A 43917-nucleotide genomic window follows, 5' to 3' on the forward strand; every position below is an offset into this window, starting at 1 on the left:
CCTGGAAACGCATATGCCGCTCGACCTCGTCATCCTGATGCTCGGCACCAACGATCTCAAGCATAGGTTCTCGGTACCGCCGAATGACGTCGCTGATTCCATTGAGATCTTGGCCAGAATTGTCCTGCGCAGCGAAGCTGGCCCCGCGGGCGTGGCGCCCGCGGTCCTGATAGTAGCGCCGCCGCCGATGCTGGAGGTCGACTGGTTCGGCCAGATGTTCCTGGGCGGCGCCGCAAAGTCGATGCACTTTGCCGGCCTGTTCCGCGATGCGGCCCGGCGCGCCGGCGCCGCGTTCTTCAACGCCGGCGATGTCGTCGAATCGAGCGCGGTAGACGGCATTCACCTCGACAGCGACGCGCATCGCGTGCTCGGCACGGAATTGGCCAAAGTCGTCCAGTCGCTGATCGGCAAGGCGTGATCGCGTGGGCGAGTCACCCGACTATCTCTGATTAATTAATTCCACTGGAAAAAGTTTTGACTTGCGAGCGGGAAGGTGGGTATCTGGGGAGACTGGGAAGAGTAGCGACCGCGAGCTTGCGATGCGCGGCAACAATCAACGACAGGGAGGAAGTAAAATGCGATCTGACAGGAACATGATGCTGGCGACGCTGCTCGGCGTTGCCGCTGTGCTCGCGGGCGGTACCATTCTGGCAAGCGCGCAGGACGGCCCGGCCGGGCTCACCAAGCCGGCGGTATTTGCGCCGTTCGATCCGAAGGCGCCGGCCTGCAGCCCACCGCCCGGCCTGAACAAGGTGCTGGCCTTCGCGCAGGACAACGAGCGTGAATTCATGCAGGGCGTCGACCGCGGCCTGGCCGCCGCCGCCAAGGATCGCGGGCTGGAATATCGCCGCGCGCTTGCCAACAATGACGCCGCCAAGGGGGTCGAGCAGGTGCAATTGTTTCTCGCCTCCAAGATCGGCGGTCTGGTGGCGGCGCCTGTGGACCCGGCCTCGATGAGCCGCAGCCTGCAGGAGCTTATCTGGTCGGGCGCCTATGTCGGCACCATCGTGCCGCCGCCGGCCACGTCGCTGCTCAATGCGCCGCAATATGAGACTGGCAAGGTGCTGGCCGAAGCGGCCGCGGCCTACATAAAGGACAAGCTCGGCGGCAAGGCCAATGTCGTCATCCTGTCGCATGACAGCATGGAATTCCTGGCGCCGCGCTTTGCCGCCATGCGCGACATCTTCAAGGCCATGCCAGGCGTCACCATCGTCGCCGACATCTCGCCCAATCCCGTCAACAAGGAAGGCGGCTTTGCCACGATGAGCACCATTCTCCAGGCCCATCCCGACGTCGATGTCGTGCTCGGCGCCGACACCGTCGTGCTCGGCGCGCTGGCTGCGCTGGAAGCGGCGGGCAAGGCGCGGCCGGACCAGTTCCTTGGCGGCATCGACGGCGAGCCGGAGGCGGTCGCCGCGATCAAGAAAGGCGGCGGTCCCTACAAGGCAAGCATCAGCCTGGCGTCGCCGGTCTTCGCTTATGCCATGGGCCAGCACGCCGCCGACTGGCTGGAGGGCAAGAGCATCCCGCAGGCGATGGATATCCTGCCGGTGGCGCTGACCAGCGACTACATGGCCCAGTACGAGGCCGACGTCGCCGACCCGGCCGCGGTCTACAAGGACCCGAAGCGCCGCGATATCTATCTCAGGATGTACGGCAACATCTGCTACGATACGCGCGACCAGTATGTGAATTTCCCCTGGTCATCCGAGGCAAAGTAGCGCCTGTTTTTCCCGCGCGATACGGGCGGTTCAGCCTGACCTGAAACCGCCCGCTTCAGTGAGAGGCAAGCATGAGCACAGACAGCCTTCGAACGGGGACGACACCGCTGCAAACGGGCCGGTTTTCATCCTTGCTGCCGGGCGTCAAGGCGCCGGGCGAAGCGTCTGGCCGCATCGGGCTGGCGCTGGTCGCGCTCGGCTTGATCGTCGCCTTCTCGCTGTTGAACAAATCGTTCTTCAGCCTCGACAATTTCGTCGTCATTGGCGTCAACTCGACCTCGATCCTGATCGCCGTGCTCGGCACCTCCGCGCTGCTGATCGCCGGCTATGTCGACCTCTCCATCGGCAGCATGGTCGCCCTGATCGGCATCATCACTGCCAAGGTCGCGGTGGCGACGCAGAGCGCGCTGCTGGCAATCTGCGTCGGCCTGGGTCTGGGCCTTTTGCTCGGTCTGCTCAACGGTCTGCTGGTGCGCAGGCTGAGCATCTCGCCCTTGATCGTCACGCTGGCGATGCTGGCGCTCTATGGCGGCCTTGCCTTCGTCGTCTCCAGCACCGCGGTCTATGGTTTTCCCGAGGCTCTGCTCGAATTGGGGCGGGGCAAGATCTTCGGCATCCAGTACACCGTGATCATCGCCGCGCTGGTCTTTGTCGCCGGAGCCTTTGTCCTGACCAGCACGGTCACCGGCTTGAGGCTCTACGCCATAGGCGGCGATCCGCGCGCAGCCGAACTCTGCGGCATTCCGGTGGGGCGCACGGTGGTCGGCCTCTACGCCTCCAATGGCTTGCTGATCGGTCTGGTATCGGTGCTGATCGCCGGCCGCCTCGGCAGCATCACGCCGACCATCGGCGTTCGCTTCGAGCTCGACGTGCTCACCGCCGCCATCCTAGGCGGCGTCGCTTTTTCCGGCGGCTCCGGCCGGCCGCTCGGCATCGCCATCGGCGTTGCCACCATCGGCATCCTCAATGCAGGACTGATCTTCGTCGGCCTGCAATCATGGTGGCAATCCATTTCGGTGGGAAGCATGCTGTTGCTGGCGTTGGTGGCCGACCAGGCTGCGATCGGTTTTCGCGGCCGGCGCGCTCGGGCCGCCGCGACCAACTTCGCGGTGGCGGACGATGGTGCCGTCGCCTCGGCCGGCCCTGCCGTGACGGAGGGCAATGGAGAAGCCCCGCAAGGTCCGGCATTCTCGATTGCCGACGCCCGCAAATCCTACGGCGCGCTGACGGCATTGGAAGAGGCGAGTTTCACGGTCGGCAAAGGCGAGATCGTCTGTCTGCTCGGCGACAATGGCGCCGGCAAGTCGACGCTGGTGAAGATTATTTCGGGCGCCATCCGGCCCGATGCCGGCGCGATGACCCTCGAGGGCCAGCCGATTTCCTTCAGGAGCCCGCAGGATGCACGCGGCGCCGGCCTGGAGACCGTCTATCAGGATTTGGCGCTCTGCCCGAACCTCAGCGTCGCCCACAATATGATCCTCGGGCGTGAGGAAACGCGGCGTTGGCTCGGTGTCTTCCCGGTTCGCGACGACCGAAAGGCCGCCGAGCAGTGTCGTGCCCGGCTTGCCGCGCTGGGCGTCACGCTTCGCGACGAAAACGTTCTGGTGCGCTCGCTGTCGGGCGGCCAGCGGCAGTCCATCGCCATTGCCCGCGCGCTTGCTGATCACGTCAAGCTTATCTGCCTCGACGAGCCCACCGCCGCGCTCGGCGTCAAGCAGACCGCGCAGGTCGTCAAGCTGATCCGTTCGATCGCCGCCAGCGGCACCGGCGTCATCCTGGTCACGCACGACCTGTCGACGGTCAGGGCGCTGGCCGACAGGATCGTCGTGCTCAGCCTCGGCAGGGTGGCTTACGACGGCTCGGCCAAACAGCTGACCGCCGATCAGCTCTGGGGCCTGATGGCAAGCGGGACGCTGGCGCCGGCCGCTGGGTAGGAATGCCGATCGCAGGATCTAAAGCTCGAGGCAGACCTTGCCGAAATGCCTTTGCGCTTCGTAGTGCCTGAAGGCGGCGGCGATATCCTGCAGTGGAAAGCTGCTGTCGATGACAGGCTTCAGGCGGTTGACCTCTATCGCACGGATCATGTCCTGCTGGTCGGCTTTGCTGCCGATGGAAATTCCGCTGATGCGGATCTGGTTTGAAAACAGCGCCGGGATTGAAACTTCTGCTGCAAAGCCGGTCAGGACGCCGATGAGTGCGATATGCCCGCCTGTCCGGCAGGCCGCTATCGACTGCGCCAGCGTCGCCGGTCCGCCGACCTCGATCACATGATCGACGCCGCGTCCGTCCGTCAGTTCCCTGGCCCTGCCGCCCCACTCCGGCACCGCCTTGTAGTTGATGACGCTGTCGGCCCCGAGTCGTCTGAGCTTCTCCAGCTTCTCTTCATCGGACGACGTGGCGATGACCCTTGCGCCGGCGGCCTTGGCAAATTGCAGCGCAAACAATGACACGCTGCCGGTGCCAAGGATCAGCACCGTGTCGCCGGGCTTTACCTTGCCGCATGTCACCAGGCCGCGCCAGGCGGTGACGCCCGTGCAGGTCAGCGTTGCCGCCTCGAGATGCGTATAGCCCGCCGGCGCCGTGGTGAAGGCCTGCGCCGGCATGCACACATACTCGCTTGCGAAGCCGTCGAAACTGTCTCCGGGAATGTCGCGGCTTGTATCGGATCTCATGTCGCTGGCCAGCCACCAGGGGTAGAAAACACTGACGACGCTGTCGCCCGGCTTGAACGTGTCGACGCCGTCACCGATCGCGATCACCTCGCCGGCGCCATCCGACAGCGGCACGCGGCCGTCGGCGAGCGGCACCTTGCCCTGTACGGCGAAATCGTCGCGCATGTTCAGCGCGCAGGCGCGAATCCTGACCAGCATTTCTCCCGGCCCAGGCCGGGGCTGATCCTCCTCGACTAGGTCTAGCTTGTCCAACCCGCCCGGCGCTCTCAGCCTGACCAGCTTCATAGTCTCTCTCCGACGTAAAGAGCGTTAGCATGGCGGCGGCGGTCCAGCCTATCGCCGGACCGGCCGGCCGGAAATCACGCGCAGCCAAGGCGCCAGATGGACGGCGCTCATCAAGAGATACATCAGCGGCATGCCGGTGAGCGGGGAGGCATCGGCCCCCAGGCACGACATGACGCCGTCGCCAGCGTGAATGCAGGTAAGCAGCGCCATCACGGCGAAAACAGGGGCCGCGGCGAGGCACAGCCAGTCGGCGGTGCGGAGAGAAACTGCATCGGAGCGTTGAGGGACCTCACTGCCGGTGCCTGTGCCGATATCGCTCATGGTCGTAATCCCTTGATGATCAATGCCCGGGTTTCCTGTCCCGTGAGGCACAGGAAACCAAGCTGGATGGGCGCCGCTCCAGGTCCTTACTTGCCGTCCTTGTTGCGGAACGCGGCTTCGCCGGCCGCCGACACTTCCTCCCACGTCTTGTCGGGTGCGGCGTCGTAATTGTCGTGCCAGTTCCACCAGCTGTAGAGCTCGGTCTGCGGATAGCCTTCGGGCGAATCCTCCCAGATTTCCTGGCGGCCGAGCGGCGTTGCGTCGAGGTAGCTCCAGACCGTGCCCATCTGCTCGTCGCCGCGGTTGTTGATGAAGTAGGTGCGATAGACTTTCTTGCCGTCCTGGATGAACACGTTGTGGCCGTGCCATTCGTCGACGCCGAAATCCTTGTCGAAACTGTCGGTGATTGTGTACCAGGGCATCTCCCAACCCATCCGCTGCTTCAAGCTGGCAATGTCGGCCTGCGGCGCGCGGGAGGCATAGGCAAGCGTGGTGTTGCGGGCGTTGAGATGGGCGAGATGGCCGACCTGGTCGGCGCCGAGCGAACAGCCGCGGCAGGCATGTTCGGGCCAGCCGTGGACGCCGGGTTCGTAGAAGGCGCGGTAGACGATCAACTGGCGCCGGCCCTCGAACAAATCGAGCAGGCTCGCTTTGCCGTTGGGACCTTCAAACACATAGGGCTTGTCTACTTCCATCCATGGCATGCGCCGGCGCTCGGCCGACAGCGCGTCCCTGGCGCGCATCGTTGACTTTTCCTTCACCAGCATCTTTTCGCGCTCGGCTTCCCATTCCTGCCTTGAAACGACCGGTGGGGTCTTCATTGCCACGTGCTTGGTCATTGCTTGTTTCCTTTGCCTGTTGTTGAGCCGTTGTGGCTTGTCGTTGCCTGTTGATCGTGAGGCAGGCTAGGGCCGCGAGGCGGCGAGGGCGGAGTTACAAATGTGACGGCATTTGCAGGCGGGCCACCGCAGCAGGGGTGGCGAGGCCGCACAGTGGGCTCGAAGTCCTCGGAAGCAGGCATGGTCGGTTTTTCCTTATTGAGAAGCTTAACACGACTGTCTGAGATGCTCAGGCTAGCGAATGCGAATATTGCCGTCAACGCAGGCCTGGGCGTCTTCAACCAGTCCAGATGGCTAGGTCGCCGTCCGCGGCTTGCTGCTTGGCGGTGGTGACTTAAGTTAGGGCCGATAAGGGGGGCGGTGGGAGTTACAAATGTGACGGGATTTGCATGGACTCGCTGATCACCGCGGCAGGGCTGGCGCTGGCGGCGGGCAATCCGCTGGCGGCACTCGACCGCGTCGCCTTGCGCGAGGATGCCCCGGCGCTGGCGTTGCGCGGCATTGCCATGGCGCAGCTCGGCGATTTCGATCGCGCCAAAGTACTGTTGCGTAGGGCCGGCCGTGCCTTCGGTCCAAAGGAGGCGGTGGCGCGCGCCAGGTGCGTTGTCGCCGAAGCCGAGATCGCACTTGTTTCGCGTGATCTCGGCTGGCCGTCCAAGGCGCTCGACGCGGCGCGGTCGACATTGGAAAAGCATGGCGACCGGCTGAACGCGGCGCATGCCGGGCATCTCAAAGTGCGCCGCCTGCTGCTGATCGGCCGCCTCGACGAGGCTGAAGACGTGCTGGCTGGGCTCGATCCGTCGCCGCTTCCGCCGGCCTCACGCGCCGCGCATGAACTCGCGGTTGCCGGCATCGCCATGCGGCGCCTGAAGACGAAGGCCGCGCGCGCAGCCCTTGAGTGGGCGCGCCATGCCGCCCGCCGGGCCGGCATTCCGGGTCTTATGGCGGAGGTCGACAGCGCCTTCCTGGCGCTGGAGACGCCGGCGGCGCGGCTGATCGCAGGCGGCGAGGAGCATCCGCTGTTGCTCGAAGAGGTCGAAGCGCTGCAGGCGTCGCGCGCGCTGGTCGTCGATACGTTCCGCTATATCGTGCACAAGCAGGAAACAACGATCTCGCTGGCAACGAGGCCGGTGCTGTTTGCGCTGGCGCGCGCGCTTGCCGAAGCCTGGCCGGCGGATGTGCCGAGGGCGACGCTGATTGCCCGCGCCTTTGGCGGCCGGCATGCCGATGAATCGCATCGCGCCAGGCTGCGGGTCGAGATCGGCCGGCTGCGCGCCGAATTGCGGCCGCTGGCGGGCATAGGCGCGACCAGCCAGGGCTTTGCGCTAAAGCCGCGCGAAGCAGGCTCCGTGGCGGTGCTGGCGCGGCCGATCGAGGAGCGGCACGCCGCGGTGCTGGCCTTCCTGGCTGATGGTGAATCCTGGGCCAGCTCGGCGTTGGCGCTGGCGCTGGGCGCCGGACAGCGCAGCGTACAGCGGGCGCTCGAGCAGTTGGCCGAGACCGGCAAAGTGCAGTCCTTCGGCCACGGCCGGGCGCGGCGCTGGATGACGCCACCGGTCGCTGGTTTCACGACCACCTTGTTACTCCCGTCGCCGCTGCCGAACGGCTAGGAAAGGTGACCATGATCGAGGACCAGGACATGAAACATTCAGCAGCGGAAATCCTGCGCGAATACGGGCCCTTTCCTGATGTCGACACCGTGCACGGCGTGAGCTTCGACGGACAGAATGTCTGGTTTGCGACGGGCGAGCGGCTGACCGCCTTCGATCCGGCAAGCGGTGAGACGCTGCGCTCGATCGATGTCGCCGCCCATGCCGGCACCGCCTATGACGGCCGACATCTGTTTCAGCTCGCCGGGGACCGCATCCAGAAGATCGACCCGGATACCGGCAAGGTGCTCTCCATCATCCCGGCGCCCGGCGGCGGCCGCGATTCCGGCATGACCTGGGCCGAGGGCACGCTCTGGGTGGGGCAGAACCGGGAGCGCAAGATCCACCAGATCGATCCCGAGACCGGGAAAATCCTGCGCACCATCGACTCCAACCGCTTCGTCACCGGAGTGACCTGGGTCGACGGCGAGCTCTGGCACGGCACCTGGGAAGGCGACCAGAGCGATGTCCGGCGCGTCGATGCGCAAACTGGCAAGGTGCTGGAACGGCTCGACATGCCGGCGGGGGTGGGCGTTTCCGGGCTCGAATCCGACGGCGGCGACCGCTTCTTTTGCGGCAGCGGCCCCGGCGGCATGGTGCGATCGGTGCGTCGGCCGAAGTAAGGCCGTCAAGTATTAGGCCGGCAGCGTATTTCCTACGGTCATCCCGCCGAGATCATATCCCGGAGCCGTCGAGCAGCGGGACGTCTTCGCCTTGCCACGGACTTGGCATTGAAGCCCGGCTCAGATTGGCCGTCGGCAGCGGCATCCAGCATTTCAACTCCGGTTCGGGGTATTCGATCACCCGTCCTGGCGACGAATCGGAAGAGCGCCAGCCCTCCGTGCCGAACTGGTCGGCGCGCGACCAGTAAGCGAGGTCGACCTCGGCCGGCCCCTGTTCCGATGGCCTGACCGTGACCAGGATGCGGCTGCCGTCCTTGGGCGCGCTCGCCATGTGCCGCCAGCGATCGGGTTCGTCCATTCTCATGTCCTCCTGCACGTTGCAGGGATAGTCGCCGCGCTCTTGGCAGCGGTCAACCCGAACTTTGCCCAAGCACGAGATCTGTTTAGTACTCCCGCGCCGTCGGCCGAAACAGGATCTGGTTCATGTCGACCTCGTCGGGCTGGCTCACGGCGAACGGCCCACATGGCGAAAGAATCCGGGCGCCGGGCCGCAACAGGAAAATCGAAGCCGGCATGTGAACGGGCTCACATGCCGCCACTGCAAGGAACGCTATGGGACGTCCGGCCATGACAGGGGTTTCGGATGACACTTGCTGATCTGTCTTTTTATCTCTTCACTATTTTCAATGGCTTGCGCGTGGTGTCCTACCTGCCGCAGATCGTGCGGGTGGCCCGGGACAGGCACGGGGCGTCGGCGATTTCCTACGCGACCTGGCTGTTGTGGACAGGCGCCAACGCCACGACGGGACTCTACGCCCACATCAATCTGAACGATCCCGCTCTGGCGGCGATCAACTGGCTGAACGCCGTATGCTGCGTGCTGGTTATCGCGCTCACCGCCTACAAGCGCCATCGCGCACGGCTTCCGGTTGAGGAATCCGCAAGCCGGTCGGACTCGACCGCTCTGATGGTCGACAATGTCTGTTGAAGATCACCGGGGCAGATTGCGCTTTTCGAGGCCGCTCTCAGACATGCACGGTGCCATGCGAAAGCTCGCCCTCGTCGCTTGAGATGAGGAAAGCGGCTGCGAGTAGGCCGACATAGAACAGCCCGACCATGCACGCGACATAGATGCCTGGAACCGGGCCGAGCTGCGCCACGCGCGCGGCGTCGAGAAATGACGCGCCGAAGCCTATCGGCGACCCTTCGCGCTGCAGACTGGGCGTCGTGATCTTCAGCACCCACGCCAGCATCAGGATCGTGTACATGAAAATGTAGTTGCGGCGCAGCCGGCGCACCAACGCCGCGCGTTGCGAGATCAGGAAGCGCGGCGAACGCAGGCCTTCGCCGACGATGGCCAGCCAGTTGGAGGCGTAGTCGGGCTGCGGCGAGAAGATCTGCGCGAAATAATAGCGCTCGAACTGGCGCACCCTGGCCCGGTAGACGTCGAAGAAACGATAGCGCCGCGCCTCGATCCATAGCAGCAGCGTGGTCAGCAGCATGGCAAAGAGCAGCACCCCGTGATGGGCGCTGGGCGTCGACAGTGAGACTGAGAGCATGGCGGCGACGACAGTAATCGCCCAGTTGCTGGTACGGTCCAGCCGGTCGCGCCAGCCGGCCATGCGGGCGATTTCGGCGCGGTGGAAATGCGACATGGTGGCCACGAATTCCGATGAGGTGAGCTTCAGCGCGAACGCATCAGAGGCCCGCGGCGCTGCAGCCGCTTCGTCGGTTTTCACGGTCTTGACCTGGGACATCCCTTGCCACGCGCCTCCCAACGCCATGGCCGGCCGAAACGACGCCGGTCATCCCCATCTGCGCAACGCGCAATCGGTTGAAAATGTTCCGTCGCCGGCCCGGGTCTCGGCCGCTTATCCGCAGTCAGATAGGCCCGTTATGCGATTCAGGTAATGAGGAACCTGCGGCGCGCCATGGGAGCGTGGCGTGCAACTGATCTCGCCCGCAAACGTTATACCGGGCACAATGAGGGGGTGCATGTCTTTCGTGGTCAACCGGCGCCGGTCGGTCGCGCTTGCCGCGGCAGCTTTCGCATTCATGCCGGCCGCATCGTTGGCAGCCGAAAAGACCGGCATGTCCAGCGAGGGCATTTTCGTTCTCGAAATCCTCCTTCTGCTTCTCGTCGGCCGCGGCATCGGCGAGTTGCTGGAGCGTCTCGGCCAGCCGGCGGTGATGGGTCAGCTCATCGGCGGCATCCTGCTCGGGCCATCGCTGCTCGGCTGGCTATGGCCGGAAGCAGAACGCGTGATCTTTTCAAGCGACGCCACCCAAAAGAGCATGATCAGCGCCATCGCCCAGCTCGGCGTGTTGATGCTTCTGTTGCTCACCGGGATGGAGACGGATCTGCGGCTGGTGCGCAGGGTCGGCCGTGCGTGCTTTTCCATCTCCGCCGCGGGCGTCGCCGTGCCTTTCGCGCTCGGCTTCACCGCCGCGCAGTTCATGCCGGCCTCGCTGCTGGCCGACGGAACCGAGCGCATTGTCGCCGGTCTCTTCCTCGGCACGGCGCTGTCGATCTCCTCGGTCAAGATCGTCGCCATGGTGGTGCGCGAGATGAACTTCATGCGCCGCGATCTCGGTCAGACCATCGTCTCGTCGGCCATCATCGAGGACACGATCGGCTGGGTGATCATCGCCATCACCATCGGCATCGCCACCAAGGGGCGCATCGAGCTCGGCAGCCTTGCCTTCACCATTGTCGGCGTCGCCGCCTTCATGGGGTTTTCCTTCACGATTGGCCGCCGCATCGTCTTCGACGCCATCCGCTGGACCAACGATACGTTCCGCAGCGAATACGCCGTCGTCACCGTCATTCTCGCCATCATGGGCGCAATGGCGCTGATCACCGATCTGATCGGCGTCCACACCGTGCTCGGCGCCTTCGTCGCCGGCATACTGGTTGGGGAATCGCCGATCCTGTCGCGTCATATCGAAGGGCAATTGCGCGGCGTCATCATGGCGCTGTTCATGCCGGTTTTCTTCGGCGTCGCCGGCCTTTCGGCGGATCTCACCGTGCTTGTCGACCACGAGCTTGCGCTACTCACGGCCGCTTTGGTGCTGATCGCCAGCTTCGGCAAATTCGCCGGCGCCTTCATCGGCGCCGAGCTTGCCGGCATGAGCCGCAAGGAAGGCATCGCCGTCGGTTGCGGCATGAACGCGCGCGGCTCGACCGAAGTCATCGTCGCCTCTATTGGCCTGTCGATCGGCGTTCTGTCGCACAATCTTTTCACCATGATCGTGACCATGGCCGTCATCACCACGCTCGCCATGCCGCCGACCTTGCGTTGGGCACTCGGCCGCTTGCCGATGGGCGAGAACGAGAAGAAGCGTCTGGAGCGCGAGGAGATCGACCAACGCGGCTTCATCGCCAATCTGGAACGACTGCTGGTGGTGACCGATGAGGGCGTTGTCGGCCGCTTTGCCGCTTACCTCGCAGGAGTCGTGGGCGCCGGCAGGCCGACGACGGTGCTGCATGCCCGAGGCGAGGGGGAGGAGGCCGAGCCCGGCACGGATGCGAAGCTCGAGCCGATCGAAAAGGGTGCCGAGGACAGCCGCGAGGCCGCCAGGAGTTCGGACGAGGAGCTGACCCGCGCGGCGCCTGTCACGCGGCGCCACGAGGCCGAGCTTTCGGCCGAAACGGTTGCCAAGGAGGCGCGCAAAGGCTATGGGCTGCTGCTGATCGGGCTCGGCCGCGCGGTCACGTCGAAAGGTGGGTTTGCCCGCCGCATCAACGAGATCGCCGGCGCCTTCGAGGGCCCGCTATGCCTGGTGCTGAAGGCGCCCGGCGCCGGCCGCCAGATGCCAAGGCTAGGACCTGAAGGCGGGAAGATTCTGGTTCCGGTCAACGGCACCGCGATCGCCCGCCGGGGTGCCGAAATGGCGCTGGCGATTGCAGCGGTCACGGGTGCGCGGGTCAAGATACTTTATGTCGCGCGCGTCGGCCGCGACGAACCGCGCGACACTGTCTCGCATCGCCGCAGGGAGGCGGTGCTGAAGGATACCGTCGCACTAGCCGACCGCTATGGCGTCGAGATCGAGACTGCCATCCGCAGCCGGGCCGCCGCCGCCGATGCCATTGCCCGCCAGGCCGGCAGGGGGGCGGCGCTGATCGTCATGGGCGTGGCGCGGCGCCCTGGCGAGGAACTCTTCTTCGGCGAGACGACCACCGGCGTGCTGCAGCGCTGCCAATGCCCGGTGGTGCTGATCTCGGACGCCAGGCTCAGCCGCGACGACGAGGGCAGAGAAGAGCTGCGCTCAGGAACGGGGACAGGGTGATGAGTATTTCCCCTCGAGGGGAAATTTCGCTCATGCCGCCTGCAGCCTCTCTCGGCCGGGCTGCGGCGGGAAGGCGATGGCGATGCCGGCAGCACCGAGGCCGATCAGCGCCGAGCCGATGAACAGCCAGGAATAGCTGGCATAGGCGTCGAAGATCATGCCGCCGGCGAGCGGGCCGAACGACATGCCGAGGCTGGACAACAGGGTCGCGGCGCCAAGTATCGTGCCGATGATGCGTGGCCCAAAATAGTCGCGCGCCAGAACCGCATAGAGCGGCATGACGCCGCCATATGTGGCGCCGAAGATGATCGCCAGGAGATAGAACTGCTCGAGATTGCCGACGGCGAGATAGGCGGCGATCACCACCGCCTGGATGGCGAGGCCCACGATCAGCACCGGCTTGGCGCCCAACCTGTCGCCGAGCACGCCGTAGAGCACGCGCCCGCCAAGGCCGGCAAGGCCCTCGACGCTGTAGATCGACACGGCTGCCATCGGCGCCACGCCGCACGACATGGCATAGCTCACCATGTGGAAGATCGGCCCCGAATGCGCCGCGCAACAGGCGAAGAAGGTCATGCCCAGCACCAGGAATTGCGGCGAGCGCAGCGCCTGGCCGACTGACATGCCGGGGGCCGCGGCAGGCGCGGGCGCGCTGCCATCCGCTGCCGCGACCGCCGCCGACGGCTGGCGCACCAGGAAGACGGCCGGCAGCAACAGCACCCAGGCCATGATCCCGATGTCGAACATGGCGGTACGCCAGTCATAGGCCGTGATCAGCCAGCGCGCGAAGGGCGAAATGGTCATCGGCGCCACGCCCATGCCGGCCGAGACCAGCGACACGGCCAGGCTGCGATGGGTCTCGAACCAGGCGGTGGTCAGCGCGATCATCGGCGCGAAGAAGGCGCTGGCCGCCAGCCCGACGATGACGCCATAGCTCAGCTGGAAGACCAGCAGCGATTGGGCTCGGCTCGCCACCACCAGCGACAGGCCGAGCAGCACCGCGCCGGCAAAAACCACCGGGCGGGCGCCGACACGGTCATAGATGGCGCCCCAGGCGAAACCGCCTGCACCCATCACTAAGAAATTCAGCGTCATGGCGCTTGAAATGCCGGTTCGCGACCAGTTGGTGTCGAGCGCCATCGGCTCGAGAAAGATCGCCAGCGAAAACATCGCGCCGAGCGCCACACAGGTCATCAGCGCGCCGCACGCGACGATCACCCAACGGTAGGAATTGTTCATGCTCTTCTCCCGAGATCGGTTTCGATGCGGCGCCACTCGCTCCAGCTCCGTTGCGCCGCTTGCGTCCGAAGGACGTTGGCGGGATTTCGAATCCGACAATCCGGTTGCATTTTTTATCCGGTCTGCGTGGAAGTCCATCCGGATATGACAAAAGCAGGGGTGTAAGGCTGCCAAGCGCGCCGACAAGATAGACTGCCGAATTGACGAGCCGCTCCGCGGCACTAGCTTTGTGGTCTCGCGACGGGAGATATCGCTCATGGAACTGCATCGCGGCCGCCTCATCGACCACGTCCAGCTGGTGGTCAGGGACCTCAAGGCGAGCCGGCGCTTCTATGAAGCCGTCTTCAAGGTGCTCGGCATTCCGATCGGCGGCGAGGCCGAGGACTATTTCTGGGCCGACGAGCTGTTCATCTCAAGCCTCGACAGCCGGGCGGCGAGGGGACAGCTGACCGGGCGCCATCATCTGGCCCTCCAGGCCAGGGACAAGGCCATGGTCGATGCGTTCTACAAGGCCGGCCTCGATGCCGGCGGCGCCGACAATGGCGCGCCGGGTGAGCGGCCCTACCACCCCGGCTACTACGCCGCCTTCCTGCTCGACCCCGACGGCAACAACATCGAGGCGGTGTTTCACGGGCCGGCAAAGCGAAGTGCCGCTTCGGTCGAGATCAATTTCTAGCGCAGGTTCACGAGGAGCGGGTTGCGGTGATCCGTCCGGAGTTCTCGTAAAAACAAAGAGTTGAAGCGGTCCACGGATTCAATCGCTGAACTACTTCACATTGCCGGCGCGTAGCGGTTCACCACCATTCCGCAGGCATAGGCTTTAGAGCCGAGCAGGCGCAATTTCAGGAAGCCGCCACAGTCGAAAATCCGCTCGCCGTCGCCCAGCGCGGCCGGATTGATGAACAGCTGGAACTCATCGACCAGTCCCGCTGCAATCAGCGCCGAGGCAAAGCCGGCGCCGCCGAATACCGCCATGTCGCCTTCACCTTCAGCTTTCAGCGCCTTGACCTCGCGCGGCAGGTCGCCGCTGGCAAGCGTCGTGCGCTCCCACCGCGATGCCGCGAGCTTGTCGCTCAGCACCACCTTGCGCGCCTCGACGATGCGCTGCGCAAAGGCGTAGAAGGGATCGCGCGGATAGTTTTTTGCCGCATTGCCCCAATGGGTTAGATAGCCTTCTTCGGCCATCTTGCGGCTGAGCAGAATGGTATCGATGCCGGCGAACACCGCGTTGAAATCCTGCTTCAAGTCGTCGTCCCACGGGCAGTTGGCGCCCCATTCCCAGAGCTGCCAGTGCTCATCGCCGGCCGCGCCGACAAAACCGTCGACCGACATCTGCATCTGCAGGATCAGTTTTCTCATCGTCGTTCTCCTGATTGAGCTCTGGTGTCACCAGCGCCAGGTCAGGCGGCGTTGGTGATTGCTTTACTTTCGGAACCATTGACACGAGAGAAAAATGATGTCAATAGTAAAGTGATTTAGAAATGGAAGCATTGAGAATGTCGACCAGGGAAAGATCCGGCTGCCCCATCAGCCTGTCGCTCGAATTGCTCGGTGACCGCTGGACGCTGCTGATCATCCGCGACATGATTTTCGCGGGAAAAAGGCACTTCCGGGAGTTTCTGCTATCAGGCGAAGGCATCTCGTCGCGCACGCTGGCCGAGCGGCTGCAGACCTTGCAGGATGAGGGCATTGTCACCAGAAGCGACGACCCCACGCACAAGCTCAAGGCGATCTATAAGCTGACCGAGGCGGGCATCGACCTGTTGCCGGTGCTGGCGACGCTCGGCGCCTGGGGGAGCAAATACCGCAACGCCGATGACAAGCTGGCAAGGATCGCCGATGAACTGGCGACGGGCGGCGAGGCAGGCCTGGAGCAGATAAAGAAGAAGCTGCGCGCCGAGCATATCGGCTAGGGAGCAACGCCAGCCCTCCCTTCGGGCCGATGGCGGGCTACATCGACACGACGTCGCGCAGCCTCACCCTTCCCATCCCGCAAATCGCTGTGGCCGGAGCCATGTCTGCTTCGGATTGCCATCGCCCGAACCACGGCCTCTTCCAGCCAGCGCGCGATGGCGGGGGCGGCATGCATGCCGATTGGCCCATGCCGCCATGCACGTAGAGCTCTTCGACCGCGGTGCGGCCGGCGACAGGCAGCCCGTCCGACAGCATGGGCGATTGCCGGGATAGACATTCGTCACCCTGGGTGAGCCGAGACCGGACAGGATGCGTAGCGTGCGCGCCGCGATGCGAAGGCGTCTCGGCGCTAGCGCGCCGATCCACCTTCTCCAACAAGGGGAGAAGGTGAGGCGCGCCTTGTCCCGCCTGCGCTTCTACGCGTAGCCTAAGGAGCTAGCGGGAGGAGAATCGCTTGGACACCACTGTCGTTATTGTCGGCGCCGGGCCTGCCGGCCTTGCGGTCGGTGCCTGCCTGAAGCGGGCAGGAGTGGATTTCATCCTGCTCGAAAAATCGCAGGAGATCGCGCCCGCCTGGCGGCGGCACTATCGGCGGCTGCATCTGCATACGGTGAAGTCGTTCTCGTCGCTGCCGTTCCTGCCATTTCCCAGGGACTATCCGCGCTACGTGCCGCGCGAACTGGTGGTCCGTTACCTCGACGACTATGCGGAAAAATTCGACCTGCGCCCGCGCTTCGGCGTGACGGTGAAAGCCATTCGCCTCGGGGACGGCGGTTTTCTGGTCGAGACAGGATCGGACAACCTCAAGGCGCGCCATGTCGTCATCGCCAGCGGTAACAATGCCGAGCCGATCATCCCCCGGCTCCCTGCTATCGAGGCTTTCAAGGGCGAGGTGCTGCACAGCGCCGACTATACGCAAGCGGCGCCCTTTGCCGGCCGCTCGGTGCTGATCGTCGGCATGGGCAACACCGGCGCCGAGATCGCGCTCGACTTGGCGGAAAGTGGCGCGCGTCCGACCATTTCGGTGCGCAAGGGCGTCCACATCGTGCCGCGCCAGCTGTTCGGCGTGCCGATCCAGATGGTCGGCATCGCCAGCCGGCCAATGCCGCAGGCGCTGAACGACTGGATGTTTCCGATCATCCTCGATTTCGCGATGGGCAAGCTCGAGAAATACGGCATCGTCAGGCCGAAGCAGGGCATCCTGCAACAGATCGACGAAGTCGGCCGCATCCCCGTCATCGACGTCGGCACGGTCGACGCCATCACCAAAGGCGCCATCAAGATCGCGCCCGACATAGCGGGCTTCACCGAGCGCGGCGCTGCGTTCACCGACGGCAGTCAGGAAAATTTCGACGCCGTCATCCTCGCCACCGGCTATCGCCCGGGCTACGAAAAGTTTCTGCCCGTGGAATTGCAGCCGGAGCGCAGTGGTGTCAACGCCCGCGCCTCGCAACTCGGCCTCTACCTCGTCGGCTTCTACAATCCGGTCACCGGTCTGCTCAGGGAAATTGGACGCGAGGCGAAGGCAGTGGCGGCCGACATTGCTCGGCGAGGCTGAAAGGGGCGGCGTCGGCCAAGCTGCGGATCTCCCGCCTTGCGGGGAGATCGGCTATCCATCACAGCCGCGCCGCATCGCCCTCATCCAGCAGCCATTGCCGCACGGCTTGCGTCGGTTCTGGGTGCCGTTGCTTGCGCGGCATCACGACATAGAAATCGTGCGTCCCCCGCATCTCCGCGTTGATCGGCTGCACCAGCCGGCCGGCGGCAATGTCGGCGGATACGAGAAACCGGCTGGCCAGCGCGATGCCCTGGCCGGCAATGGCGGCGTCGATCGCGAGGCCTGTCTGGTTGAAGCGCATGCGTTTGGCCTCGGTGGCCATCCTCAGGCCGAGTACTCTCTCCATGAATTCCGGCCACAGATTGTGCGCGTCGTGCAGCAGGACGTGATGCTGGATATCGGCCGCCGCGATCTCGTTCGCGCCGGTCGGCAGCAGGGCAGGGCTGCAGATGGCGATGATCTGCTGTGGAAACAAAAGATCCACCATCAGGCCGGCGCCGGAGGGCAGGCGGCCTTGCCTGACCGCAATGTCGACGCCATCGGCCTGAAAACTCGACAGGCTTTCGCTGGCCAGGATTCGCAAATCGACCAGCGGGTTGTGCGCGACGAACTCCGGCAGTTTGGGGATCAGCCATTTGGTGGCAAAGCTCGGCGTGACGCTGATCGTCAGCCGCGCCGGTTCGGGCCGCAGCAGCAAGGTGGCCTCCGAGATCAGCTCGAAGGCGCGGCGGATGTTGGGCATATAGGCGCGGCCCTCATCGGTCAGCGCCAGGCCGCGCGGCAGCCGGTCGAAGAGTTTTGTGCCGAGATCGGCCTCCAGCCCGCGTATATGCTGCGCCACCGCCCCTTGCGTCACGTTCAGCTCTTCGGCGGCGATGCGGAAGTTGAGATGACGCGCGGCGGCTTCGAAGGCACGCAGCGCATTCAATGGTGGCAGGCTCAGGAAGGCTTCAGGCATGCAGGAGTTTTTCTACAGCTTGATTTCAGGCTTTCTGGTTCGAACCAGATGGCAACACCGTTTATAGCATTGCTCGAAGGTCGGAAACATGGGCTTCAGAGTCCCGCCAACCCGTGCGAAGGAAAATCGAGATGAGTGTAGAAAAAGTAGCAGTCGTCGTCGCCGGTGGCAGCGGTATGGGCGCGGCGGCGGCCAAGCGGCTGGCAGCGGACGGGTTCAAGGTCGCGATCCTGTCGTCCTCCGGTAAGGGCGAGGCTCTGGCCAAGGAGCTTGGCGGCCTCGGCGTCACCGGCTCCAACCAGTCGAATGACGATCTGCAGCGGCTCGCCGATCTGACGCTCGAGCGCTTCGGCCGCATCGACGTGCTGGTCAACAGCGGCGGCCACGGGCCACGCGCGCCGATCCTCGAAATCACCGACGAGCAGTGGCACACCGGTCTCGACGTCTATCTGATGAACGTCATCCGGCCGGTGCGCATCGTGGCGCCGCAGATGGTCAAGCAGAGGGCTGGCGCCATCATCAACATCTCGACCGCCTGGGTGGTCGAGCCGAGCCCGATGTTCCCGACATCCGCCGTGTTCCGCGCCGGGCTTGCCGCCTACACCAAGATCTTCGCCAACACCTACGCCGCCGACAATGTGCGCATGAACAATGTGCTTCCCGGCTGGATCGACAGCCTGCCGGCCACCGAGGAGCGCCGCGACAGCGTGCCGATGCAGCGCTACGGCACGTCGGAGGAGATCGCCGCGACCATCGCCTTCCTCGCTTCCGAAGGTGCGGGCTACATCACCGGCCAGAACATCCGCGTCGACGGCGGCATCATCGGCGCGATCTGACCGCGCCGGTCGCCTTGCGTGAGCCGGCGCGTCACTCCTTCACCGCGCCGGTCATCGACGAGACATAGTGCTCGACGAAGAACGAATAGAGCACCACCACCGGCAGCGAGCCGATCAGCGCTCCCGCCATCAGCGCCCCCCATTCGTAGACGTCGGAGCGCACCAACTCGGTCAGCACACCCACCGGCACGGTCTTGTTTTCCGAGGACTGGATGAATGTCAGCGCGTAGATGAACTCGTTCCATGACAGGGTGAAGGCGAATATGCCGGCGGAGATCAGGCCCGGCACCGAGAGCGGCAGCACGATTTTGGTGAGGATCTGCCACCGGCTCGCTCCGTCTATCAGCGCGCATTCTTCCAGTTCGAACGGGATGGAGCGGAAGTAACCCATCAACAGCCACGTGCAGAACGGCACCAGGAAGGTTGGATAGGTAAGGATGAGCGCGAAGGGCGTGTCGTAGAGCCCGAGGTTGAACACCATTACCGACAGCGGAATGAACAGGATCGAGGGCGGCACCAGATAGGCGAGGAAGATGCCGAGGCCGACCTGCCGCGCCCCGGAAAACCGCAGCCGCTCGATCGCATAGGCGGCGAACACCGACGCCAGCAGCGACAGGAAAGTAGCGGCGGTCGAGATGATGATCGTGTTGAGCAGCCAGCCCGGATAGGAGGTCTCGAACAGGAGATAGCGGATGTGCTCCAATGTCGGATGCACCACCCAGAACGGATTGAACTGCGCATAGTCGGTCATCTCGAGATTGGGCTTAACCGCCGTGATCGTCATCCAGTAAAACGGAAACAACAGCACGAAGACGAACACCAGCAGCGGCAGATAGACCGTCACCACGCGGTGCGGCAGGCTCTGCAGGTAGCCCATGCCGCCTTCGTCGATATCCCCACGTTTCGCCTTCCTTGTCGCGGCCGTCTTGACCATGTCAGTCTCCGCCGCCTTGTTGCCATTTGCGGCGTTGCAGGCCGAAATAGCTGAACAGGATCGCCGCCAGCAGGAACGGGATCATGGCCACCGCGATGGCCGCGCCCTCGCCAAGCTGGCCGCCGGAAATGCCGCGCTGGAAAGACAATGTCGCCATCAGATGCGTGGCATTCACCGGTCCGCCCCGGGTCAGCACGTAGATCAGCTGGAAATCGGTGAAAGTGAACAGCACCGAGAAGGTCATGGTGATGGCGATGATCGGCGTCAGCAGCGGCAGAGTCACATAACGAAACAACTGCCAGCGACTGGCGCCGTCGAGCGTGGCCGCCTCGTAGAGCGACTGCGGAATGGTCTGCAGGCCGGCGAGCAGCGTGATGGCGACGAAAGGAATGCCGCGCCAGACGTTGGCGGCGATAACCGAAGCGCGCGCATTCTCCGGATCGCCGAGGAAATTGATGCGGTGGTCGATCAGGCCCATTTGCTGCAGCGCCCAGGACAGGATGGAGAACTGCGAATCGTAGATCCACCAGAAGGCGATGGCTGACAGTACAGTGGGCACCACCCAAGGCAGCAGGACTATCGCGCGGAAGAACGATTTGAACGGCAGGTTTTCATTGAGAATGAGCGCCAGCCACAGGCCGAGCACGAACTTCAGGATCGAGGCGCTGACCGTGTAGAGCAAGGTGTTGAAGACGGACAGCCAGAAGACGGCGTCACTCCACAGATACTGATAGTTCTCGGTGCCAATGAAGATGCCGGGGCGGCCGATACGGGCATCGGTGAAGCCGAGCCAGACGCCCAGCCCGAGCGGATAGGTCAGGAAGACCAGCAGCAGCGCCGCCGCCGGCAGCATGAAGCCGAAGCCCAGCGCGTTGCGGCTTTCGGAGATCCGCGAAAGCATCGACGGACGCGGCTGGGCGGCAACGGACGGCACGGCCATGAAGGGCTCCTCATCGGGGAATCAGGTCACGGCGTCAACGGCCGCCATGGGATTGTGCGACGGGCCGGGCAGCGCACTAGACGCTGCCCGGCGGTGCCGTGATCAAACGCGGTAGTAGCGGTTGGCGCGCTTCTCCGCCTCCTCCATCGCCTCCTGCGGCGTCGCCTGGCCGGTCACCGCCTTGGCGAACATGTCGACCAGGACATAGTCGGCCATGGTCGCCGCCGAGGCATAGCCGAGCGGCCCGGCATAGCCGTTGGGGCGCAGCGTCGCCGAGGCCTTGGCATAGGCGGCATTGTTCGGGTCGGCCGTCCACACTGGATTGTTGTCGAAGGCCTTCAGCGTCTGGCAGCAATAGCCCGCCGAGGAGGTGATCCAGTCGGTCATCTGCGGATCCTCGAACATGAACTGCAGATAGGCCTTGGCCGCATTGGGGTAGGGCGTGTAGTTGAAGATGACGGCGGTGGTCACCTGGAACAGTTCGACCGATTTCCCGACGGGACCGATCGGCAGGTTGGTGGTGCGGATGTCCTTGGCGATCTCAGCCAGCTTCGGATCGTTGTCCTTGTTGATCTTGGCCGTATTGTAGGCGGAAATGCCGTTGGCGATGACGCCGAGTTCGCCGGCCAGGAAGGCGCGGTTGTTATTGACGTCGAGCCAGCTTTCGGTCCCGGGAATGAAGGTCTTGTAGAGTTCCTGCGCGTATCCGATCGCCTTTAGCGTCTCGGGGCTGTTGATCGCCACCTTGCCGCTCTCGTCGACCATCTGGCCGCCATGGCTCCACAGCAGCCAGTGCGCGTAATTGTTGCCGTCGCCGACGCCGTGGCCGTGCGTGAAGCCGGCCGGATGTCCCTTCGCCTGCAACGCCTTGCAAAGCTCGAGGAAGCCTGCCGTGTCCTTCGGAAATTCGGAGAAGCCGGCCTCCTTCACCCAGCTTTCGCGATAGACGATGGCATTGCCGATCGTGGCCAGCGGCAGGCCGACGAACTTGCCGTCCCGCGTCGCATATTGCTTTGGTCCGTCGTGCCAGCCGCCATATTTCGAGCCCAGATACTCGCCGAGCTCGGTCACGTCGTGCAGCTTGTCGGGATATTGATGCGGGTCGTCGAACCAGACGAACATGAGGTCCGGGCCGGAACCGACATTGGCCGCGACCGCTGCCTTGGGGCGAATGTCCTCCCAGCTTTCCTTGTCGACACGAACCTCGACACCTGTCGCCTCGGTGAAGCGCTTGGTGTTGGCCAGCCATTGATCCTCATCGCCCTTGACGAAGGGCGACCAGCGCAGCAGCCGCAGCTTTGCGCCTTCCTCGGGCTTGTATTTCAAGCCCTCCTGGGCAAAAGCCGGCGAGCCGACGAACCGGCTTCCCAGAGCTCCCGCCGCGGCACCTGCGGTCGTGCGGATTACATCGCGTCTCGTGAATTTCATGGTCGTCTCCTCCGGTTTATCTTCCTTGCTATGCGGTCCTTACCATCCGTTACGCGTTTCAAATCGTGTTCCGGTCGTGCCGTCAAAGAGATGAATCAGGCCAGGCGCGGCAGAGAGCCGTATGGATTCGCCCGGTGTTAAGGCATGGCGTTCGCGGAAATTGGCGACGATCTCGTCGCCGCCGGCGGTGCGGCCGATGATCTGCACTTCCGACCCGGTCGGCTCGACCACCGCGACGGTGCCTGGAATGCCTTGGTCTGACGATAGCCGCAAATGCTCGGGCCGTATTCCCAGCACCACCGGATGACCGTTGCCAACGGCCGGCGCGCCGGCCAGCGGCACGGAAATTCCCCCGGCGCCGCGAAAGGACGGAGACCCGTCGGTGACGATCTCGCCCTTGATCAGGTTCATGGCGGGCGAGCCGATGAAACTGGCGACGAAGAGATTGTTTGGCCTGTCGTAGAGCTCCAGCGGCGGTCCGATCTGTTCGACGATGCCGTCATGCATGACGACGATCTTGTCGGCCATGGTCATGGCCTCGATCTGGTCGTGGGTGACATAGACTGTGGTCGTCTTGAGCCGCTGGTGCAGTTCCTTGATCTCGGCGCGCATCTGCACCCTGAGCTTGGCGTCGAGATTGGAGAGCGGTTCGTCGAACAGGAAAACCTGTGGATCGCGCACGATCGCCCGGCCCATGGCGACGCGCTGGCGCTGGCCGCCGGAAAGCTGGCGCGGATATCGCGTCAGCAATGGCACCAGCCCGAGGATTTCGGCGGCGCGCTGAATGCTGGTAGCGCAATCGGCCTTCGAAACACCTTTGAGCATGAGCGAGAACGCCATGTTCTCGGCGACCGTCATGTGCGGGTAGAGCGCGTAGTTCTGGAACACCATGGCAACGTCGCGCTCTTTCGGCGCAACGTTGTTGACGACCCGATCCCCGATCGCGATCTCGCCCCGAGAAATCTTTTCCAGGCCGGCGATCATCCTGAGAAGGGTCGATTTTCCGCAACCCGACGGGCCGACCAGCGTGACGAATTCGCCGTCGTCGATATCCACACTGACGCCATGCAGGACCTCGACGGTACCGAACGATTTGTAAACATCGCCGATCGCGACAGACGCCATCGATCTCCTCCCGAATGCTTCTTGCGACGCCCCGAAGGAAACCGCTCCTCTCCCGCCTCGCGACCGTCTCCCATTCCCCCAACAGGTCGCGTGACGATCAGACGGTAGCGCTACCAAGCCTGCCTGTAAAGCGGCCATGCGGCCGGTGCTCTTGTCGTTCGGAACACCGGCGCAATGACCGGTTCGCCGGCAAACTACCCCCCATTCACAAAAGCCAGCACCAGCTTCTGCAGGTTTCCGCCGGGGCCGAATTCGACCCGGTCGAAGTCGCGGCTCGCCTGCCGCTGAGCCAGCGAGATCTGGGCGAGTTGCCTCGTCAGCTCGGTTCTGATCTTGCTGCAGGCGGGGTCATCAGTAACGGTCAGGCCGACGCTCACCGCCTCGATCTTGCGCACCATCTCGGCGATGGCTGCGCCATGCACTCTCTCGTGGGCGGCGAGCCCGGCGATGAACACCGTCCAGTTCTTCTGGACGGAAGCCGGCAACGGTTCGGCCGGCTTCGGCAAGGTGTAGGTGATGATCAGTTTCGGGCGCGCCGATTTGAGCACGCAGGCGTCGCCTTGCGGCCTGTAGTCCCTGGTCCAGGTCAGCTTGAAATTGGTGTGCGCAATGACCCGACCCTTGCCGAGCAAGGGGCCGGCTTCGCCGATCGCGGCATAGAGTTCCGGGCCGGTCCGCCCTGCGATGGCGTAGGTCTCGACCTTTTCGACCGGCTTCCAGTCGGCGCGTGCCGGCGACGCCAGCAGGGAGGCCGCGAACAGGAGAAAGAACATGGCTGGTTTCATGGAAACGTCAGAGACACTGGGCTGAGGCAAAGATCAACCCGGCGCAATGCACTCAGGTCCCACGGCAGGCCGCGTCATAGTCGGCCAGCACCTGATCGACAGCTTCGAGAAGGATAGCCTCGGGATTGCCCGCCGGCCCGAGTTCGGCCGGCAGCGCCGGCAGGAATTGCCGCATCAGCGTTTCGGGAATGGCAACGTCGTCCAGCGCCTTGCGCAGGCGCTCGACGGCCGCGACAGCGGTGGGGTTGCTCCAATAATAGCGGATGCGGTCGCTGTAGCTGTAATGCCGCTGCACATAGAGCTCTGCTTCATTGCCATGATAGTGGCTGTGCCAATGGCCGGGGGCTGCCAGCATCGCGCTTTCCATGGTCCGGGCGAGCGACCGGTCGCCATAGTCCCTGGCCATTTCGGAGGCGATCAGGTCGAGCCCGTAAAGCGCCTCGCGCAAGGCGAAGGTCAGGCCGGGGCCGACCTTGAGGATAGGAAAGCCGTTTGCGACCAGCGCGGTCAAAGCCGCACGGGTCTGGTAGTCGGTCGAATGCGCCTCGTAGACGAGCGACGGCTGCTCATCGAGCAAGCCGGTCAGGCCCTTGGATTTTTCGGGCGCGTAGGCGACGACATTCTGGCTGCCGAATTCCACGCCCGGCTGCACCACCACGGCCATGACGCGGCTGAACGCCTCGGTCAGGCCTTCGCGGGCAAAGATCTCCCGGTGAACCTCGATCGTGCGCCGCGCCGCCGCCGCCTCGGTCGGCTTCAACTCGCTGATCGCATGGTCGACGCCGCCGGGGGCGGGAACTTCGGTGCCGATGATGTAGACCGGCAAGGTGCTGCCTGCGGCGTGCGCGCCCGTTTCGGCCGCCTTTGCCAGCCGCGCCGCCCGGGTGGCGATGGTCTCGTCGTCAAGCGCCGCCGGCTCGCCGGCGCAGCCCATCGATGCGTCGAGATGGATCTTGGTGAAGCCGGCCGCGATATAGGCGCCGACCATGGCCTCGGCCTTGTCCATCGCCTGCGCCGCCGGCTCTGCGCGCCACGGGTTCGGTCCCAGATGGTCGCCGCCGAAGATGATGCGCGAGGCTTCCAGCCCCTCGCGGCAGGCAATCTCCAGCACGAAGGCGACGAACAGCGCCGGGGTCATTCCGGTATAGCCGCCGAACTGGTTGACCTGATTGCAGGTTGCCTCAATCAGCAGGTTTTTCTCCCTGTCGGCAACGGCGCGCCTGATCGCCGTCTGGATCACCAGCGGATGCGCGGAGCAGATCGAGGTGATGCCGTAGGGCGAGCCGTTTTTGCGCGCGCTGGCGAGGCCTGCAAGCGGGTTGGCGCTCATGTCCGTCTCGCTGTTCCCTTGATGAATTGGTCAAGCGCATCGAAGCCGGCGGTGCCTTCCATCGGGCCGCGCCGGGTGATGTTGCGGGCGCCGGCGGCATTGGCATAAAGCAGCGCCTTGCCGGGCTCCATCCCCTGGCGGCGGCAAGTCAGGTAGGTGGCGCCAAAGCAGTCGCCGGCGCCCGTCGGGTCGACTTCCTCGACTTGAAAACCGGCGCAGTCGATCCTGGCGCCGTCGGCGCCGAACCAGGAAGAGCCGTCAGCACCGCGCTTCAGCACGATCTCGCCGACGCCCCTGGCAAACAGCGCCGCCACCGCCTGATGCTCGTCATCGACGCCCGCCGTAGCGAGCAATTCGTCGCCGGACGGCAGCAGCAGGTCGGCATCGTCGATGAGGGCGGAAAACAGTGCGCCGTCGGAGCCGTCGATCAGCTCCTTGCGCACATTCGGGTCGAATGAGGTCGAGCCGCCGCGGGCACGAACCGCCTGCACTGCGTAGCTGACGATCTCCTTCAGCCCTGCCACCGACAGCGTCGATCCCATGATATGCAGATGGCCGGCCCTGTCCGCCAGCAGGCGCGCAGCAGTGGTCAGGTGGATCTGCCCGGCGGCGGATTCGGCGATGTTGTAGACGAAGTCCCTGATACCATCGGGCCGGTAGCGCACGAAGGCGCATCCCGTCGGGAAGCGGTCGCTGATATCGACGGCGGAGACGTCGACGCCGTCGCGCTCCAGCCGGTTCAGGTTGAGCGTGCCGAAATCGTCGCGACCGACGCAGCCGATGATGCCGGCGCCGCCTCCCAGCCGGGCGACCTGGTCGATGAAGATCGCCGGCGCACCGCTGGGGAATGGCCCGACAAGCGATTGCGGCTCGAGGAAGCCGAAACCCCGTTCCGTCGCCATGATCTCGACCAGGATTTCGCCGGCGACAATCGTTGGCCCCACGGCCTCGGCGGCGATCTCGCTTCGGCGCGAAAGGCTCATGCTTGCGATTCCTCTCACACGCAAACTGATTGCTTGCCCGCGCAGTTATCCGACGCAAGTGTTTATCGGGTAAATCGCACATACAGCGAAGTCAATAAAGCTCTCATGCGTATAGTTTATCTGTTTCCGCGCGTACACATTGCAGGATTCGGGTGGCTGGTATCGTGGCACCGTGCAAATCAGGCGTCGACCGCAGCGAAAGGACAGCCATGCTCACGCTTCATGATTATTTGCCGTCGCAAAACGGTTGGAAGGCGAGGGTCGTGCTCGGCCTGCTCAACATTCCCTATGAAAGCCGCCTGGTGTCGATTTTCGAGGGCGCGAGCCACACCGACGCTTTCCTGAAGCTCAACCCGGCCGGCGCCGTTCCTGTGCTCGAACTCGAGGATGGCCGTGCGATCGCCGAATCGAATGCGATCCTCATTTATCTCGCCGAAGGCACGCCCTTGCTGCCGGCGGATCGCTATGTCAGCGCCAAAATTATGCAATGGCTGTTCTTCGAACAGTACCATGTCGAGCCGGTCATCGGCTCCCTGCGCTTCTGGACGCTGGCCGGAAGGCTGGAGCGCCACCAGGCGATTGTTCCGGCCAAGCGCGAAGCCGGCGCCCGCACGCTGGCAGCGCTGGAGCGCAGCCTGAACGACACGCCCTTCCTTGTCGGCGACACGCTCACCATCGCCGACATTGCTGTCTATGCCTACGGCCACCGTGCCGAAGACTGTGGCTTTGCGCTGTCGGGTTATCCGGCGCTCCTCGCCTGGACGGACCGGGTGCGCGACGCCATCGGTCCCGGCTATCCCGTGCACCTCTACAGCATCGATCCGCACTCGGCTGCTTGACGGCAAAAGGCCCGCGCGTTCACCTTGCTTAGTCGAAAAGAAGACCCAGATTCTGCTTTGTCGGCGGTTTTTTCTCGCAATCCGTTGGCTGGATGGCCGGGTCTCGGCGTCATCTCGACGACCGGCCGGCACTTAGCATGGAGGTGACCATGACACGCAACGACATCATTTCGGTGTTGGGGCCGGTAGACGAGGCGGTCATAGCCGACATCGCGCTGACCGGCGCCACCCTTGAAGAACTGCGCGAGGCGTTCGCTTGGCTCGGTGCCGACGAGGCGCTGGTCAACGAGGGTCGCCCCTTGCCGGGAACGAAGGTGGCGCGGCTGATCGAAATTCTCGATATGCCGGACGACGAGGACGGCCGGCAAGCGGCGTCGCAGTAGGCCGTAGGCGTAGGGTATCGGTCTGCGCCACCTTATTCCCTATTCCCTACGGCCTATTCCCTTCCCTTACGCCCTCGACAGCAGCCGGCGCATGATCAGCGAGGCGTGGCCGCCAACGCCGTGCGCGGCCGTGTGGCGCTCGACCACTTCGAAACCGTGCTTGCGATAGAAGGCGATCGCCCGGTCGTTGCCCTCGATCACTTCCAGCGCAATGCTGGGGATGCCGGCATGCGCGACAAGCACCGCGTGCAGCAGGTCGGTGGCGAGCCCGCTGCCGAACTCTGTCTTGTCGATGTGCAGCCGGTCGAGCAGGACATCGCCACGGTCGTCCATCGCCGCCATCGCGTAGCCGGCGATCGAACCGTCCGGCCGTTCGGCCACGAACGACATCTTGTTGTCGTCCCCAAGTTCCTCGGCCAGCCGCTCGGGCGCATGCTTGTCGTCCGAGAGGCGTGCAGTGGTCTCGGGTCCGAGGATCGCCGAATAGGTGCGCCGCCAAGACTCTCCCAGCAGCCGCGATACCGACGCTACATCGTTCTCTGTCATCGCCCTGATCTGAACCATGGCCGATCCCTTACCGCCTTACCCGCGACTTCAGCCAACGATCGAAGGCCACGGCCAGGATCAGGATCAGGCCGATGACGATGCTTTGTGTGTAGGACGAGACATTGTTGAACTGCAGCCCGTTTTGCAGCACGCCGATCAGCGCTGCGCCCACCACCGTGCCGCCGACCGAGCCGATGCCGCCGAATAGCGAGGTACCGCCGATGACCACGGCGGAAATCACCGTAAGTTCGTAGCCGATGCCGGCTACGGCTTCGGAGGAGTTGAGCCGTGCTGACAAAACGAAGGCCGCCAGCCCGGCGAAGAAGCCGACGATGACATAGACCGAGATCAGAATGCGGTCGACGCGCAGGCCCGACAGGCGTGCGGCCTCGGCATTGCCGCCGACGGCATAGACGGCACGGCCATAGCGCGTATAGCGCAGCACGATGTGGCACAGGATGGCGGCCGCCGCGAAGATGATCGCGGGCACCGGCACCGGTCCGATGAGCCCGGTGCCGAACCAGCGCATCGAGGCGTCGAAACCGGAGATCGGTCCGCCATTGGAGATGGTCAGCGTCAGGCCGCGAAACACTGTGAGACCACCCAGCGTGACGACGAAGGGCGGCACTTTCAGCCTGGTGATGGCAAAGCCCTGGACGCCGCCGGCCAGCGCCCCGACGATGACGGCGGCAAGCAAGGCGGCGAACCAGCCATATCCTTGCGTGCCCGTGGTCGACAGCGACAGCGTGTTGGCGGTGCCGCCCTTGGCCACCACCGCCGCCACCATGCCGCAGAAGGCGAGCAGCGAGCCGACCGACAGGTCGATGCCGGCAGTGAGGATGACGAAGGTCATGCCAAGCGCGATCAGCCCGGTGATCGAGATCTGCCTCAAAATGTTGAACAGGTTGATTGGATCGATGAAGCTCGGCTTCAGCACGGTGAAGATGACGATCAACACCGCCAGGAACATCAGCGGCCCAAAACTCATCAGAAGCCGCGCGATGTTGATGCCGCTGCGCCGGGTCTGTTCGGTGGTGCTGGTCATTGCGTTGCGTCCTGCTTGCGGTCGAGCGCCATCAGTTCCATCAGTTTTTCCTCGGTCGCTTCGATGCCCGGCATTTCGCCGGTGATACGGCCGCGCCGCATCGTAACGATGCGATCCGACACTGCCAGCACCTCCGGCAGCTCCGACGAGATCATCATGATGGCGATGCCGCGTGCGGCAAGCTGCACCAGGATCTGGTGCACTTCGGCCTTGGCGCCGACATCGACGCCGCGCGTCGGCTCGTCGACGATAAGTACTTTCGGGTCGCGCGCCAGCCAGCGGGCCAGGATCACCTTTTGCTGGTTGCCGCCGGACAGCCCCTCGATCGCCTGCTCGGGCGAAGCCATGCGGATCGACAGTGCCTTGCGATAGCCGGCCAGCGCCTCGCGCTCGCGCCGTTCGGCCATGAAGCCGGCGCCATTGCTGTAGCGGCCGAGCGAGGCGATGGAGAAATTGTTGAGAATGCCAAGTGCTGCAAAAATCGCCTGGTGCTTGCGGTCTTCCGGCACCAGCCCGATGCCGAGTTTGATGGCGTCGGCGGGGGAGGCCGGGGCGATCGGCTTGCCGTCCAGCGTGATATTACCCGCCGCGATGCGGTCGGCGCCGAAAATGGCGCGGGCAAGCTCGGTGCGGCCGGAACCGACGAGACCGGCAACGCCGAGGATTTCGCCGGCCTTCACATCGAGGTCGACGCCTTCGAGCACGATGGCGTGCGGCGCCAGCGGATCGCGCACCGTTCGCAAGCCTCGCACCGAGAGCCGGACCTCGCCGGCGACGTCGCGCTGCGTCGGCCGCGCGTAGAGTTCGGAGGCGGCGCGGCCGACCATCTTCTCGATGATCTTCGGAATCTGGATGGGCCGGCCGTCGCGGTCGAGATGACCGGCCAGCCTGCCGTCCCGCAGCACGGTCATGCGGTCGCAAATGGCGGACGCTTCTTCCAGCCGGTGGGTGACGAACATGATGGCGACACCGTCCTTGCGCAGCCTGTCCATGATCGACATCAGTTTCTGCACCTCGGTCTCGGTCAGCGCCGAGGTCGGCTCGTCCATGATGATCAGGCGGCTTTCCAGCGACAGAGCGCGGGCGATTTCGACCAGCTGCTGTTCGGCTACCGACAGCGAGGACACCGGCGTCGCCGGATCGATGTCGAGACCGACGCGGGCGATGATCGCGCGCGAGGCGTCCTCCATCCTGCGCCAGCTGACCAGCCCGAGCGGCCCGAGCGGCGCGCGGCCGATGAAAATGTTTTCCGCAACCGTCAGCGTCGGGATCAGGCTCAGTTCCTGATAGATGGTGACGATGCCATGCCGCTTCGCATCCTGCGGACTGGACGGCGCGTAGTCGGCGCCGTCGAAGACGATGCGGCCGCTTGACGGCGGCATCACGCCGGACAGGATTTTCAACAGCGTCGACTTGCCGGCGCCGTTCTCGCCGAGCAGGCCAAGGATCTCACTGGGCCGCACCTCGAGCGAAACGTCGATGAGCGCGGTGACGCCGGAAAAATGCTTGGTCACGCCTTCGACGGAAAGGAGCGGGGGCGATGATGCGGTGGGTTCAACGGCGGACAAGCATTGCTCCCGGATTGCGATAGGCAGCGGGACAGCGCCCCCCTCTGTCCTGCCGGACATCTCCCCCACACGGGGGGAGATCAGCAGTTTTGCCGGCAGCACTATTTCTATAACGTTGGCGATTGGCGAAAGCAGACGTGACGGCCAATCTCCCCCCAAGTGAGGGCGATGTCCGGCAGGACAGAGGGGGGCGCGACAGAGCGCGACCTCCACCCGTCATGGGCCCTACTTTCACTTCGTCTCGTTCAACCTCTCCGCCTTGTCGAGATTGTCCTTGCCGATGACGATCGGCGTCAACAGCACCAGCTTCTCCTTCGGCTCGGTCTTGTCCCTGGCGAAGGCGACCGCGATCTGCACCGCCTTGCGCGACTGTTCGCCGGGGAACTGCTCGACCGTGCCGGCGAGCTTGCCGTCGCGCACGGCGACCAGCGCTTCCGGCAGCGCGTCGAAGCCGTAGATCTTGACGTCGGTGAAGTTGCGCGCGGCACAGGCTTCGAGCGCGCCGAGCGCCATGTCGTCATTGGCGCAGATGATGGCGTCCGGCTTGCCGTTGGCGGCAAGCCCGGCCTCGGTCACCGACAGCGCTTCGGCGCGGGCGAAATTAGCGGTCTGCTCGAAGATGATCTGGTACTTGTCCTTGAGCGGATCGAGCACATTGTGGACGCCTTTGTTGCGGTCGATCGCGGGCCCGGCACCCGGCTGGCCCTGCAAATGGAACAGCTTGGCGCCGTTCGGGAACGCCGCCACCATGGCCTGCGCCTCGGCTTCGCCACCCTTGACGTTGTCGGCGCCGACATGGGCGAGAATGCCCTCGACGCCGTCGACGCGGCGGTCGATCGTCACCACCGGAACGCCGGCCTTGACCGCTTCCTCGATCGCCGGCGCCAGCGCGTTGACGTCAAGCGGCGAAATCACGATGGCGTTGACCTTCTGCACAAGTGCGGCCTCGATGTCGGCGGTCTGCTTCGGCGCCGAGTTCTGGCCGTCGCTCTCGGTCAGATTGACGCCTTGCGCCTGCGCCTCCGCCTTGATCTCGTTCAGCATGTGCACAAAGAACGGAAAGCCGAGATTGGGCACCGAGCCCAATATGGTCAATTTGTCGGCGGCAAAGGCCATGGGCGCGGCCAGCGCCATGGCGCCGGTCGCCACGGTCGACAACAGGAATTCGCGTCTGTTCATCAGATATCCTCCACATGAACGCAGGAGCCCGAAACCGGGAGCGGCTCGGGACGGTCCTTGCGTCAATTCAAAAATGGAGTGTCCTGTGACCGCCCCGAGGGGACGCGAGGCGCTCCAGCCGGTCCGCCGCAACGTTCTCCTCCGCACGGCGCCGACCCGAGGATGCTAGCCAAGGAAAATCGATTACGCAAGGTGAGGCGAGGGGCTGAAACTGCTAATCTCCCCCCTTGTGGGGGAGATGTCCGGCAGGACAGAGGGGGGCGCTGTCCCGCCGACATTGGCCAATTTCACTTACATCTTTGAGCTAACCTCTACGCAGAATACTTGATGCGGGCGATCCTTCGCGCCCCCCTCTGCCTTGCCAGGCATCTCCCCCACGAGGGGGGAGATTGGCAGCTTAGACGCCTCTACCTGTCGATCGTTGTCATCACCCGCTCATTGTAGCGCGGCCCTGAGACCTTGCCCGGCGCAAGGGCTGCGTCGAGCGCAGCTATCTCGGCCGCGTCGAGCGTGATCGCGGCCGCAGCAACATTTTCTTCGAGATACTTGCGCCGCTTTGTCCCCGGGATCGGCACGATGTCAATGCCGAAACCGTCGCCCTTGCCGAGCACCCAGGCCAGCGCGATCTGTGCGGGCTTTTCCCCTTTGGCCGCGGCCACCTCCTGCACCGCAGCCGCAGCCGCGACATTGGCGTCGTAGTTGGCGCCCTGATAGCGGGGGTCGCCGCGGCGGAAATCGCCTTCCGGATAATCCTCGGCGCGTTTGACGTCGCCGGCGAGGAAACCGCGGCCGAGCGGCGCGAACGGCACCAGGCCGATGCCGAGCTTTTTGAGCAGCGGGATGATCTCCGGCTCCAGATTGCGCTCCCAAAGCGAATACTCGCTCTGCAGCGCCGAGACAGGGTGCACGGCATGCGCACGGCCGATATTCGCCGCGCCCGCTTCCGACAGGCCGAAGAAGCGCACCTTGCCATCGGCAACCAGCCGGCCGACCGTGCCGGCGACGTCTTCCATCGGCACCGCCGGATCGACGCGATGCTGGTAGTAAAGGTCGATATGGTCGGTGCCGAGCCGCTTCAGCGAGCCCTCCAGCGCCTCGCGGATATGGTCGGGCCGGCTGTCACGCTCCGTGCCGACCTGTCTGCCGTTTTCGATGCGGAAGCCGAATTTGGTGGCAAGGGTCACCTCATCGCGCCGGCCCTTCAGCGCCCGCCCGAGCAGTTCTTCATTGGCATAGGCGCCGTAGACTTCCGCCGTGTCGAGGAAGGTACAGCCGAGTTCGATGGCTCGGTGCAGGGTAGCGATCGATTCCGCCTCGTCGGCAGGGCCATAGGACTGGCTCATGCCCATGCAGCCGAGGCCGATCACCGAGACCTGCAGCCCCTGGCTGCCGAGTTTGCGGGTGCTGAGGGTCATTGCCGTTCTCCTTGGGGCTGAGGAAAACTATAGCGGCCGCTCCTCCAGTTTCCATAGCTGTTCGGCGGAAGAACAGCGCTTCCCTTGACAAAACCCAGCCGCAAGCGCCTTTGCCGGCGGCCATTGGGGGCCATGGGATACCAATGAAGAAGATCTACGAGAAGCCGACGCTGAACCGGCGTCAGCAGCTCTCGCGCGTCACCGCGCTCATAATTCCTTCGGACCACTAACCGAATATTGTCGTCGCCATTGCAAAGTCCGCTGCCGAGGCGCAGCGGTTTTTTGCTGCCGCCGGATCGTAGCGCTGCCAGAAGCAGGCGGTCAAAATTGACAGAGCGGCCGATCTCCAGCATCCTTATGCCGCCGCCATGTCTTGCGGTCTTGTGTATGAGTGAGCCATGGCCAGTTCCGTCACCAGCCAGAATTCCAAGCGCGCCGCGGTGCGCAAGGCGCTCGACCGCCACAAGGTCTACGTCACCGCGCAAAGCTTTTCCGGCGGCGTCTACTCGGCCCGCGTGCTGGTCGACGGCGAGGCCTACTGGGTCGACGAGTTCCGGCTGAGCCAGCTCCAACAAGGGCTGTCCCCGGCCGAGCTAGACCTGACGCCCGCCTCAGACGATTGAGCGTGATCTCCACATTCTTCGCACCACGCTGGGAAATCTGAAATGTTGGCGGGACAGCACTGTGCAGGAACGCGGCGCAGGGAAGGTTCGTCCGCCGCCGCCGCTCCCGCCTGACCCATGCCAACCCCGCCAAAACTCAAGGCCTATCGCGCCAAGCGCGAATTTACGAAGACGCCGGAACCGGCTGGCGGGCTCATTTCAGGCGACGGCAACCGCTTCGTCGTCCACAAGCATCACGCCACCGCCGACCATTACGATTTGCGCCTGCAGGTCGGCGGCGTGCTGAAAAGCTGGGCGGTGCCGCGCGGGCCTTCGCTCAACCCGGCCGACAAGCGGCTTGCAGTCGAGACCGAGGACCATCCGCTCGAATATATCGACTTCGAGGGCGTCATTCCCGAAGGCGAATATGGCGGTGGGCCGATGATCGTCTGGGACACCGGCACCTGGGCACCGATGGACGATGTCGACAAGAGCCTGCGCACCGGCGCCTTCAAGTTCCGGCTGGCCGGCGACAAGTTGAATGGCGGCTGGATGCTGACCCGTCTGAAGCCCAAGCCCAGCGAAGACAGCGAGAAGAAAAACTGGCTGCTGTTCAAGGAGCGCGATCTCGCCGCCGATACCGGCCTCGACATCCTGGAAGCGCGGCCGGAAAGCGTGAAGTCCGGCAAGCGGATCGAGGAGCTGGTGGCGCCGCCGAAGAAGCCGGCCCGCCTGCCGCCCAAGCCCGGCGCGCTGAAACCCGGCGCGCTGCCCGGTGCGGCCAGGGGCGATCCGCCGTCGCGCATCGAGCCGCAGCTCGCCACGCAGGTGCCGAAGCCACCGGGTGGGCCAGTGGAAGACACAGGTGAACTCTGGCTGCACGAAATAAAATTCGACGGCTACCGCACCATGGCGCATATCGCCGATGGCGAGGTCAGGCTGATCACCCGCGGCGGCATCGACTGGACGAAGCGTTACGGCGACCTGCCGCAGGCATTCGCCCGGCTGCCCCTCAGCCAGGCGATCATCGACGGCGAGATCATGGTGCTGGACGAGAAGGGCATCTCGCGTTTCGCGCAGCTCCAGGATGCGCTGTCGGCGGGTGCGGGCAGCAAGCTCCATTTCTATGCCTTCGACCTGCTGCATCTCGACGGCTGGGACCTCCGCAAGGCGCCGCTCGCAAAGCGCAAGGCCCTGCTCGCCGAACTGCTAGCCGGACAGGGCGCCAACTCCGCCATCCAGCTGAGCGACCATGTCGAAGGCGACGGACAGGGGCTGTACGATCAGGCCTCGATCCTTGGGCTGGAAGGCGTCGTCTCCAAGCGCGCCAACGCCATCTACCAGAGCGGCCGCACGAAGAGCTGGACCAAGGTCAAGGCGCTGGAGACCGGCGATTTCATCATCGCCGGCTACACCGTTTCCGACGCGGCCGAAGGACTGGCGGCACTCGGCATGGCTGAATTCGCGGATGGCGAACTGCACTATCGCGGCAAGGTTGGCACCGGCTTCGATGCCGCTACGGCGGGCGACTTGCTGGCCCGGCTGCAGCCGCTGCGCGACGGCGCGACAGCACCCGAGGGTGTGCCGCGCGAGATCATGCGCGAGATGAAATGGGTGCGGCCGATGCTGTCGGCCCGCATCCACTACGCCAACCGAACGGCGGACAATTCGCTGCGCCACGGTGTGTTTCGGGGCTTGCGCGATGTCGGCCTGTCGACGCCGGTGTCGCCGAAGCGCAAGCGGCTGATCGCCGAAGCTGATCTCGCAACCATCTGGGTGACCAATCCGGAGCGGCGGCTGTTCGGCAAGACCGGACCGACCAAACTCGACATCGCCGTCTATTACGCGCTGGTCGGCGATTTCATGCTGCCGCACATTATGGGCCGCCCGGTGTCGCTGGTGCGCTGCCCGACGGGCCTGCCGAAGGACTGTTTCTTCCAGCGCCACGCCTTCACCGGCATGCCGCCGTCGGTGGTCACTTTTGACGCCACCAACTCCGAAGGTGAAACCAAATCCTATCTGTCGGTCGAGGGAGCAAAAGGCTATCTGGCACTCGCGCAGTTCGGCGTCGTTGAGTTCCACACCTGGGGCACGCATCGCTTGAGCCTCGACAAGCCCGACCAGATCGTTTTCGATCTGGATCCGGGTGAGGGCATCGCCTGGCGCGAGGTGGTCGAGGCCGCCGTCCACATCAAGGGCGAATTGGAGCGGTTCGGCCTGGTGCCGTTCGCCAAGACATCCGGCGGCAGCGGCATCCACATAACCGTGCCGGTGACGCAAAAGCAGAACTGGAAGAAGCTGCACCAGGCGACCAGCGCCATCTCCACGCACCTGGCGGCCACCGCGCCCGACACTTTCACCACCACAATGGGCAAGGAAAACCGCAAGCGCCGCATCTTCATCGACTATCACCGCAACGCGCGCGGCCACACCTCCGCGGCGCCTTATTCGCTGCGCGCCCGCACCAACCTGCCGGCGTCGACGCCGGTGAGTTGGGCAGACCTTGAGACGATCGATGCGCCGCAGGATCTGAACTATTCGTCCTTGCCGGGGCTGTTGGCGACGTCGGGCGATCCGTGGGCGGACATGGAGGATTTCGCAAGAGATTTGCCGTTGTTTTCGGGGAAGTAGATCGGGAGGTGTTGGCGATCCGGCACACCCCCCTCTGTCCTGCCGGACATCTCCCCCGCAAGGGGGGAGATCGGATGTCGCCTCTGCTTTCGCCAATCGCAAACCTTGCAAGAGGAGCGATAAGGTTGAAGCTGCCAATCTCCCCACTTGCGGGGGAGATGTCCGGCAGGACAGAGGGGGGTGCTGTCCCTCCGGCATGACTTACTTCCCCAAGTCCATCGACCATGCGGACAATTTGAATTATCCTCCGTCGGTGCCCTCCAGCTCACCTGGAAGGTTTCGTCAGGAATTTGCCGGTATGTTTGGGGCCGGTGTAGGATTTCCGCAGCACCATTCGTCCTTTGGACGAAGCGCTGCAGTAAGCATGATCCCGAAACGTGGGAACCGATTTTCGGTTAAGATCATGCTCAGTCTGAAATGTCAGTGCGTGGCCGCGTAGGAGAGTATCATGGCGCCCAGGGCAAGTTGGAAAGGTTACCTCAAGCTCAGCCTCGTCAGCTGTCCGGTCCGGCTCTATCCGGCAACGACGACCAGCGAGCGCATATCGTTCAACCAATTGCACAAGAAGACCCACAACCGCATCAACATGAAGCCGGTCGACCCTGAACTCGGCCTCGTCGAGCGCGCGGACTTGGTCAAGGGTTACGAATACGAGGACAAGCAGTACATCATCATCGATGAGGCGGACCTCGAAGCAGTGCGCATCGAATCCAATCACACGATGAACATCGAGGCCTTCGTCGACGAAGACGAGGTCGACGTCATTTATCAGGATGCGCCGTACTACATGGCGCCGGATGGCGCCATGGCAGAGGAAACCTTCGCTGTGCTGCGCGAGGCCATGCGCAAATCCGGCAAGCTGGCCATCGCCCGCCTTGTCCTGTCCAGCCGCGAGCGCGTGGTGACGATCGGCGCGCGCGAGAACGGCATGTTCGTCTGCACCTTGAGGAACCCGAACGAAGTGCGCGGCACGGCTGAATATTTCGGCAACATCCCGGCTGGCAAGCCGGATCCCGAAATGCTGCAATTGGCCGAAGCGCTGATCAAGCAGAAGGAAACCACCTTCGATCCGAAGAATTATGAGGACCGCTACGAGATCGCGCTGATGACGATGATCCGCGAGAAACTGAAGGGCCATAAGCCGATCATTGCGGCGGCGCCCGAGCGTGGCAATGTCATCAACCTCATGGACGCGTTGAAGGCGAGCCTGTCGCAATCAGCCAAGCCGCCGGCCAAGTCGAAGAGCAAGGCCGACGACGCTGAAAAACCTGCCGCCAAGGGTAAGGCGGGTGCGGCCAAGGAAAACCCGTTGAAGGCCAATCTGCTCAAGGCCGTCGGCAAGAGCAAGGGGTGACGGCGCCGACCGGTATAATCCCGGGCGCCGTTTTCGGCGCCATCGGCGCGCTGGCGGCATTTCCGCTGCGGCTCGCGGCCCGTGAGGTGGAGCGTCAGCACGGCCAGTTGCGGCGCGGCGTCACCAGGCGCACCAGCCATGTTGTGTTCGGCCGAACGCTGATCGCCAAGGCCGGCACGGCGAAGGGCGGCGATGCCGAGATCGAGCGCCGGGTTGCAGCCGAGGGCTCCGCTGGCCGAACACTCCTTAGCGAAAATGGCTTCCTGCGCCTGCTTGGTCTGATGAAGGCGCCGGAGGCGTCTTCGCTGTCCAGGCAGTCTCTCGTCGACCAGTCCAGACTGTCCGGTGCCGACCTCGACCTGCTCAGCCTGTTCGACGCCTTCGAGCACGATTGTGAACCCTACTCGTTCCGCGATCTGATCCTTGCCCGCAAATATGCCGGGCTGGTCGCCGGCGGTGCATCCTGGGGCGCGATCGCGCGCTCCGTGCATCGCTCCGGTCCGGTCGCTTCGCTCACCGCCAAATCGCTCAATGTCGGCTCGCAGCATGGCCGGCCCGATCAGATCTATCTCGAGGATGGCCAGAGCGAACTCGACGGCCAGCTGCTGTTCGATCTCGGCAGCGCAAGCGCCGCCGGCGACGACACGCTGGAAGAATTGTTCGCCGAGGCTGAAAGCGCGGAACAGGAGGGCCGGCACGACGATGCCGCGGCGCTCTACCAACGCTGCCTCAGCATCGATCCGAGCGACGCCATCGCCGCGTTCAACCGCGCCAATTGCTTGCGTGGCGCCGGTCGCGTGGCCGACGCGGCGCATGACTATGCAAGAGCGATCAAGCTCGATCCGGCGTTCGTCGAGGCCTGGTTCAACCTCGCCGGGCTGATGAGCGACGAAGGCAAGATCGCCTCGGCGCGCCGGCATCTGGTCAAGGCCATCGCGCTCGACAAGAGCTACGCCGATCCGGTGTTCAACCTTGCCCGGCTGGAGTTCGACGCCGGCAATCTGACCGAAGCCCGCCGCCACTGGGTGCGCTATCTCGAACTCGATGCTGACAGCGAATGGGCGCGCACTGCGCAAAAGGGGATACAGTTCGTCGATCTGCAGCTGGCGCGGACGGCGGGGTGAGGCGCAATGGCAGCGCACCCCATGACCGCCTTCCTCTTCGACGGTAACGAAACCGCCGCGGTCACCATCTTGCTAGCCCACGGCGCCGGCGCGTCGATGGATTCGCCTTCGATGACCGCCACCGCCAAGGCGCTGGCCACCGCCGGCTTCCAGGTCGCGCGCTTCGAATTTCACTATATGGCGGCCCGCCGCTATGGCCAGCGCAAGCCGCCACCGCGCGCCGAAACGGTCAACCCGGAATACATCAAGGCCATCGCCGATCTGAGGGCGAGGGGCGTCGCTGGTCCGCTCATCATCGGCGGCAAGTCGATGGGCGGGCGCGTCGCCTCGATGGTCGCCGACGAGATGTTCGCCAAGGGCGAGATTTCGGGCCTCGTCTGCCTCGGCTATCCCTTTCATCCGCCGGCCAAGCCCGAGCAACTCAGGACAAAACATCTCGCCGACCTCAAGACGCCGACGCTGATCTTCCAGGGCACCCGCGACGAGTTCGGCACGAAAGAAGAGGTCGCGACCTACGGTCTTTCCAAAGCCATCGAGGTGATCTGGCTGGAGGATGGCGACCACGACCTGAAGCCGCGCAAGAGCGTGTCGGGGTTTTCGACCGCCGATCATCTGAAGACGCTGGCCGGGACGGTGAAGGCGTGGACAGGGCGGATCGTTTCCTGATCGCCAAATGAAAATCGCCACCTTCAATATCAACAACGTCAACAGCCGGCTGCAAAACCTGCTGGCGTGGCTGGCGGCAGCCAAGCCCGATGTCGTCTGCCTGCAGGAGCTGAAGGCGCGCGACACGCAGTTTCCGCGCACGGCGCTTGCGGCGGCCGGCTATGGCGCGGTGTGGAAGGCCGAACCGACCTGGAACGGCGTTGCCATACTGGCGCGAGGAGCCGAGCCGGTGCTGACCCGTGACGAACTGCCCGGCGATACCGCCGACAAGCAGAGCCGCTACATCGAGGCGGCGGTGTCGGGCGTCGTCATCGCCTGTCTCTACGCGCCCAACGGCAACCCGCAGCCGGGGCCGAAATTCCAGTACAAGCTGGCCTGGCATGAAAGGCTGGAGGCGCATGCCGCAGAACTCTTCGACACCGGCCTGCCGGTGGCGCTGGTCGGCGACTACAACATCGTGCCCGAGCCGCGCGACATCTACGCCACCCGCTCCTATGACGACAACGCGTTGGTGCAGCCGGAAAGCCGGGCGTCGTTCCAGCGTCTGCTCGAGCAGGGCTGGACCGATGCGCTGCGCAAGAAGCATCCGAAGGAAACGCTCTACACATTCTGGGACTACCGCCGCAACCGCTGGCCGCGCGATGCCGGGCTGCGGCTCGACCACATCTTGCTGTCGAAGAAACTGGCGCGCCGCCTCACCGCTGCCGGCATCGACCGCGATGTCAGAGGTGAGGACGGCGCCAGCGACCACGCGCCGGTATGGGTCGAATTGAAGTGAATTTGGCTGCGTGATCGCGCCCACTTTCGTGGGCGCAGTTTTGCGCTATTTGTTTCGCTGCGGCGGCCGCATGATGAGCAAGGTGCGGCACCGGAGGGGGAGTCCGATGGACAGGTTGGCCGAAAGGCTGTTTGCGCTTCCGCTGCTGGCGGCCGCTTTGGCTTGTCTGGTGCGGGCGTATCTGCTGCTCGGCGACAGAGATTTCAGCTGGAGCGGGATCGACCACATGCTGCACGGCCCAGCCACGCTGCGACCGGTGGTGTTCCTGACCGTCGGCGGGCTTTGCCTGCTTGGCGCCCTGTTGTTCTGGGCCGGACTGCTGCCGGGTCGGCGAAGCCAGCCTGCTGGAACGCCGCTTTTTGGCCGCGACGCCGAGATGGAATCCAAGGGTCGCCCGGGCTGGCGGCGCGCCTTCCTCATGTTGCCGGTGCTCGCCGTGTTGGCGCTGCTGGCCGACCACTTCCCTTGGGCGCGTGACGCCGGCCCGGGCGCTGAGGTCGTCGCCCCGAGGGAGCCCAAAGCCGAGCCGAAGGGCCAGGATATCGCCGGCGTCCCACCGGACCTGGCGACGCCGGCGGTTCCACCGAGTTCGCCGCCGCTCGCCACGCCTCCCGAGCCAACCCCGCCTGAGCAGGCTGCCAAACCGCCGGAACCGGCGCAGCCTACGCCTCCGGCTGCTCCCCCTCGGCCGCCACAAGTCGCACTCGCTCCGGCGACACCGCCACCGCAAACCGTCGCGCCGTTGCCGCCGCCTCCGCCGGCGCTGCCGACCCAGCCCGACGGCCACCGCGACGCCGTCGTCTGGCTCGCCGTCTCGGCCGATGGCCGCGACGTCATGAGCGCCAGCACCGACCACATGATCAAGCTCTGGGACATCGCCGGCAAGCGGCTGATCCGCAACCTTGGCGAACACAAGGACATGGCGCGCACGGCGCTGTTCATGCCCGACGGCGCAACCGCGCTGACCGCCGGCGACGATGGCGAGATCGTGCTGCGAAAGCTTGCCGACGGCGCGGTGCTGCATGTCTTCTCGTCGGGCGCGAATGGCGGCGTGCGTAAGCTGGCGATCAGCCCGGACGGCAAGCGCGCCGTCAGTGGCCACGACACCGGCAACGTCATCGTCTGGGATCTCGTCAACAAATCGGTGCTGCATGTGATGACCGGACATGACTGGCCGATCAGCACGGTCGCAATCTCGCCCGACGGCACGCGCGCGCTGAGCGGCTCCATCGACGGCACGCTGAAATTCTGGGACGTCGAAAGCGGCAAGCAATTGCGAAGCTGGCACGGCCACGAGCAGGGCACTTACGGCGCCGTCTTCACCGCCGACGGCCATCATGTCGTCACCGGCAGCGGCGACTACACGATCAAGCTCTGGGACCTCGACACGTTTAGGGAATTGCGCCGCTTCGAGGGTCACGAAGGCACCGTCTATACGCTGGCGCTGTCGGCCGACGGCAAGCGCTTGGCCTCCGGCTCGCTCGACGGCACTGCGCGGCTGTGGGATCTCGGCACTGGAAACCAGATCGCCATGTTCGACAGCCGCACCGGCCCGATCTACGCCGTTGCCTTCGCCACCGACGGCACGCTGCTCACCGGCGGCGACGATCGCACCATCAGGGATTGGCCGGCGGCTGGCGGCGATGGCGAAATCCTGTTCGCCGGCGCACCGCAGTAGCGACATCAAATGCTTTGGATATTCCAGAACAGCCTGGCTTGCGCTATGGATTACTGGTGGCTGCAAATGGATTGGGGACGGTGAGCAACAACGACTGGGCGCCCAAAGTGGATACACCTGTCTACAGCCCGCCCACGTCGCGTCGCCGAGGGGTCCTTACCGTCGTTCTGGTGTTGCTGGCGGCTTTTGTGCTGCTCGGTCCTGGCCGAAATTACTATGTGCAGTGGTCAGCCATTAAGAAGATTCAAGCGGCTGTCCTGGCAAAGGATTATCGCGAGCAATTCCATCAGATCTCCGTGCTGGCCGACATGGGAAATGCTGACGCACAGTACAATCTGGGATTAATGTACTGGCGTGGCCAGGGTATTGCCCAAAATGACAGGCAGGCGACCTACTGGTGGGGCAAAGCAGCCGAGCAAGGAAATGCAGATGCGGCATCCTTGCTCGCCCAGGCCTATTCCCATGGCCGAGGTGTCGAAAGAAACGACCAACTGGCGTTAAAATTTGCCACACAGTCGGCCGACAAGAGCAACGCGAATGGTTACTATGCCATCGGCACCCTGTACGCGCAGGGCCAAGGTGTTCCGCAAAGCTATGAGCAAGCTCTCTCCTGGTGGCGCAAGGCAGCCGATGGCGGCAGTACCGAAGCTGCCTACTGCATCGGTCGGTCCTATTATCTCGGTGAAGGCGTTGAGAAGGACGATCAGCTCGCCGTGACGTGGGTGCGAAAGGCGGTCGACAAGGGTGAGCCGAATGCCCAGTCTCTGTTGGGCACGCTGTATTCGCTTGGCCACGGCGTCGGTCAGGATGACCGCCTGGCCTTCGAATGGTGGATGAAGGCCGCGGTCGCCGGTGTGCCGGAAGCGCAATACTCCTTAGCAAACGCGTATGAATTGGGAAAAGGCATCGGCAAGGACGACGCCCAGTCGTTCGCCTGGTTGGTCAAGGCGGCGGAACAGGACAATGTCCCGGCGCAGTCTGCGCTGGCCTATGCCTATGCTACGGGCAAGGGCACTGCCAAAAGTGATGCCGAAGCATCGTCCTGGTGGCTGAAGGCGGCGAGCCAGGGAGACGCTTATGCGCAGGCGAACCTCGGCCTTGCATATTGGACGGGCGCCGGACTGATCCAGAGCGACGCCGATGCCGTTTCGTGGTGGCTCAAGGCCGCAAAGCAGGGGGACGTTTCGTCTGAACTGTACCTGGCTGTTGCCTATGCCCGCGGCAGAGGGATAGCCAAGGATGACAAATCCGCCGAATTCTGGTTGCTGGAGGCAGCCAAGGTGGGAAATGTCGAAGCAGAACTCAACCTTGGCAAGCTTTATTACACCGGCATCGACGGCAAGCCGAACTATCCGGAAGCTGCCAAGTGGTTTTCCACATCGGCAAGCCACGGAAACGCCGAGGCCAGGATCTTCCTCGAAATGATGAAGGAAAAAGGCCAGTTCGACAGCAAGACGCTGTGAGCTGAGGTCAGGCAACTCCGCTGAAATCGCCGAGATCGTGTCATATAACGGACATGCAGCAGCGGACACCAAAACTGTCTTTCATCAGTCAATTTCGGAGGCCACTTATGCCTACCGGCCATCTCCCCACTTGGGCCCGTTGCGTTATAGGCTTTGGGCGTGGAGAGAGACGGCAAGGGCAAATGCGAGGTGGTTTTCCGGCGCTGGTTTGTGGCC

General features: G+C 64.3%; 43 protein-coding genes (1 of these 43 running past the window's edge). 21 read left to right on the top strand and 22 right to left on the bottom strand.

Annotated features, from left to right (window positions below; genetic code table 11):
* The 3 genes from NKI96_RS25945 to NKI96_RS25955 form a co-directional block, all read left to right on the top strand.
* Positions 1 to 418: the 3' portion of an SGNH/GDSL hydrolase family protein gene (locus tag NKI96_RS25945; RefSeq protein WP_352806894.1), read on the top strand. It extends 239 nt beyond the left edge of the window; 418 of the gene's 657 nt are visible here — the last part of the coding sequence; the start codon falls outside the window, past its left edge; the stop codon is at positions 416 to 418.
* A gap of 157 nt (positions 419 to 575) precedes the next feature.
* Positions 576 to 1721, top strand: coding sequence for a sugar ABC transporter substrate-binding protein (locus NKI96_RS25950; protein ID WP_032905967.1), 1146 nt, complete (start codon positions 576 to 578; stop codon positions 1719 to 1721).
* A 71-nt stretch (positions 1722 to 1792) separates the two neighbouring features.
* Complete coding sequence (locus NKI96_RS25955) at positions 1793 to 3655, top strand: ATP-binding cassette domain-containing protein (protein ID WP_352580046.1); 1863 nt, start codon at positions 1793 to 1795, stop codon at positions 3653 to 3655.
* 18 nt (positions 3656 to 3673) lie between these two features.
* Here the strand turns inward: NKI96_RS25955 and NKI96_RS25960 are convergent, their stop codons facing one another.
* From NKI96_RS25960 to NKI96_RS25970, 3 genes are all read right to left on the bottom strand, one after another.
* Positions 3674 to 4678, bottom strand: a complete 1005-nt coding sequence (locus tag NKI96_RS25960; protein WP_023693809.1) for a zinc-dependent alcohol dehydrogenase family protein — start codon at positions 4676 to 4678, stop codon at positions 3674 to 3676.
* Between the two features lie 48 nt (positions 4679 to 4726).
* Complete coding sequence (locus NKI96_RS25965; protein ID WP_023685488.1) at positions 4727 to 4999, bottom strand: hypothetical protein; 273 nt, start codon at positions 4997 to 4999, stop codon at positions 4727 to 4729.
* A gap of 86 nt (positions 5000 to 5085) precedes the next feature.
* A complete protein-coding gene (locus NKI96_RS25970; protein WP_023693808.1) occupies positions 5086 to 5838 on the bottom strand; it encodes a DUF899 domain-containing protein in 753 nt (250 codons plus the stop codon).
* 389 nt (positions 5839 to 6227) lie between these two features.
* Between NKI96_RS25970 and NKI96_RS25975 the strand changes: the two genes are divergently transcribed.
* Together NKI96_RS25975 and NKI96_RS25980 are read left to right on the top strand one after the other, a co-directional pair.
* Entirely contained in the window at positions 6228 to 7448 is a 1221-nt protein-coding gene (locus NKI96_RS25975) for a hypothetical protein (RefSeq protein WP_023685490.1), read from the top strand.
* Positions 7449 to 7477: 29 nt separating this feature from the next.
* The gene (locus NKI96_RS25980) at positions 7478 to 8110 is read left to right on the top strand and encodes a Vgb family protein (RefSeq protein ID WP_023693807.1); all 633 of its coding nucleotides are present in this window, start codon (positions 7478 to 7480) and stop codon (positions 8108 to 8110) included.
* Between the two features lie 52 nt (positions 8111 to 8162).
* On the opposite strand, the gene NKI96_RS25985 is transcribed toward NKI96_RS25980, so the two are convergent.
* Entirely contained in the window at positions 8163 to 8468 is a 306-nt protein-coding gene (locus tag NKI96_RS25985; protein WP_023689804.1) for a hypothetical protein, read from the bottom strand.
* A gap of 85 nt (positions 8469 to 8553) precedes the next feature.
* Positions 8554 to 8685, bottom strand: a complete 132-nt coding sequence (locus tag NKI96_RS25990) for a hypothetical protein (protein ID WP_023693806.1) — start codon at positions 8683 to 8685, stop codon at positions 8554 to 8556.
* Between the two features lie 68 nt (positions 8686 to 8753).
* Here NKI96_RS25990 and NKI96_RS25995 point away from each other — a divergent pair, with 68 nt between their 5' ends.
* A complete protein-coding gene (locus tag NKI96_RS25995; protein ID WP_023693805.1) occupies positions 8754 to 9098 on the top strand; it encodes a PQ-loop domain-containing transporter in 345 nt (114 codons plus the stop codon).
* Positions 9099 to 9135: 37 nt separating this feature from the next.
* Here NKI96_RS25995 and NKI96_RS26000 read toward each other — a convergent pair whose 3' ends face one another.
* On the bottom strand, positions 9136 to 9867 hold the full coding sequence (locus NKI96_RS26000) for a DUF2270 domain-containing protein (RefSeq protein ID WP_023693804.1): 732 nt from the start codon (positions 9865 to 9867) through the stop codon (positions 9136 to 9138).
* A 238-nt stretch (positions 9868 to 10105) separates the two neighbouring features.
* Here NKI96_RS26000 and NKI96_RS26005 point away from each other — a divergent pair, with 238 nt between their 5' ends.
* Entirely contained in the window at positions 10106 to 12400 is a 2295-nt protein-coding gene (locus tag NKI96_RS26005) for a cation:proton antiporter domain-containing protein (RefSeq protein ID WP_352806897.1), read from the top strand.
* 30 nt (positions 12401 to 12430) lie between these two features.
* On the opposite strand, the gene NKI96_RS26010 is transcribed toward NKI96_RS26005, so the two are convergent.
* Complete coding sequence (locus NKI96_RS26010; RefSeq protein ID WP_023693802.1) at positions 12431 to 13639, bottom strand: MFS transporter; 1209 nt, start codon at positions 13637 to 13639, stop codon at positions 12431 to 12433.
* Positions 13640 to 13886: 247 nt separating this feature from the next.
* Between NKI96_RS26010 and NKI96_RS26015 the strand changes: the two genes are divergently transcribed.
* Positions 13887 to 14315: a VOC family protein gene (locus NKI96_RS26015; RefSeq protein ID WP_155927330.1), complete on the top strand. Its 429-nt coding sequence runs from the start codon at positions 13887 to 13889 to the stop codon at positions 14313 to 14315.
* Between the two features lie 95 nt (positions 14316 to 14410).
* Here NKI96_RS26015 and NKI96_RS26020 read toward each other — a convergent pair whose 3' ends face one another.
* The gene (locus NKI96_RS26020; protein ID WP_023673464.1) at positions 14411 to 14998 is read right to left on the bottom strand and encodes a dihydrofolate reductase family protein; all 588 of its coding nucleotides are present in this window, start codon (positions 14996 to 14998) and stop codon (positions 14411 to 14413) included.
* A 137-nt stretch (positions 14999 to 15135) separates the two neighbouring features.
* On the opposite strand from NKI96_RS26020, the gene NKI96_RS26025 reads away from it, so the two are divergent.
* On the top strand, positions 15136 to 15552 hold the full coding sequence (locus NKI96_RS26025; protein WP_023673465.1) for a winged helix-turn-helix transcriptional regulator: 417 nt from the start codon (positions 15136 to 15138) through the stop codon (positions 15550 to 15552).
* 455 nt (positions 15553 to 16007) lie between these two features.
* Entirely contained in the window at positions 16008 to 17111 is a 1104-nt protein-coding gene (locus NKI96_RS26030; RefSeq protein WP_023693799.1) for a flavin-containing monooxygenase, read from the top strand.
* A gap of 58 nt (positions 17112 to 17169) precedes the next feature.
* On the opposite strand, the gene gcvA is transcribed toward NKI96_RS26030, so the two are convergent.
* Complete coding sequence (gene gcvA / locus NKI96_RS26035) at positions 17170 to 18069, bottom strand: transcriptional regulator GcvA (RefSeq protein WP_023693798.1); 900 nt, start codon at positions 18067 to 18069, stop codon at positions 17170 to 17172.
* A gap of 131 nt (positions 18070 to 18200) precedes the next feature.
* Here gcvA and NKI96_RS26040 point away from each other — a divergent pair, with 131 nt between their 5' ends.
* Positions 18201 to 18905 carry an SDR family oxidoreductase gene (locus NKI96_RS26040; RefSeq protein ID WP_023673468.1) on the top strand — a complete coding sequence of 235 codons (705 nt, stop codon included), beginning with the start codon at positions 18201 to 18203 and terminating at the stop codon, positions 18903 to 18905.
* A gap of 31 nt (positions 18906 to 18936) precedes the next feature.
* On the opposite strand, the gene NKI96_RS26045 is transcribed toward NKI96_RS26040, so the two are convergent.
* From NKI96_RS26045 to NKI96_RS26075, 7 genes are all read right to left on the bottom strand, one after another.
* Complete coding sequence (locus NKI96_RS26045) at positions 18937 to 19839, bottom strand: carbohydrate ABC transporter permease (RefSeq protein ID WP_023821238.1); 903 nt, start codon at positions 19837 to 19839, stop codon at positions 18937 to 18939.
* A 1-nt stretch (position 19840) separates the two neighbouring features.
* Positions 19841 to 20740, bottom strand: coding sequence for a carbohydrate ABC transporter permease (locus tag NKI96_RS26050; protein ID WP_444849008.1), 900 nt, complete (start codon positions 20738 to 20740; stop codon positions 19841 to 19843).
* 141 nt (positions 20741 to 20881) lie between these two features.
* A complete protein-coding gene (locus NKI96_RS26055) occupies positions 20882 to 22207 on the bottom strand; it encodes an ABC transporter substrate-binding protein (protein ID WP_023693796.1) in 1326 nt (441 codons plus the stop codon).
* Positions 22208 to 22246: 39 nt separating this feature from the next.
* Positions 22247 to 23332, bottom strand: coding sequence for an ABC transporter ATP-binding protein (locus NKI96_RS26060; protein ID WP_352806900.1), 1086 nt, complete (start codon positions 23330 to 23332; stop codon positions 22247 to 22249).
* Between the two features lie 194 nt (positions 23333 to 23526).
* Entirely contained in the window at positions 23527 to 24117 is a 591-nt protein-coding gene (locus NKI96_RS26065) for a DUF922 domain-containing Zn-dependent protease (RefSeq protein ID WP_023673473.1), read from the bottom strand.
* A gap of 52 nt (positions 24118 to 24169) precedes the next feature.
* The gene (locus NKI96_RS26070) at positions 24170 to 25447 is read right to left on the bottom strand and encodes a D-tagatose-bisphosphate aldolase, class II, non-catalytic subunit (RefSeq protein WP_023821235.1); all 1278 of its coding nucleotides are present in this window, start codon (positions 25445 to 25447) and stop codon (positions 24170 to 24172) included.
* Entirely contained in the window at positions 25444 to 26430 is a 987-nt protein-coding gene (locus NKI96_RS26075) for a tagatose kinase (protein WP_031198058.1), read from the bottom strand. Before NKI96_RS26075 ends, NKI96_RS26070 begins: the two co-directional genes overlap by 4 nt.
* A 209-nt stretch (positions 26431 to 26639) precedes the next feature.
* On the opposite strand from NKI96_RS26075, the gene NKI96_RS26080 reads away from it, so the two are divergent.
* Both NKI96_RS26080 and NKI96_RS26085 read left to right on the top strand, forming a co-directional pair.
* Entirely contained in the window at positions 26640 to 27269 is a 630-nt protein-coding gene (locus NKI96_RS26080; RefSeq protein WP_023709493.1) for a glutathione S-transferase family protein, read from the top strand.
* A gap of 149 nt (positions 27270 to 27418) precedes the next feature.
* Positions 27419 to 27652, top strand: a complete 234-nt coding sequence (locus NKI96_RS26085) for a hypothetical protein (protein ID WP_081731260.1) — start codon at positions 27419 to 27421, stop codon at positions 27650 to 27652.
* 66 nt (positions 27653 to 27718) lie between these two features.
* On the opposite strand, the gene NKI96_RS26090 is transcribed toward NKI96_RS26085, so the two are convergent.
* The 6 genes from NKI96_RS26090 to NKI96_RS26115 form a co-directional block, all read right to left on the bottom strand.
* Positions 27719 to 28216, bottom strand: coding sequence for a GNAT family N-acetyltransferase (locus NKI96_RS26090; RefSeq protein WP_023705110.1), 498 nt, complete (start codon positions 28214 to 28216; stop codon positions 27719 to 27721).
* Positions 28217 to 28226: 10 nt separating this feature from the next.
* Complete coding sequence (locus tag NKI96_RS26095; protein WP_023727059.1) at positions 28227 to 29243, bottom strand: ABC transporter permease; 1017 nt, start codon at positions 29241 to 29243, stop codon at positions 28227 to 28229.
* The gene (locus NKI96_RS26100) at positions 29240 to 30871 is read right to left on the bottom strand and encodes a sugar ABC transporter ATP-binding protein (protein ID WP_488494635.1); all 1632 of its coding nucleotides are present in this window, start codon (positions 30869 to 30871) and stop codon (positions 29240 to 29242) included. Before NKI96_RS26100 ends, NKI96_RS26095 begins: the two co-directional genes overlap by 4 nt.
* A 171-nt stretch (positions 30872 to 31042) precedes the next feature.
* Entirely contained in the window at positions 31043 to 31990 is a 948-nt protein-coding gene (locus NKI96_RS26105) for a substrate-binding domain-containing protein (RefSeq protein WP_023673481.1), read from the bottom strand.
* Positions 31991 to 32397: 407 nt separating this feature from the next.
* Complete coding sequence (locus NKI96_RS26110) at positions 32398 to 33405, bottom strand: aldo/keto reductase (RefSeq protein WP_352806904.1); 1008 nt, start codon at positions 33403 to 33405, stop codon at positions 32398 to 32400.
* Positions 33402 to 33758, bottom strand: coding sequence for a hypothetical protein (locus NKI96_RS26115; RefSeq protein WP_156033644.1), 357 nt, complete (start codon positions 33756 to 33758; stop codon positions 33402 to 33404). The genes NKI96_RS26110 and NKI96_RS26115 overlap by 4 nt, the downstream gene beginning before the upstream one ends.
* Before the next feature lie 45 nt (positions 33759 to 33803).
* Between NKI96_RS26115 and NKI96_RS26120 the strand changes: the two genes are divergently transcribed.
* From NKI96_RS26120 to NKI96_RS26155, 8 genes are all read left to right on the top strand, one after another.
* Positions 33804 to 34028, top strand: coding sequence for a hypothetical protein (locus NKI96_RS26120; protein ID WP_023673483.1), 225 nt, complete (start codon positions 33804 to 33806; stop codon positions 34026 to 34028).
* A 117-nt stretch (positions 34029 to 34145) separates the two neighbouring features.
* Positions 34146 to 36638, top strand: a complete 2493-nt coding sequence (ligD, locus tag NKI96_RS26125) for a DNA ligase D (RefSeq protein ID WP_352806906.1) — start codon at positions 34146 to 34148, stop codon at positions 36636 to 36638.
* Positions 36639 to 37086: 448 nt separating this feature from the next.
* Complete coding sequence (gene ku, locus NKI96_RS26130) at positions 37087 to 37992, top strand: non-homologous end joining protein Ku (RefSeq protein ID WP_023685883.1); 906 nt, start codon at positions 37087 to 37089, stop codon at positions 37990 to 37992.
* Positions 37989 to 39116 carry a tetratricopeptide repeat protein gene (locus tag NKI96_RS26135; RefSeq protein ID WP_023821232.1) on the top strand — a complete coding sequence of 376 codons (1128 nt, stop codon included), beginning with the start codon at positions 37989 to 37991 and terminating at the stop codon, positions 39114 to 39116. Before ku ends, NKI96_RS26135 begins: the two co-directional genes overlap by 4 nt.
* A 21-nt stretch (positions 39117 to 39137) precedes the next feature.
* On the top strand, positions 39138 to 39782 hold the full coding sequence (locus NKI96_RS26140; protein ID WP_023730397.1) for an alpha/beta hydrolase family protein: 645 nt from the start codon (positions 39138 to 39140) through the stop codon (positions 39780 to 39782).
* Between the two features lie 7 nt (positions 39783 to 39789).
* Positions 39790 to 40560, top strand: a complete 771-nt coding sequence (locus tag NKI96_RS26145; RefSeq protein ID WP_023821231.1) for an exodeoxyribonuclease III — start codon at positions 39790 to 39792, stop codon at positions 40558 to 40560.
* A 106-nt stretch (positions 40561 to 40666) separates the two neighbouring features.
* Positions 40667 to 42238 carry a WD40 repeat domain-containing protein gene (locus tag NKI96_RS26150; protein ID WP_023824465.1) on the top strand — a complete coding sequence of 524 codons (1572 nt, stop codon included), beginning with the start codon at positions 40667 to 40669 and terminating at the stop codon, positions 42236 to 42238.
* 80 nt (positions 42239 to 42318) lie between these two features.
* Entirely contained in the window at positions 42319 to 43701 is a 1383-nt protein-coding gene (locus tag NKI96_RS26155; RefSeq protein ID WP_155921579.1) for an SEL1-like repeat protein, read from the top strand.
* The last annotated feature ends 216 nt before the right edge of the window (positions 43702 to 43917 follow it).

It is taken from the genome of Mesorhizobium sp. M0292 (genome assembly GCF_040321695.1).
Lineage (GTDB): Bacteria > Pseudomonadota > Alphaproteobacteria > Rhizobiales > Rhizobiaceae > Mesorhizobium.

Bases quoted from the DNA above. Each gene is read 5' to 3' on its own strand.
- NKI96_RS26045 (WP_023821238.1), bottom strand. From the start codon at position 19,839: ATGGTCAAGACGGCCGCGACAAGGAAGGCGAAACGTGGGGATATCGAC.
- NKI96_RS26095 (WP_023727059.1), bottom strand. From the start codon at position 29,243: ATGACCAGCACCACCGAACAGACCCGGCGCAGCGGCATCAACATCGCG.
- NKI96_RS26120 (WP_023673483.1), top strand. From the start codon at position 33,804: ATGGCCAGTTCCGTCACCAGCCAGAATTCCAAGCGCGCCGCGGTGCGC.
- NKI96_RS26085 (WP_081731260.1), top strand. From the start codon at position 27,419: ATGACACGCAACGACATCATTTCGGTGTTGGGGCCGGTAGACGAGGCG.
- NKI96_RS25950 (WP_032905967.1), top strand. From the start codon at position 576: ATGCGATCTGACAGGAACATGATGCTGGCGACGCTGCTCGGCGTTGCC.
- NKI96_RS26150 (WP_023824465.1), top strand. From the start codon at position 40,667: ATGGACAGGTTGGCCGAAAGGCTGTTTGCGCTTCCGCTGCTGGCGGCC.
- NKI96_RS25990 (WP_023693806.1), bottom strand. From the start codon at position 8,685: ATGCCGGCTTCGATTTTCCTGTTGCGGCCCGGCGCCCGGATTCTTTCG.
- ligD (WP_352806906.1), top strand. From the start codon at position 34,146: ATGCCAACCCCGCCAAAACTCAAGGCCTATCGCGCCAAGCGCGAATTT.
- NKI96_RS25980 (WP_023693807.1), top strand. From the start codon at position 7,478: ATGAAACATTCAGCAGCGGAAATCCTGCGCGAATACGGGCCCTTTCCT.
- NKI96_RS26020 (WP_023673464.1), bottom strand. From the start codon at position 14,998: ATGAGAAAACTGATCCTGCAGATGCAGATGTCGGTCGACGGTTTTGTC.
- NKI96_RS26040 (WP_023673468.1), top strand. From the start codon at position 18,201: ATGAGTGTAGAAAAAGTAGCAGTCGTCGTCGCCGGTGGCAGCGGTATG.
- NKI96_RS25955 (WP_352580046.1), top strand. From the start codon at position 1,793: ATGAGCACAGACAGCCTTCGAACGGGGACGACACCGCTGCAAACGGGC.
- NKI96_RS26050 (WP_444849008.1), bottom strand. From the start codon at position 20,740: ATGCTTTCGCGGATCTCCGAAAGCCGCAACGCGCTGGGCTTCGGCTTC.
- NKI96_RS26110 (WP_352806904.1), bottom strand. From the start codon at position 33,405: ATGACCCTCAGCACCCGCAAACTCGGCAGCCAGGGGCTGCAGGTCTCG.
- NKI96_RS25970 (WP_023693808.1), bottom strand. From the start codon at position 5,838: ATGACCAAGCACGTGGCAATGAAGACCCCACCGGTCGTTTCAAGGCAG.
- NKI96_RS26000 (WP_023693804.1), bottom strand. From the start codon at position 9,867: ATGTCCCAGGTCAAGACCGTGAAAACCGACGAAGCGGCTGCAGCGCCG.
- gcvA (WP_023693798.1), bottom strand. From the start codon at position 18,069: ATGCCTGAAGCCTTCCTGAGCCTGCCACCATTGAATGCGCTGCGTGCC.
- NKI96_RS26060 (WP_352806900.1), bottom strand. From the start codon at position 23,332: ATGGCGTCTGTCGCGATCGGCGATGTTTACAAATCGTTCGGTACCGTC.
- NKI96_RS26025 (WP_023673465.1), top strand. From the start codon at position 15,136: ATGTCGACCAGGGAAAGATCCGGCTGCCCCATCAGCCTGTCGCTCGAA.
- NKI96_RS26105 (WP_023673481.1), bottom strand. From the start codon at position 31,990: ATGAACAGACGCGAATTCCTGTTGTCGACCGTGGCGACCGGCGCCATG.
- NKI96_RS26055 (WP_023693796.1), bottom strand. From the start codon at position 22,207: ATGAAATTCACGAGACGCGATGTAATCCGCACGACCGCAGGTGCCGCG.
- NKI96_RS26115 (WP_156033644.1), bottom strand. From the start codon at position 33,758: ATGCTGGAGATCGGCCGCTCTGTCAATTTTGACCGCCTGCTTCTGGCA.
- NKI96_RS26075 (WP_031198058.1), bottom strand. From the start codon at position 26,430: ATGAGCCTTTCGCGCCGAAGCGAGATCGCCGCCGAGGCCGTGGGGCCA.
- NKI96_RS25960 (WP_023693809.1), bottom strand. From the start codon at position 4,678: ATGAAGCTGGTCAGGCTGAGAGCGCCGGGCGGGTTGGACAAGCTAGAC.
- NKI96_RS26140 (WP_023730397.1), top strand. From the start codon at position 39,138: ATGACCGCCTTCCTCTTCGACGGTAACGAAACCGCCGCGGTCACCATC.
- NKI96_RS25985 (WP_023689804.1), bottom strand. From the start codon at position 8,468: ATGGACGAACCCGATCGCTGGCGGCACATGGCGAGCGCGCCCAAGGAC.
- NKI96_RS26065 (WP_023673473.1), bottom strand. From the start codon at position 24,117: ATGAAACCAGCCATGTTCTTTCTCCTGTTCGCGGCCTCCCTGCTGGCG.
- NKI96_RS26005 (WP_352806897.1), top strand. From the start codon at position 10,106: ATGTCTTTCGTGGTCAACCGGCGCCGGTCGGTCGCGCTTGCCGCGGCA.
- NKI96_RS25975 (WP_023685490.1), top strand. From the start codon at position 6,228: ATGGACTCGCTGATCACCGCGGCAGGGCTGGCGCTGGCGGCGGGCAAT.
- NKI96_RS26145 (WP_023821231.1), top strand. From the start codon at position 39,790: ATGAAAATCGCCACCTTCAATATCAACAACGTCAACAGCCGGCTGCAA.
- NKI96_RS26010 (WP_023693802.1), bottom strand. From the start codon at position 13,639: ATGAACAATTCCTACCGTTGGGTGATCGTCGCGTGCGGCGCGCTGATG.
- ku (WP_023685883.1), top strand. From the start codon at position 37,087: ATGGCGCCCAGGGCAAGTTGGAAAGGTTACCTCAAGCTCAGCCTCGTC.
- NKI96_RS26100 (WP_488494635.1), bottom strand. From the start codon at position 30,871: ATGTCCGGCAGGACAGAGGGGGGCGCTGTCCCGCTGCCTATCGCAATC.
- NKI96_RS26070 (WP_023821235.1), bottom strand. From the start codon at position 25,447: ATGAGCGCCAACCCGCTTGCAGGCCTCGCCAGCGCGCGCAAAAACGGC.
- NKI96_RS26080 (WP_023709493.1), top strand. From the start codon at position 26,640: ATGCTCACGCTTCATGATTATTTGCCGTCGCAAAACGGTTGGAAGGCG.
- NKI96_RS25965 (WP_023685488.1), bottom strand. From the start codon at position 4,999: ATGAGCGATATCGGCACAGGCACCGGCAGTGAGGTCCCTCAACGCTCC.
- NKI96_RS26090 (WP_023705110.1), bottom strand. From the start codon at position 28,216: ATGGTTCAGATCAGGGCGATGACAGAGAACGATGTAGCGTCGGTATCG.
- NKI96_RS25995 (WP_023693805.1), top strand. From the start codon at position 8,754: ATGACACTTGCTGATCTGTCTTTTTATCTCTTCACTATTTTCAATGGC.